The sequence below is a fragment of the Algoriphagus sp. oki45 genome, assembly GCF_036245605.1.
Lineage (GTDB): Bacteria > Bacteroidota > Bacteroidia > Cytophagales > Cyclobacteriaceae > Algoriphagus.
Map to the genome: position 1 here is coordinate 288,358 of NZ_BTPC01000004.1, position 57,671 is coordinate 346,028.

Here is a 57,671-nt window from a genome sequence, read left to right on the forward strand (position 1 = left end):
AGGTCTTTGGACTTTTATTGTGGTCTTCTCGGATTTGAACTGGTGATGAAGTACGGAAAAGAGGCCGCCTTTATCTCTGCCGGAGGATATCATCATCACATTGGACTGAATACTTGGCAAAGCAAAGGAGGAAAACCTGCCCCCAAAAATTCAGCAGGGCTTTTTCATACCGCTATTTTGTATCCCACACGAAAGGATTTAGCCCGGATTTTCCAACGCCTACTTAATGCCAACTATCCGCTTACAGGAGCTGCTGACCATGGAGTGTCTGAAGCGCTCTATCTGGATGATCCCGATGAAAATGGAGTGGAACTGTATTGGGATAGGCCTAAAGACCTTTGGCCAAAGGATGAGAATGGAGAATTAACCATGTATACCCGAAGGCTAGATTTTGAAGGTTTGTTGAAAGAAATTCGCTAAACAATTATGGAATAGCTACCCTGAAAAAAGGATCAATCCTCATTGATTAAATTCTTTCTTCCACCCAATCCACCATCACCTGCATGGCCTTTTCCCGATCCAGGTCATTGATCAGCTCATGATAGCCTCCAGGAAAAGTAAGGAAGGTTTTGTCCTTGGATTTTGCCTTTTGCGCCAGCAATTCGGAACCCTTGGGATTGGTCAATCGATCTGCATCTCCATGAATCAGCAGGAAGGGCAACTCGAATTCCTCCGCTTTTTTCTGGATAAACTGCATCATCTGATAGATTTCGTATCCGGTTCGGGCAGGGATACTTTCCTGATAGATTAGCGGGTCATTTTTGTATTTTTCCACTTCCTCGGGAATGCGAGACACCCCAGCGATGTCCAGTTTCAAAACCTTGAGCTTAGGGAGTAATCGGTTGATCAATCCGGATACAGCAATCAAAATCGGAGAAGTCCCTTCGGCCTCCTTGATGGCAGGGGAGCTGAGAATCACCCCTGTCGCCTCCGGTCCATACTTAAGCACATAGGCAGCTACCAAGCCTCCACCCATACTGTGCCCGTAAATGAAGGTTTTCAGACCGGGAAGATAGGTTTTGACTTTATCAAAAAGCGCATCGATGTCTTTCAGGTAATCCAAATAAGAATCGAAATAGGCACTGGGCTTCCCCTCCGCCGATTTGCCATGCCCTCTACCATCAAAGGTAAACACTGCCACCCCGATTTCATTCAGTTTTTGGGCGAAAGTGGCATATCTCCCGCTATGCTCACCCAGTCCATGTACCAGAAGCAGGCCTGCTTTTGGGGCTTCAGGCATCCACGCTTGCAAGTAAAGTTTTTGTCCGTCATGGGCGGTGTAGGAAGTTTCTAAATGTGGCATTAGTTGAATTGATTTTTTTAAATTTATGCTGATGCCGACCATATTCAAGCAAAATGGGTTTAGAATTTTCTTTAATAGCAACGATCACTTGACTAAGCATATTCACATTGACAAGTCCGGGAAGACGGCTAAGTTTTTTCTAGACCCTATTCAATTGGTCGTTTCAAAAAAGTTTTTCGCTTCCGAATTGCGAGAAATTCGTATTTTGATCCAAGATAATCTGAAACTAATTGAATCAAGTTGGGATGAGTACTTTAACAAATCTTAAATCAAATCAGGCAGTTGATCTTTCATTTTCCAATGGAAAAATGACCATTTTCATGGAGGATGGTCGGGAAATTGGAATTCCGATTGAATGGTTTCCAAGATTACGAGAAGCAACCAAGGAACAACTTGAAAAATGGAGATTCATTGGAAATGGAGAAGGTATCCACTGGGAAGACCTTGATGAAGATTTATTGGTAAGTGAATTAATTTCTTAAAACAATTTAAACCAAGGCTCGAAATCAAAATTCGAGTCTTTTTTATATCCAATCATATGATCCAAAAGACCCTTTCAACTCTCCTTTTAGCCCTGTTTATCAGCTATTTAGGACTTGCACAAACTAACCTTTCTCCAGAAAGACTGGCCCGCTACGACGCCTATTTTCAAAATGAAATTGATCAGGGAAAATTGCCGGGCGTGATCACTCTGGTCTACAAAAACGGAGAAAAAGTCCATGAATCGGCATTGGGCGTAAGTGATATCTCCACAAAAACCCCGATGAAGTCCGATCAAATCTTTTTCATCCAGTCCATGACCAAACCCATCATTACCACAGCTTTTATGATGCTCTATGAGGAAGGACATTTTTTTCTCAATGATCCTTTACATAAGTATTTACCCGAATTTAAGGATGCTCAAGTGGCCAAAGATCCCGAATTAGGCTCCGAGGGAGGGTTGGAACAATTGAAATCTCCAATCACACTAGCCCAGCTAATGAGCCATACCGCAGGCTTCTCTCATGGCTTGGGATCTTCTAAAGTTGACAAAGAGGTAATCGAAGGACTGTATTATACTGCCCATCCTGACATAGCCACCCGAGTCTCTGCTTACGCCAAATTACCTCTCTACGGCCAGCCTGGAGAACAATGGTACTATTCTGCAAGCCCGGATATCCTAGCCAGACTCATTGAAGTGATTTCCGGAAAAAATCCCGCTGAATTCCTACAGGAGAGGCTTTTTGGACCTTTGGGAATGAAAGACACCGGATACAATCTCACTGAGGAGCAAAACCAAAGAATGGTCACTCTTCATACTTACGATGAGCAGGGAAAACTCATTACAGCACCCAGACAAACTCCGACTTCAGGAAACACCGTCTTCGCCGGGGCCAATGCCCTGTTTTCCACTGCCCATGATTATTCCCTTTTTGCCCGGATGATGCTCAACGGCGGAGAATGGGAAGGAAAACGCTACCTCAGCTCGAAAACGGTGGAATTGATGACTTTGCCACACGATAATGGACTTTTCCTGGATCCCGGAAAAGGATTCGGTCTTGGTTTTGCAGTAATCGATGATTTGGCCGATACGAAGGCCTTGGGTTCGGAAGGCACATTTTATTGGAGTGGAGCTTATTGCACCTATTTCTTCATTGATCCCAAGGAGGATATGGTCGCAATTTTTATGACTCAAGTAAGCCCTTTTAGCTCTTTTTATGAAAATCGATTCCGCCAGATGATTTATCAGGCTGTTCAATAAAAGGAGGCAAAATGACATTTCTCAGGTTTTTCACAGCCTGTAACCTTTATGTTTGTCAAGTCAATCGATCCAGCATATGTCATGTTCCTCGCTGAGTAAATCCTTCATTTGGTTTGGATTACTTTTTTCTCTTCTCCTTTTCTCCTGCGGAAAAGAAGGTGAAGAAACTGTTTTTCCTGAGTACAAAGCCATTACAGAATCAGTTTATGCTTCCGGTTTGGTCAAAGCCAAAGATCAATACGAAGCATTTACCATGGCCTCTGGGCCTATTCAGGAGATTTTTGCCAAAGAAGGGGATACGGTAAAAGCAGGAGACCCCATCCTGCTTATCTACAATGAGGCCGAAAAGCTAAGGAAAGAAAATGCCCAACTTGCGCAGTCATTTGCAGACCAGCAAGCCAACCAAACCCGCCTTCGGGATCTGGAATTGGCTATCAGCTTTGCCAAAAACAAACTCTACAATGACTCCCTGCTTTGGGTACGTACCAAAAATCTTTGGGACAAGGGCATCGGTACGGCCGTGGAACTCGAACAGCGAGAGCTCAACTTCCGCAACTCAAAAACCAGCTACGAGTCTTCTCTTTTGAGGTATCGGGACTTAAAAAGAGAAATCGAATACAATTCAAAAAGTGCCGGAAAAAATCTCGCCATCATTCAGGTGGTAGAAAATGAATATACCCTCAGAAGCAAAATTGACGGAGTGGTTTTTTCATTACTGAAAGAAGTCGGAGAAATGGCCAATCCTCAAACTCCCCTTGCTATCATCGGCAGTCCGGGGGAATTCATTCTTGAGCTTCAAGTGGACGAGTACGACATCGCCAAAGTGGAGGTAGGACAGCCTGTTATTGTAAGCATGGATAGCTACAAAGGAGAGACTTTTGAAGCTGAGATAACCAAAGTCTACCCCATCATGGATTCCAAATCCAAGACTTTCACACTCGAAGCCGTCTTCACCAAAGCGCCTATCAAGCTTTTTCCCAATCTCAGCCTGGAAGCGAATGTGGTTACACAAGTGAGCCTCAAAACTCTGGTGATCCCCAGAAATTACCTTTTGGGCGAGAATCAGGTCATCACCACAGATGGAGATACCTTGACTGTAAAAGTGGGCATAAAGAATTTTCAGTATGCCCAAATCCTTGAAGGCCTCAGCAACACCACCGAACTAATCCTGCCAAATCAATGAAGTGGGGACTGATTTTGGGGATTGCCAAGGCGCTGATGCTCGCCCGGATGAAGCAAACGCTAGTGGCTGCGACCGGGGTGATGTTCAGTATCACCATGTTTGTAGCCTTGCTCGGTTTCATGAATGGGTTGAACACCTTGCTTGATGGTTTGGTGCTGAATCGGACTCCGCACATCCGTTTTTACAACGAAATCAAACCCAATCCCAATCAGCCCATCGATCTAAATCCGGATTTTCAGAATTCGATCAATGTCATCCGCTCGATCAAACCCAGCACCAGCCGTCTGACCATTCACAACAGTGAATCTATAATCCAGACCCTCCAAAATGATCACCGCGTGCTCGGGGTCAGTGCTAAGATCTCTGCGCAGGTTTTCTTCAATATCGGAACCATTGACCTGACTGGGGTAGTGAATGGAATCGATGTGGATCAGGAAGCTCGACTGTTTGCCTTCAAAGATTATGTGACGGTGGGAAACTATCAGGATTTGAACCAGATCAATACTATCATCCTCGGAAAAGGGGCCGCCGACCGGATGATGGCGGATATTGGCGATGTCATTCAAGTCACAACCGCTCAGGGCAACAGAGTTCAGCTGAAAGTAGTCGGCTACTACCAAAGTGGCTTGGGTGATTTTGACAATACAAACAGCTATGCCTCTATCTCCACGGTTCAAAAGATGCTCGGGGAGCCTACCTCCTATATCACGGACATTCAAGTCAAGCTGCACGATTTCAATCTAGCCCCTGCCATGGCCAAAGAGTTGGGGGGAATTTTCCAGATCGATGCGGATGATATTCAGACTGTTAATGCACAATTTGAGACAGGGACTCAAATCCGAACCCTAATCAGCTATGCGGTGGGTATCACGCTCTTGGTGGTTTCGGGTTTTGGGATCTACAATATCCTGAATATGATGATCTACGAAAAGCTGGACACTATTGCGATCCTGAAAGCGATCGGATTCAACAGTCAGGATGTCAACCGGATATTTATTGTGATCGCGCTGTCCATTGGTGTAGTTGGAGGGGTTTTAGGATTGATTTTCGGATATCTAGCTGGACTGGGAATCGATCAGGTTCCCTTTGAAACGGAAGCCTTACCGACAGTGAAGACCTTCCCTGTGGACTACAATCCCAAATACTACCTGATCGGGGGGATTTTCAGCCTGATCACCACCTACTTTGCAGGCTTTTTCCCTGCCAGAAAAGCCTCAGGAGTAGATCCGGTAGAAATCATACGAGGAAAATAGACTGACTCAAATGAAGGTATTGGAAGCCAAAAATATCGACAAGTTTTTCTACAACCCTACCGAAACTCAAGTGCTTAAAAAAGTGAGTTTTCAGGTGGACCGAGGGGAATTTATCTCCGTGGTGGGAAAATCCGGCTGCGGCAAGTCCACTTTGCTCTACATCTTGTCGACGATGGATACCGATTATCGGGGTGAGCTTTTTATGGATGGGGAATTGATCTCCGGCAAACCCAAAAACTACCTAGCCCACCTGAGAAATGAAAAAATTGGCTTCGTGTTCCAGTTTCACTACCTGCTCAATGAGTTCTCAGTCTTGGAAAATGTGATGATCCCGGGGTTGAAGTTGGAGAAGTATTCCCGGGAAGAACTGGAGCATCGGGCTATGGAAAAGCTGAAGATCTTTGACATGCAGGAGCATGCACTTAAAAAGGCCAATCAGCTCTCCGGAGGTCAAAAACAGCGGGTAGCCATTGCCCGTGCCTTGATAAATGATCCCCTGCTCATCATGGGAGACGAACCCACCGGCAATCTGGACAAGAAAAACTCGGACATTGTCTACAACAAATTCAAGGAATTAGCCCAGGAGTTCAAGCAAACCATGCTGATCGTGACCCACGACCCGGAATTTGCCGAAGGTACCGATCGGATTATTGAGATGGAAGATGGGAAGGTAATCCGGCACTGATCGAATCTATTAGCAAAGAGAAGCGTAAAACAAGAGAAGCCTTTCTGCCTTTTTATTTTTTACGAATTAAACCTCCACCTACCATGAAAAAATCACGAATAGACTTTATGAAAAAGGCCATTACCCTGGCCAAGGAAGGAATGGAAGCCGGAAATGGAGGCCCTTTTGGCTGTGTGATCGTCAAAGACGGAAAGATCATCGGGCAGGGTTCCAATATGGTTCTGAAAACCAAAGATCCCACGGCCCATGCCGAAGTAGTGGCAATCAGGGATGCCTGCCAAAATCTGAATCATTTTCAATTGGAAGGCTGCGAGGTGTACACTTCCTGCGAACCCTGCCCCATGTGTTTGGGGGCGATTTTTTGGGCGAGACCAGCCCAAGTCTTCTACGCATGCACCAAAGAAGATGCGGCAGATGCGGGATTTGATGATGAGTTTATCTACAAGGAAATAGAAATCAAGCCCTCCGAAAGAAAAATCCCTATGGAAAATTTGCTAAGGGAGGAAAGTTTAGAAGCCTTTGAAATCTGGAAGGAAAAGGGAGATAAGACGCTGTATTAGGGCAATGGGATTTGGAGTAAGGAGGTTTGGTAGTGGAGAAAAGAAGACATTATTGAAAGTCATAAAGCTGAATTCAGAAAGCTAAAATCAGCCCAAATAGGGCTGGTATAATCGAAACATTTTGAAATGGAAGCCAAAAACCCGATCCTTTCAGACCGGGTTTTCAGATTTCAGAATTTATCCTTCTGCCTTTTATCTTCTTCCTCCGGGAGGCATCATTCTGCCCAAAGCCTGCTTGGCACCGCCCATTTTGTTCATCTGCTTCATCAGCTTGCGCATGTCGTCAAACTGCTTCATCAGATTATTCACTTCAGTGATATTTCTTCCCGAGCCATCCGCGATCCGCTTTCTTCGGCTTCCGTTGATGATATCCGGCTGCTGACGCTCCTTGGGAGTCATGCTTCGGATAATTGCTTCAATCGGCTTGAATGAATCGTCATCGATATCCAAACCTTTCATGGCTTTGCCCATTCCGGGAATCATTCCCATCAGGTCCTTGATATTTCCCATCTTCTTTACCTGCTCTAGCTGAGAAAGGAAATCATCGAAATTGAAGTTGTTTTGCCGGATTTTGGCATTGATCCGCTTGGCTTCGTCTTCATCAAATGCCTGCTGTGCACGCTCTACTAAGGAAATCACGTCACCCATACCTAGGATCCGCTGAGCCATACGATCCGGATGAAAGACATCCAGATTTTCCATTTTCTCCCCGGTGGAGATAAACTTAATCGGCTTATTCACCACGTGACGGATGGAAATCGCGGCACCACCTCGGGTATCCCCGTCCAATTTGGTCAAAACTACCCCGTCAAAATCCAATCGCTCATCGAAGGTCTTGGCTGTATTCACGGCATCCTGACCAGTCATGGAGTCTACCACAAACAAAGTCTCGGATGGATTAAGCGCTTTTTTCAGCTGCTCAATCTCCTGCATCATCTGCTCATCCACTGCCAAGCGGCCCGCAGTATCGACGATTACCGTCTTCTTTCCTGTCTTTTTCGCGTGAGCAATCGCATTGTTCGCGATCTGTAGGGCGTTTTTGTTTTCAGGCTCGGCATACACCTCCACACCGATCTGCTCTCCTAATACCTTCAACTGATCAATCGCCGCAGGTCGGTAAATATCACAAGCTACCAAAAGTACCTGTCGGCCATTTTTCTTCAGAAATGCTCCCAACTTTCCGGTAAAAGTAGTCTTACCCGAACCCTGCAACCCGGAAATCAGGATCACTGCCGGATCTCCGCTGAGTTTGATGTCCACTTTGGAACCGCCCATGAGCTTGGTCAGCTCCTCTTGGGTAATTTTGACCAAGAGTTGGCCTGGAGAAACGGAGATCAGGACATCCCGGCCCATGGCCTCCTCCTTGATCTTGTCGGTGACTTCTTTGGCTACTTTATAGTTGACGTCGGCATCGATCAAGGCTCTTCTGATTTCCTTGACGGTGGTTGCGACGTTGATTTCGGTGATTTTTCCGGTTCCTTTCAGGGTTTTGAAGGCCCGGTCCAGCTTCAAACTTAAATTATCAAACATGTGGCTTTTCGGCTATTTGGTGCAAAAGTAATGATTTTGGGCTTTTGGGAAGGAAAATATGCGGTAAATAAGAAGGAAGACCGAAGGAGGGGTGTTGTAGGTAGGATGCCCCGTGAATGAAGAGATAAAGCAGGAAGACGGGAGACCGAAGACCGAAGGAGGGTCAACCTGAGCACCTTAAAAAAGGGACTGTCTAAGTCGAACCCCGTAGGAGTAAAAAATCTGTGCTCATCTGTGATTTTGATCTGTGAAAATCTGTGGGAACCTATTGAAATCATTTCCTCTCACTCTTTCCCACGAAATCCCTAATTTGCAAGCCGAACGTATCACAACACGGCCTGCATGAAACTTCAATTTCAGAAAGACATTCTTCCCCACCTGATCGGGGTACTTTTCTTTTATCTTATTGTCGTCCTCTATTTTTCTCCAATGGTCTTTGACGGCAAGATCATTTTCCAAGGCGATATCCTTCAGTGGGAAGGCTCTGCAAAAGAGATTTTGGATCACCGGGCGGAAACCGGTAAACAATTGCTCTGGACCAATTCGATGTTTGGAGGTATGCCGGCTTATTTCATTAGCATGGAGCTTCCCGGGGATATTACCAATCTGCTGATTTCCATCCTCACCCTTGGTCTCCCCCACCCGATCAATGGACTTTTTTTTGGAATGGTAGGCATGTATATTTTATTGCTCACCTTCCGGGTAAGACCCATCTTTTCCATTGCCGGAGCCATTGCTTTCTCATTCAATACCTATAATCTGCTCTCCTTGGAAGCAGGACACAATGCCAAAATTTGGGCAGTTTGCCTCATTCCGCTGATCTTGGCGGGTATTCATCTGGCATTTGAGAGAAAACACCTGCTCGGCGCGGCCCTTTTGGCTCTTGGCCTCGTACTCCAACTGAAATTCAATCACCTGCAGATCACCTACTACTCGCTAATCATTTCCGTGATCTACGTGGCGGTACGACTGATTTTTTCCTGGAAAAAAGAAGGGTTTGCCTCTTTGGCCAAAGCCTTGGGCTTCTTGGTGATCGGGGCTTTACTAGCTGTGGGAGGAAATCTCACCCGTCTGGCCACTGCCCTTGAATACAGCCCCTACTCTACCCGGGGAAATGCCACCTTGGAGAGTTCTTCTTCAGGTTTGGATAAGGATTATGCCTTTGGCTGGTCCAATGGAATCATGGAATCCCTCACTCTGATAGTTCCGGACTTTTATGGAGGAGGAAGCAATACGCCTCTTTCTAAGGATTCTGCTTCAGAAAAAGCGCTAAGAGCCCAAGGATTGGACCCGGCACAGATCAATGGCTTCATCAAAGGAGCACCGACTTATTGGGGGGATCAACCTTTTACAGGAGGACCGATTTACGGAAGTGTGATTTTAGTTTTCTTGGCCATTTTGGGGATTTGGGCTGCGCCAAAAGAGAGCCTGATCTCCTTTGGGACCATTATTATCCTTTCGCTAATGCTTAGCTGGGGCAAAAATCTGGCATGGTTCAATTACGCCTTATTTGACATATTGCCGGGATATAACAAGTTTAGGGCGGTTTCCATGGCCTTGGGTATGACACTATTTGCCATTCCGGTGTTGGGAATGATTGCCTTGGAGCGATTGTCCCAAACTAGGGAATTGAAGCCTCTGCTAATTTCCGGGGGAATAGTCGCTGGATTAACTTTGATTTTGGCAGTTGCCTCGGGAGCCTTTTTCAGATTTGAAGGGGCAGCGGATGCCAATTTTCCGGATTGGCTGATAACAGCTTTGAAAGCCGACCGAAAAGCCATGCTTTCAGCCTCGGCCTGGAAAAGCTTTGCCTTCGTTGCCCTTTCTATGGGTTTGATCTATTTTTACCTGAAAGGAAAAATACCCGAACTCATCCTCGGTGCAGGACTGATTGCCCTGATCACCATCGATGTCTGGACGATCAACAGAAGATACCTGAATGGGGAATCCTTTCAGGGAAATCCTTCCCGACAGTATTTTGCCGAAACTCCTGCTGAAAAAGAAATCGCCAAAGATTCAGACTATTTCCGGGTACTTTCTCTGACAGAAGGGCTGACCCAAGGAGCCAGAACAAGCTACCGATTCCAAAGCTTGGGCGGCTATCATGGCGCTAAGCTTAGAAGGTATCAGGATTTGGTGGACAATCAGCTTCAGTTTGAGATTCAGGATTTTGTCCAAAAAGCTCAGGAAGGCAACTTTGACTGGAATGGAATCGGAGTGATCAATATGCTCAACACCAAGTACCTGATGGCTGGCTCGGAGGCCAATTCAGTTTTTGAAAATCCGGAAGCCAACGGGGCGGCCTGGATTCCTCAGGAAGTAGTACCTGTGACTTCGAATCAGGAGGAAATCGACCTTTTGGGAGAAATCGACACGAAAGCTCAGGCCACGTTAAATACTGAAGAATACGGCTCCATCAATGCCGGAACTGGCCGGATCGCCTTAAATGAACACCTACCCAATCAGCTGAACTATTCCGCAGAAATGACTCAAGGCGGCTTGGCTGTATTTTCGGAGATTCACTATCCCAAAGGTTGGAAAGCCAGGATAGATGGTCAGGAAGCTGAGATTCTACGGGTGAACTACCTACTGAGAGGTTTGGAAATACCAGAGGGGAACCATGAGATTGTGTTTACCTTTGAGCCTTCAAGCTACTACAGTACCAAAACCCCAACTGTGATCTTCCAATATTTGATCCTGATCGCATTGCTTGGCGGTCTTTATTCTACTTTCCGAAAAAGTCATGTCCAATCCTGAAAATAAAGACCAAGTCGTCAGCTTCTATGACCAATTTGCTGAGAAGCAGGAAAAAACCGGGATCAACTCTCGGCACTTGAGCATTTTGGACAAAGTCAAGCTAGCCGGACTTCAATCCGACCACAAAATCCTGGAAGTCGGCTGTGGGATTGGTACAGTATCCCATCTGCTTGCCACGCAGGTGCCCAAAGGAAAAGTACTTGCGGTGGATATTTCACCGGAAAGTATCGAGAAAGCGAAACTGCTTTGGAAGGATCAAAAAAACCTCAGTTTTGAGGTCTCGGACATGTCTGACTTTGACAAAAAAGGAGAGACTTTCGATTTCTTTGTATTCCCAGATGTGCTTGAGCACATTCCTGTAGATCAGCATTTCCGTTTATTCCAGCATATTCAGAAGCATTCCCACTCGGAATCGGTGATTTTCATCCACATTCCTGCCCCGCGCTATCTACAATGGATGATCGTAAACGAGCCAGAAAAGCTTCAGGTTATTGACCAGCCTTTGGACTCAGGAGACCTGATCAAAAACATTACTGCAAATGGTTTTTTCCTCGATAAAATGGAAACCTATTCCCTTTTCTTTGAAGAGAAAGACTATCAGTACTTTGTCTTTCGCGCAGCAAAACCCCTGCACAAATCAACCCCAAAAAACAAATGGGCTGTACTAAAGGAGCGGATCCGAATTCGTCTCAAATACGGACTACCCAATAAATAAATAAATCATGAAAATCGAGGAGAAAAAAGTGGTAGGCTTGACCTACGAGCTAAAAGTCAGCAGAGACGAAGACGATATCGAGTCTGCGCCATTCAGTGTGGAAATCAGGGACGAGGAAGACCCATTTTATTTCCTGTTTGGTCAAAGTGGTCTACCGGAAAAATTTGAAGAGCTCCTTTCGGGAAAAAATGAGGGAGAAGACTTTTCCTTCGTGCTCAGTGCTCAGGAAGCCTATGGAGATGCAGATGATGAGTTGATTATTACCCTTCCCACGTCACAGTTTTCCGGCGAGCGGGGCTTTTCTCCCGAAATGCTCGATGAAGGGAATTTTCTACCCCTAATGGATGAAAACGGTTACAGCATGCAGGCTAAAATCCTGAAAAATCTGGGTGACCAGCTGATTTTGGATTTCAATCATCCTTTGGTAGGGTTCGACCTTCACTTTGATGGGAAAATCATAGAGGTAAGACCCGCCACAGAGGAGGAAATGCAACATGGTCATGTACACGGAGACCATGGAGCGCATGACTGAATGAAATGAAAAATCAAAAAGCCACCTGAATTCACTTTCAGGTGGCTTTTTGCTTTTAGCCCAGCAATAGGGTCAGGTTTCGATGATTGGATACTTTGCCTATGTAGCCATACCCATTGGTCGTCCGGGCGGTGGCTGATACGATAAAGCTATACGCACAGCTTTGTGGCGGTCTCCAATTTCCGCTGGCAGGAATGAGGAGGTTTGAAAAACCTTGCCAATTTCCTTTCGAAGAATCATATCCCTCGGAGTATATAGAGGTGGACTGACCTGCCCCGTAGGTAGCGTAAAAACTGACTCCACGCAAATTACCCTGAGGATCAAAGGCCGTAATCCTGAAATTGATTCCATCGGGAGGATTGCCAATGGTCTCAATCGCACAGGCTGACACTTCGGTTCTACCGTGTTTTATACTTTCTATATTTACTTCCGGAAGATGATTATCGATATACAGATCGATCGTTTGACTCGCAGTAGGATCAGGCAAATCAACAAATCCCACTCTTTTATAAAACACCACGCTAATTGAATAGAGGCCTGGAAGGAGTGCCGTCGTAGGGAACTGAATCAATAAATCGTCAATGGAATAATCCTTGGACGGATCCGCCAATTCGTAGAATCCGAGGCTGGACGGTCCAAAAGTTTCCAAGATGTATGTAGACCCATTCCAACGGTAATTTGACCAATTGGATATCAGCTTTTGGGCAGACCCTCCCGGAGGAGTGATGTGTACCTGATATTTTTTCTGACCCGAAGTCCAAAGATTCTGCATTTTCACTCGGTTGCCGATCAGGTTCAACGTCCCTCCAAAAGCTGCATTGTCCGCCGGCACGAAATATCCGGAGTCCGTTGTGGCTCTGCCCGAAGCGTTGATTTTGGTGCTGGGAATCAAGCCAACGCTGCCGATCAATGGTCCCAAATCTTTAGAGGGAATGGTCGGCTTCCGGGAAAGAACCAACTGCCGGAGTTTGGCGAAGTCCTTATAGAAATTTCCGGGAAAATCTGTAGTAAAACCGGGATTGCTGGATTTGACCCGAAAACCAAAGTACGTGTAAGGCGTGCTCAACGGCCAGGAAATAGCCACATTGATCTCACTCAGGTCAATCTTGAACTTCCATATCCTGTGTGAATTGGGTGAATTCATACTGGAACCAAATTCCTGTCTGACCTCACTCAGAGAGGTATCCGGAAGCAACCCAGTCCATCTTCCCGGTCCTAGGTATTTTTGTTTACCCAGTTTATTGGGTTGTCCGGGGTAGAGAGCATAGTTCACGTCCGAATTGGAAGTGATCGCCCGGTCCCGGTTGACATCAAAAGTCAACCAGAAATAATCGTTGGTTCCGGTGTCATTTCCGGTGTCCTCGACTACATCCAGAGCCAAATAGAGAAATCTGGCATCATTCTTTGCCAAAACAACCCCCCGCGAAAACTTGAGGGTACCGGCATCATCCCAGGCACCTGAATTGACAGGAGCATCGAGATCAATAGGGACTTGTGCCCATTCGCTTTTGAAAGGAAGTGCAAAAACGATAGGAGACGTGATGGAAAGGCTTCTTAGCTTAGCCATAAGTTGAAGAGTTTTAGTTAAAAATAAATTAGGTATTCACTCCGGAAACCGGGTATTTGCTTGATAAATATCCCGAAAAGGAACGTTGACAAATTATTTTCGGGAACCTAATACGCTTGTTAAACTAGATTAACAAGTATCTGAAAATCAATTAGATATAAAGCTAGCTTTTTTTGGCAAAAAACAAAAAAACCTGCCTCTTCAGACAGGTTTCTTCACTGTTTTCAATCTGAAAATTCAAGTAAATTACTTGCTCGGGAGGATTTTCCCACTGACTTCTCCAAAACCAACCCGTATTCCATCCTTTTCTGCAAAGCCTTTCAGGATTACCGTATCGCCATCCTCGATAAATTTGCGCTCTTCTCCGTCCTCAAGTTTGACAGGCTTGGTCCCTTTCCAGCTGAGCTCTAGCATAGAACCATAGGAGTCTTCTGTCGCGCCGGATATAGTGCCAGAGGCCATCATATCCCCTACGTTGATATTGCATCCATTGACCGTGTGATGGGCTAGCTGCTGGGCAATATTCCAATACATGTAGCTAAAGTTGGACTGACATACTTTGGAAGCTTTTTTGCCTTCAGGCTGAATAAACACCTCCAAGTTGATATCAAAACTATGATTCTGCTCGCATTTGAGGTAATCCAGGACCTCTGGCTCCTGTACTGGTCCTGCCACACGAAATGGTTCCAAAGCCTCCATGGTGACTACCCAAGGTGAAATGGAAGAACCGAAGTTTTTTCCTAAAAAAGGACCTAAGGGCACATATTCCCAAGCTTGAATATCTCTGGCAGACCAGTCATTGAACAGAACCATTCCAAAAATATATTCTTCCGCATCCCCAGTACTGATTGTATCTCCCAGTTTAGTGGGGCGACCTGTTATGAAAGCCATCTCCAACTCAAAGTCCAGTCTTCTGCTGGGACCAAAGCCAGGCTTGTCCATATCCGGATCCTTGAATTGCCCCTTGGGACGATAAATGGGTGTACCTGAGACCACGATGGATGAAGCTCGGCCGTGATAGCCCACTGGTAAATGCTTCCAATTGGGCAAGAGGGCATTTTCCGGATCACGGAACATTTTACCTACATTGGTAGCATGCTCTATGCTGGAGTAAAAGTCCGTGTAGTCACCTATTTTTACAGGCAATAGCATTTCTGCCTCTTTGCGGTTGACCATCACTTTTCCTCGGGCAGAATGATCTCTCAACTCTTCGTTGTCTGCAAGTAAAAGCTGCTGTACCCGTTCTCTGATTTTGCGCGTTTGTGTTTTCCCCAAAGCGATCAATTCATTGAGCGAATCCTTGAGAAATATTCCCTCAGGCAGGAAAAAGGTGGAAAAAAAGCCCTCCTGATCCAAAACACTGAGGTCAACGATTTTATCCCCTATTGCTATCCCGATTCTTGGGCTGAGCTTTTTGTTTTTGAAAACTCCAAAGGGAAGATTATAAATGGTGAAATCGGAGTGATTCGGCATTTCTACCCAAGTACTCAGAGTATGGTTCGAACTGTCGGACATAAGTAAAAATTATTGAGCTGCAAATTTAGCCTTATCTGGGTAAATGAAAAATCAAACCACACCTCCGTGAGGATAATCCGTGAGACTCAGGCTAAAAAAAGCCATTTATCAAAAATCAGCGACGATTTGGAATTTGGTGCTTAACTTAAGTTTTCTAAACTCAACAAACTATGAGATCAAAACTGATACTGTTTTCTTTTTGGTTTTTTCTGGGACTGAGTCCACTGGTAATTGCCCAGGAAAAACCTGTTTTAGTCCAACTCGATGAGATCGCTATCATCGATCAGAAAGTAATGATGCCTATGCGGGATGGAACCCGGCTCGCGACGGACATCTATCGACCCAAGGGGGATGCCAAAGTACCTGTCGTTTTCTCCAGAACCCCCTATAATTTCAACACCTTCGGAAACGGAGAAATGAATGAAAGAACCCTTCAGACTGCGCTTTCTTGGGTGAAAAAAGGCTATGCCTACGTGGTACAAAACGAAAGAGGGCGATTCTTTTCCGAAGGAAACTGGGATATTCTCGGAACTCCCCTGACGGATAGCTACGATGCGTTTGAATGGATGTCCACACAGCAATGGAGCAATGGAAAAATCGGTCTTTTGGGCTGTTCGTCTACAGCCGAATGGCAAATGGCAGCTGCCTCACTTCAGCACCCTGCATTGGGTGCGATGGTTCCTCAGGGCTATGGTGCCGGTGTAGGCCGAATTGGAGATTACTTCGAGCAAGGCAACTGGTACCGAGGTGGTGCTGGACAGATGCTTTTCACAGCATGGCTTTACAGCACCCAGCATGACCCGATGGCTCCCAGATTGCAGCCGGGAATTGGACAGGAAGATTTATTGAGATTGCAGCGCTTCTATGACATGGCACCGGAATATCCACGAGTGGATTGGAAAGAAGGCTTAGCTCACCTTCCGGTACAGGATATTATCAAGAATGCCAAAGGCCCCATGGGAATTTACGAAGAAATGATCACCCGAACACCAAACAGTGCTCGCTGGTATCAGGGAGGACTTTATCATGACGATATGCCCTTCAATACCCCAAGCATGTGGTTTGTCTCTTGGTATGATGTTTCGTCATCACCCAATATTGCCCTATACAACCATGCCCGTCAGAACGCAATCAGTCAGATGGCTAGAGACAATCAATATTTGGTGATTGCTCCTGTTTTACACTGTGCATACACCCGGGCGACAGAAAATACGATAGTCGGTGAAAGAAGTGTGGGCGATGCCCGATGGAATTACGATGAGGTAATCACCGCTTGGTTTGACCTTTGGCTCAAAGGGAAGGACGAAAGTGGAACCATTGCCAAAATGCCCAAAGTGACCTACTACACCATGGGAATCAACAAATGGCAGTCTTCGGATGTATGGCCTCCCAAAGAAGCAGTAATGACCTCCTTCTTTTTGGATTCCGAAGGAAAAGCCAATACTCGGAATGGAGATGGAAAGCTAGTCTCCAAAGCTCCAAAGACTGAAGCAAAGGACACCTTCAAGTACGATCCCATGAATCCGGTTAATTCCTATGGAGGAAATGTCTGCTGTACCGGAAATGCCGTACAGGGAGGTTCTTTTGACCAAAGTGAAATGGAGCTGCGGGACGATATCTTGGTCTACACTTCCGAGCCTCTGGCCGAAGGAGTGGAAGTATCCGGCTTCATAGAGAGCTACCTGTACCTATCCTCTGACGTATTGGATACCGATGTGACCGTCAAGCTGATCGATGTATATCCTGACGGAAAGGCCTATAACCTGGATGAAACCATCCAACGGGTACGGTACCGCGAAGGGTATGACAAAGAAGTGATGATGGAAAACGGGAAAGTCTATGAAATCAAAATGACTCCTATGAGTACTTCCAATTATTTCGAAAAAGGGCACCGCATACGAATTGAAGTGAGCTCATCCAATTTTCCCCGTTTTGACAGAAACATGAATACCGGCGGAAATAATTACGATGAGTCCGAGGGAAAAGTCGCCACCAACAACATTCATCATGGAGGGAAATTCCAAAGTAGAATAGTCATACCTATGATAAAAAATTAAGACTTTTTATAAATAAAGAAAACCGGCAGTGATGTCGGTTTTTTTTTATACTGATTTCCTACCCGTGGGAATAGTTACAAGCATTTCAAGCCTCCTTTTGCCAAGCAATTGATTAATGAAAAATCGAAGCTCCTCGAATTATCTAAATAATTCTTTAAATTTTTCTTATCGAAGTAAATACTTTCCGTTTATCATTTTTTTTTCTGGAATTATTCTAAAACTCACGAGGATTAAAGAATTTTTAAGAAATTCGGATATAACCAACATAATCTTAACCATATGTTCAAATTTTACAAAACCTTACTCACCCTGGCCTTGCTCTGGGGTTCTGTGGGCTGGGCTTGGGCTCAGTACACCGTCACAGGCAAGGTCACGGACGAGCGTACCGGCGAGCCATTGATTGGCGCCAGTATTTTGCTTCAAGGAACCACCACAGGGACTATCACTGACCTGGACGGTGGTTTTTCGATCACGATCCCTACCAATGAGGGAACTCGCTTGATCTTTTCTTCCATTGGCTATCTGACTCAAAACGTGGATGTAGCCCCGGGAGTCAGCATTCTCAACATCCAGCTAAAACAGGATGCGACCAACCTGGAAGAAGTAGTAGTAACCGGCTTGGCTACTTCCGTGAAAAGAAGTAACCTCGCCAATGCTGTAACTTCAGTTTCCTCTAAAGAGCTCTTGGGAACAACTACAATTCAGACTACGGATGGGGCGCTTTACGGAAAGGTACCCGGAGCCACCATCCGATCCAATGGCGGTGCACCAGGTGGGGGCATCTCTATCCAGCTGAGAGGGATTTCCAGTTTGACCGGAGCTTCGCAGCCCCTGATCATCGTCGATGGTGTCTACATCAGCAATGCCTCTCAAAGAACTGGTAGAGCTAGCGTGACCGGAGCCGGCGGAAGCAATCAGGATGACGGCTCCAACCGACTTGCTGACATCAACCCTGCGGATATCGAAACTATCGAAATTCTGAAAGGCCCATCTGCTGCCGCCATCTATGGTACTCGCGCCAATGCTGGGGTAATCATCATCACTACCAAAAGAGGTCAAGAAGGAAGAACAACGGTCTCACTATCCCAGGATATCGGATTTGCACAGCCTCTTCGTCTGCTCGGAGTGGATGATTGGAGTGAAGAAAAAATCAACTTCTTCTTTCCTGAAGCCAGAAGACCTCTTGAATTGGAAAGATTCCGAGCGGCACAGGCAAGCGGGACTTTCGTGGATTATGAAGATTTCTTTTATAACAATCAAGCAACTCTTCTTAACACGCGTCTGAATGTCTCTGGAGGTAATGAAAAAACCAAGTTTTTTGTATCTGGTAACATCACCAACGAGGATGGAACGGTAAGAAACACAGGGTTTGACCGATACTCAATCCGGGCTAACATCGACCATAAAATCACCAATGGCATCCGATTGGGAGTTTCTTCAAACTACATCCGATCCAATACCGACCGAGGCTTTACCGGAAACCAAAACAATACCGGAGCTTCCATAGGCTATTCCATTGCTTATGTGCCAAATTATTTTGATTTGAGGAGAAATGCGGACGGAACCTATCCGGTAAATCCTTATTTCTCTGAAAATCCAGTTGCTGTAACCGATAATGCGGTAAACAACTCCTTGGTCAACCGATTTATCCAATCCTTTACTTTGGATGTGGACCTGTTGAAAACAAACAACAGCTTCCTGAAGGCTCAGATCTCCGGAGGTTTGGATTATCTCCAAAACAGCACCTTGATTTATCTTCCTGAATTCCTTCAATTCCAAAGAGGACAGGCTAATCCAGGTGATATCTTCAAAGGAAATCAGGAAAGCTTCAATACCAACTTCCAGGCTGCTTTGGTTTACAATTGGAATTTGGGTTCGGTAAACATGAATACTTCAGCAGGTTTGGTAAGACTGGACTTCGAAAACAGCTCCATTTTCAACCGAGGACGGGGTCTAGTTCCGGGCCAAACCAACCTTCAGCAAGCCGCAATTCAGGAAATCAATTCCGAATTCAACAGTAAAATTCAGGATGCTGGGATTTTTGCACAGCAGGAAGTAAACTGGGAAGATAAGATTATCGGTACGGTAGGTATTCGATGGGACAAATCCACACTGAACGGAGACCCAAATAAATTCTATTCTTTTCCAAGAGCATCCGTTGCCTTCAACTTGGCCAATTTTGACTTCTGGAATGTAGGCTTTATGAACCAACTCAAGCCCAGAGTAGCTTATGGGGAAACAGCCGGCCCGGTGAATTTTGGAGCTACATTTACTCCGCTGGGAGGAACAAATATCGGAGGCTTGTTGGGGTCTGTTGTAAGTACTCAAATCGGGAATACACTGATTTTGCCAGAGACTGCTCGTGAATTGGAATTTGGCGTGGATGCTGGTTTTTTCAACAACCGATTAAGTGTGGAAGCCACTTACTACATCAAGTCCACTCAGAACAATATCCAAAACCTCAATCTATCTCCTTCTACGGGGGTGAATACAACACCTAGCAACGAAGCTGAACTGGAAAATCGAGGGATAGAACTTTCTATCTCCGGTACTCCTATCGAATCAGCCAATTTCCGTTGGTTTAGCCGAGTGATGTTTTGGAAAAATGACCTCTTGATGACCCGTTTGGGAATTCCTACTTATATCGCTGGCGCATTTGGATCTGGGTTAGGGACCTTCCTTTATGCAGAAGGGTACTCTCCGACTACTATCGTAGGATCACCAGCCAATGCTGACAATCCTGGAGGATTCACCTTCTGGGGAGATGCCCAGCCGGATTTCAACATGTCCTTCTATAATACTTTGAGTTTGTTTAAAGGATTGGAACTTTCCTTCCTGATCGACTGGAAAAAAGGGGGCGACAACATCAACCTGACCTCTTTCCTTACAGACGGTGGAGGAACTACCAACGGATGGTTTGACGATGACAACGGAGACGGAATTCCAAACGGTAGACAAAGACCACCAGCGCCACACAACAATGCGGGCCGATGGGTACAGGACGCTTCTTTTGTCAAAATCAGAGAAATCGGTTTATACTACACCGTTCCAAGAACTACGCTAAACAGCTGGTTTAGCAATACAGTCCAAAATCTGAAAGTGGGCACCTCAGTCAACAATGCCTTCTTGTTCACAGACTACCAAGGATATGATCCTGAAACCTCCACTTTTGGTGCTCAGGCCATCGCAAACAACGTGGACATTGCTCCATACCCTACACCTCGTAGAGTATTCTTTCACTTAACTATTGACTTCTAAATCGGCATAATCATGAAAAATGTAAAAAAATACTTTGCTTCAGCATTGATTACGGCCGCAGTACTTGCAAGCTGTAATCCGCTGCAACTCGATGATGTCCAAGATCCAAACAACCCTTCTGTGGGTTCAGTAGCGAATGATGCTACCCCTCAGCAGATTCAGTTTTTGATCACTGGACTCGAATCCCGTCATAGAGGTTACGTAACCAATATCTCTCAGGCGTGGAATACCTTCGGAAGGGAAATTTGGTACCTCAATGCATCTGACCCGCGATTCCAAACGGATTGGCTGGGACAAAACGGAAGAGTACCTGACCGGTCTTATTTCGGATTTGGCAGTACAGGAGGCGGATCTTGGGCGTCCCCTTATCAGGCAATTAAGCAGGCCGACGTATTGATATTGGCTGCTCAAAACACCAATCTAATTCCCGAAACTTCCAAAAGTGCGGTGAATGGCTTCGCAAAAACCATCCAAGGATATCAGCTTATGATTCCTGCCAATTTCGTCTATGAAAACGGAATCCGGGTGGATGTAGCTGATCCATTGAATCCGGGACCATTTGTTCCATATGCTCAGGCATTGGATGTCATCAAGGGTATTTTGGATGCAGGGGATGCGGATTTGGCGGCTGCCGGTTCAGGAAATTTCCCTTTCACTTTGACCCGTGGATTTGCCGGATTCAATACGATTGCCGGATTACGACAAGTCAACCGAGCAATCACAGCCCGTCTCAATGCGTATAGAAAGGATTGGCAGGGTGTATTGTCGGCTTTGGATCAGTCCTTTATGAATTTGGGTGGTCCTTTGCAACTCGGTCCATCCCACCCATATGGTGCTGCTCCAGACATCTTCAATCCGCTGTTCTATATTCCAGACGCAGCAATCAACACCATCATCGTGGTTCATCCTTCCGTTTTGGATGATGCGACTCCGGGAGATTTGAGAGTTCAGAATAAGTTCTTTGAAAGAACCACTCCGGTGACAGTGACCACCGATGCAGGAGCTTTGGTAGGTACCCATCAGGATGCTCGCTGGGCTTCCAATACGGTGTCTATTCCATTCATCCGAAATGAAGAATTGATTCTGCTGAAGGCTGAAGCTCACGCCAACCTCAATCAACCTGCATTGGCTGTGGAAGCCATCAATATCATCAGAAATGCAGCCGGTATCGGCGATTATACTGGTGCCACCACGACCGAAGCGCTTATTGACGAGATCCTTTATCAAAGAAGATATTCGCTTTGGGCTGAACCTTGGGGCCACCGATGGATTGATGCCCGCCGCTATGGTAAGCTATCCGAAATTCCTACCAGCTATGATGGTGGAGCCATTTTCACCCAGTTCCCTCATCCACAGGCTGAACTAAACTGGGATGAATATTCAGGGAACTAATCCTCTATTCAATTAAATCAAATAGACCGGCAACATTGTCGGTCTTTTTTTGCTTTTCCAAAAATTTAAACCGGTTCTGCAAAAGGGGAAAGTTTAATTCCTAACTACTTTGCGCTTCTTTTCTAAAACCAAATCTCCCAATTCTACCAAGGCCTTTTGGGCTTTTTCCCCTATTTTTGCCCCTTCTAAAAAAACACATCCCAGAGTATGTCTATTGCCAGCAAATACGAACCGGCAGCCGCCGAGGCCAAATGGTACGCCTACTGGATGGAGCATAAGCTCTTTTCCTCCCAAATCGACCACAGCAAGGAACCGTACACTATCGTCATTCCTCCGCCAAACGTCACCGGCGTGCTCCACATGGGCCATATGCTGAACAATACCATCCAAGACGTACTCATTCGCCGTGCCCGAATGCAGGGCAAAAACGCCTGCTGGGTTCCGGGTACTGACCATGCATCTATTGCCACCGAAACCAAGGTGGTTCAACTGCTGAAAGAGCGTGGTATCGACAAAAAAGACATTTCCAGAAAGGAATTTCTAAAGCATGCCTGGGAATGGAAAGAAAAATATGGAGGAATCATCCTGGAGCAGCTAAAAAAGCTAGGAGCTTCCTGCGATTGGGACCGGACAGCTTTTACCATGGATTCGGGATTGAGCGATGCGGTGATTTCAGTTTTTGTGGATTTGTACAAAAAAGGGAAAATCTACCGTGGCATCCGAATGGTCAACTGGGATCCAAAGGGTCAAACTGCACTTTCCGATGATGAGGTGATCATGAAGGAAATTTCCTCCAAGCTCTACTACATCAAGTACCAAATCGAAGGAACAACTGATGAGTTTTTGACTATTGCAACCACACGTCCTGAGACCATCATGGCTGACGTGGCAATCTGCATCAATCCCAATGACCCTCGATTTACCCACCTAAAAGGTAAAAAAGCAATTATTCCTTTGATCAATCGGGCCATTCCGATCATCGAAGATGAATACGTGGATATGGAATTTGGAACAGGGTGCTTGAAAGTGACTCCTGCGCATGATATCAATGACTATGAGCTTGGAATCAAGCATAAGCTAGAGGTCATCGATATTCTAAATGACAATGGAACCTTGAATGAGAAGGCTCAAATTCTGGTAGGTGAAGACCGATTCATCGCACGCAAAAAAATCGGAAAACTCTTGGATGAAGCAGGTCAACTCGAAAAAATTGAAGATTACAAGTCTAATGTAGGTCACTCTGAGCGAACCGACGCGGTAATCGAACCCAAGCTTTCCCTGCAGTGGTTCCTGAAAATGGATGAAATCACCAAGCCAGCCTTTACCTCGGTAATGGAAGATGTGATCCAGCTTCATCCACCAAAGTTCAAAAACATGTACCGGGTATGGATGGAAAATGTACGCGATTGGTGTATTTCCCGCCAACTCTGGTGGGGACATCGGATTCCAGCCTTCTATTTGCCCAATGGGGAATTTGTCGTAGCAAAAACAGCAGAAGAAGCGTTGGCAGATGCCAATGCAAGATTCGGAGCAAGTTGGACACTGGCTGATATCAAGCAAGACGAAGACGTGTTGGATACTTGGTTTAGCTCTTGGCTGTGGCCGATATCGGTTTTTGATACCGATGTTTTCTCCACAGGCAAGCCCAATGAGGACCTGAAGTACTACTATCCAACCAATGATCTGGTGACTGCTCCTGAGATTTTGTTTTTCTGGGTAGCCAGAATGATCATTGCCGGCTACGAATACTTGGGAGAAAAACCCTTCAAAAATGTATACCTGACTGGAATTGTACGGGACAAGTTGGGTCGAAAGATGTCCAAGTCTCTGGGTAATTCGCCAGACCCGCTAGACCTGATCGCTCAATACGGAGCCGACGGGGTAAGGACAGGAATGCTCTTCTCCTCCCCTGCCGGAAATGATCTTCCCTTTGATGAAAAACTGGTTGAACAAGGCCGAAACTTTTCCAACAAAATCTGGAATGCCTTCCGATTGGTTCAAGGCTGGGAAATTGACCCTAATTTGGACGGTTCTGGAAATGCCGCAAGTTTGGAATGGTTTGAAAATCGATTCAATCAAGGCTTAACCGAAATCAATGATCATTTCGAAAAATTCAGGATATCGGATGCATTGATGTCTACCTACAAATTGGTGTGGGACGATTTCTGCTCCTGGTATCTAGAAATGATCAAGCCCGGGTATCAGCAGCCGATAGATCAGGCTACGTATGACAAGACTATAGAATTCTTCGAAGGTATTCTTAAGCTCTTGCATCCTTTTATGCCATTTATTTCCGAAGAAATCTGGCATTTGATCAAAGAAAGAAACGTGCAAGAGTCTTTGATTTTGGCCACTTGGCCAAAGCAAAAAGGCTTTGACCCCAAGATCATCGAAGAGGCGGCTCAGGTCTTTGAGGTGGTTTCCCAGGTGAGAAATCTCAGAGCATCAAAAGGGATGTCCCCAAAAGAAGCCCTCGACTTGACCATAAATACAAAAAATGAAGGGCTATACTCCCGCTTTGAAGACGTTTTGGTCAAGTTGGCAAACCTTTCCTCTTTATCATTTGCCGAGAACGTGGACAATGCCATGAGTTTTGTGGTCAAAGCGGACGAGTGCTTTGTTCCTATGGGAGAATCCATTGATATTGAAGAAGAAAAATCCAATCTCCAAAAGGAACTGGAGTACACCCGGGGCTTCTTGAATTCTGTCATGAAAAAATTGAGTAACGAGCGCTTTGTATCCGGTGCCCCAGCTCAGGTGGTGGAAATGGAAAAGAAAAAACAAGCCGACGCAGAAGCTAAAATCAAAGCATTGGAGGAAAGCCTGGCTAAGCTGGGATAAGTCCAATGAAGGCTACAGGTCTATTCAGGCTTTATAACTAAACTGACAAATCCGGAGTCAAAAGGCTCCGGATTTACTTTTTCCACTTGAATCCAAGGTAGATAGCCTTGAATTTTGAAAAACATATTGCTGTGAGTCATTTTTACCTTACCTTTGTGGCCTAGCGGCACGACCAGCTCCTGCTGAATCCCCCAGGTCCGGAAGGAAGCAAGGGTAGGCGGTTGTAGCGGTGCGATGCCGCTTCTTTTTTTGCCCTAATTTTCCCGAATAGCTTTTCCCGAAGATTCCGATTCCTGAATTATCTTCTAACTTTGTCCAGATCGAATTTTGATCTTTCGACCCTGAATTTTCTTACTATTAAATCCTATTTCCATGAAATTCTTTATTGACACAGCCAATCTGGCTGAAATCCGAGAAGCCTACGACATGGGCATTTTGGACGGAGTGACTACCAACCCTTCTCTCATGGCGAAAGAAGGCATTAGCGGTGATGCCAATGTAAGAGCCCACTATAAGGCCATCTGTGATATCGTAGATGACAAAGTAAGCGCTGAGGTCATTTCTACGGACTTTGATGGAATGATCAAGGAAGGAAAAGAACTGGCCAAGATCGATGACAAAATCGTGGTAAAAATCCCCATGATCAAAGATGGAATCAAAGCCATCAAATATTTCCACAGCGAGGGTATCCGTACCAACTGCACCTTGGTATTTTCTCCTGGACAAGCCATTTTGGCTGCCAAAGCAGGAGCAACCTATCTATCCCCTTTTATCGGAAGACTGGATGATATTTCTTACGATGGCTTGGAACTGATCGGTCAGATCGTTCATATCTATGGCAATTATGGATTCGAAACCGAGGTCTTGGCTGCCTCTATCCGTCACACCATGCATTTGATCAAGTGTGCAGAAATCGGTGCCGACGTGGTGACTTGCCCGCTGAAAGTGATTACCGGATTGCTTAAACACCCGCTTACCGATTCCGGACTGGCTCAGTTTTTGGCTGACCACGCCAAGGCAGCTTCCAAATAATTCCCGGAGGCCGATCGTTAATCCTCATACCGAAGTCTAATCATGTATATAATCAAAGTAAAAGGCAAGGCCAAAATCCCGGACTACATCCAAATCCGGGATGAAAACTTCGTATTGGTCGCCTATTTCCGTGCGGATAGACCCATGAAAAACATGGAAAAATTCGGTTTGGAAGGCAAGGAAGAGGAGCTGGAAGAATTGATCAGAGAATTGCCTTTCGGAAAACTTCAAAAACTGGAATTATAATATGGATTTTAGTACTCAGCCTGTATTGCAGATGACGGGAGCCACCATTTTCCAAGGTGAATCTCCGGTGCTGAATGAGGTGAATTTTGCTGTAGAAAAGCACGAATTTGTATTCTTGATCGGCAGGACAGGCAGCGGCAAGAGTTCCTTGCTGAAAACCCTCTATGCGGATTTGCCCCTTCGGGCCGGACTTGGTGAGGTGGTAGGATTTCACTTACAAAAAATCAAGAATTCGGAGATCCCTTTTCTCCGAAGGAAAATAGGGATCATCTTCCAGGATTTTCAGCTTTTCTATGACAGAAATGTGAGTGAAAACCTCTCATTTGTACTCCGGGCTACAGGCTGGACGGACAAGGTAAAGATCAAAGAGCGGATCAGCGAAGTCTTAATTCAGGTAGGTCTGATAGATTCTCTGATGAAAATGCCTCACCAACTTTCCGGAGGCGAGCAGCAAAGAGTGGTAATAGCACGAGCCCTACTCAATGAGCCATCCATCTTGTTGGCTGACGAACCTACAGGGAATCTAGATCCGGATGTGGCTGATGAAATTTTCAAGCTTTTTCAGGATATCAATAAAAAAGGCACCGCCATTCTAATGGCTACTCACAACCATGAATTGCTGCGGAAATTTCCATATCGAGTCCTTAAATGCGAAAAAGGCAAACTACTGGACAGTCAGCTCCACGACGTTTCTCTAGGTTCATCTTTTTGAGATCAGGCTTTTTTTTCAAAAAAGAAACAAGCCAGTACCTCAAGACGTTATCGAAATATTAATTAGTACTCTAATGAAAAGTAAACTTCTCCTCAAACTGCTACTTGTAGCACTAGTCGCATTCGGCGCTTCTTCTTGTAAAGACGAAGAGGATACTGAGCCGGTAATTGAAGAACCCGAAAATCCGAATATAGCCATCAATGGGTGGATTAAGGCTGTAATGGATGAAGTGTACTTATGGCTCGCAGAAATGAAAACTCCCGTAGCCAATACTTCTGCGCCAGAAGATTATTTCGAATCACTTCTTAATCGTCCAACAGATCGTTTTTCTGCGATTTATCCTGATTATCAGGAATTGATCAATTCTCTTGGTGGGGTTTCTTTGGAGGCTGGGTATGAATTTACTCTCTACAGAGAAAGCTCCAGCAACAACAACGTGATTGCAGAAATTTCCTACATCAAGAAAAACAGTCCCGCATCCAATGTCGGTCTTCTTCGAGGAGATATTATCACCCGCATCAATGGGACACAGATGACATTGGACAATTACCAGACGGTATTGGGAGATATTGACCAGCCACATTCACTGAATTTTATTCGATTCAGCGAGGCTGAGGGTGGATTTGTTCCACAAGCGGAAGTTTCTTTAGTGCCTGTTCAACTTGCAGAAAACCCCAATTTCCTGGATACAGTTTACACTATTGGGGATAAAAAGATCGGTTATGTGATTTACCATTTCTTCGCGCCGGGCCCAGGCAGCGGAAGCACGGAATACGACACTCAAATGGATCAGATTTTTGCGAAGTTAAAAAGTGAGGGAATCAACAATCTGATTGTGGATTTTAGATACAATGGAGGTGGTTTTGTATCCTCAGCCGTTAATCTGGCAAGTCTGATTGCACCTGGAGTCACAGACAAGGATGTATTTTCAAAAACCAAATACAACAGCTTCCTGATGCAGTTTGACGAGCTGAAAAACGTGCAAACTACCTTCAGAAACAAATCGCAAAACTTGGGACAGATCCTTGAAAACAACCGGGTTTATATTCTGACCTCACGAAGAACTGCATCTGCATCAGAGCTCATCATCAACGGCCTTAGACCGTACATGGATGTATTCTTGATCGGTGCTACGACGACTGGAAAAAATGTGGGGTCGATTCCCTTTGAAGATGAAGACAATCCCGAAAATAAATACGGAATGCTTCCCATTGTAACCAGAAGTTTCAACAGTCTAGATCAATCAGATTACATCAATGGATTTGGACCGAATGTGGAAGCCCTGGAATCTTCAGAAAGATTGAGACCACTTGGAGATATCAATGAATTGCTTTTGAGAACCGCAATAGAGCGTATTACAGGGGTGGCTTCAGGCGCGAGAGTCCAAAAGCTAGATCGAGTGGATGTAGGAAGCACACTGGAAGGCAAAGTTCGGTTTGGAAATCTGATAGAGGACGACCCTCAGATTCAAAAGCCTATTCGCGAATTGATCCAATCCCGAATTTCAGAGAAGTAAAACCGAAGCTAATAGGATGAAAAAAGCTGTTCACTTGTGGACAGCTTTTTTTGTTTGATTCATTTTTATTTTTAATTACATTCCAAAATTATATTTATAAATAAAACCACTCAACCAAATTATCTTTATGAAAAAATCTTCATTCCCAAATCAATTAAAACACTTAGCCTTTGCTTCACTTATTGGAGCTGCGCTTTTTTCCTGTCAGCAGGAAGAAAACCTCCCCGTTGATGCTAGCAGCGAATTGGCGGTGATCAAATTTACCAACGGAGACATCATTCCGGGTAAATACATCGTCGTGCTCAAGCCAACCGGATTGAGTTTAAGAAAATCCATGGGGTATGAGGAAATACAGTCCTCCATGAGAAAGGCTGCGGGGTCTCTCCTTGCTAAGTATAGAATAGCAGATGCCAATCTAGATCAGGTTTATGGAAATACTATCGAAGGATTTTCCATTTCCCTTTCGGATGAGCAGCTCAAAGCCTTAGCCAATGATCCGGCTGTAAGCTACATCGAGCCTGACCGAATCATGGGAATCGCCCAAAAAGGAAGGCCCGGGGGTGGGGGTGGTACAGTAGGACAAACCACTCCTTGGGGAATCACTCGAATTGGGGGTGCTGTAAATTACACGGGAAGCAAAAAAGCTTACATTTTGGATTCAGGAATTGACTTGGATCATCCTGATCTAAATGTCAATGCAGGTGCAGGATTTAATGCCTTTACCTCCGGAAAAGATAGCAGATCCCTGGATGATGGAAATGGTCATGGCACACATGTGGCCGGTACAATTGCTGCAAAAAATAACTCTGTTGGTGTAGTAGGAGTGGCAGCAGGAGCTCAGGTGGTTCCGATCAAAGTTTTGGGAGCTACAGGTTCTGGTTCCTACTCCGGAGTAATCGCAGGGATTAACTTCGTAGGAGCAACGGGCAATTCAGGTGATGTAGCCAATATGAGCCTTGGCGGACCTTTTTCCCAAGCTGTCAATGATGCAGTCGTGGCAGCTGCTTCCAATGGAATCAAGTTTGCCCTTGCCGCAGGAAATGAGTCTCAAAACACCAATAACGTTTCTCCAGGCAGTGCAAATGGAGCCAATGTATACACCATTTCTGCGATGAACAGCTCTGATTCTTGGGCCTCATTTTCCAACTTTGGAAATCCACCTGTCGACTATTGCGCACCTGGCGTAAGCATCCAATCCACTTGGAAAGGCGGAGGATACAACACCATCAGTGGCACCTCCATGGCCACTCCGCATATAGCTGGAATCCTTCTACTTGGCAATATCAACACTGATGGAACCGTAAATGGAGATCCGGATGGGAATCCTGACCCAATTGCTGTAAGATAAAGCTTGATAAAGAATAGAGGCGGCCGAAAAAGACCGCCTCTTTTTTGTTATCATTAGGTTAATTTTCAATGATTTATTATTGAAAACCTCGGTTAAGAATTATCTTCCCTCATGGAAAAAATAGCAACCTTCTCGCTACTGTTCATGGTTTACTTTCTAGGAAGTCTTGCCTTGGTTCAGCTTTCCATACGTCCCATGAGGAAACTCATCATTGAAGCAGGCGGAAACGGGAAGCATTGGCAAACAAATTATCTGAAAATTATGGGATTCAGTCTGCTACTTTCCTTAGTCACTACGCTTCTCGCCTTTTATTTATTCCCAGATCAGTCTTTGTAGGGAATGGTATTGGAATGTGTCTTTTCAGGCACTGCATTTACCCGGAGTTCGATAAATTGGTTGATCCCATTTTCGCCCTTAACCAGCTCGAATGCATCATAAAGCTCGCCAATAGCAGTGTAGGATTCGAATTTTAACCGTTCCCCTTCCACCGAAATGACTTGGAATAGCTGGGTATTTTCCCCTATTCGATCACGCTGTCCTCCTTTAGCACTCCAATCATCCCCGATATCATACATTTTTCCTCCACTTACACTCACCACGTATACCGTTCCTGTCTGATCCCTGAGGTTCATCCCATTCATCACATTTTCTCCGGGAGAAACTCTACCTCTTGCATAGGCATGGTCATGACCTTGGAGGGCAAGATCAACCCGATATTTATCAAAAATGGGCTTCCACAACATCCTCAATTCCTCATTGTCTCTCCCGTTGGAGGCTGAGAAAAGTGGATGGTGATAGGTAACTATCGTCCATTTTTTTGGATTATCCTTTAAAACTCCTTCAAGCCAGTCAGCTTGAATTACCTGGTCTCTGTTTGAATCCAAAAATATCATTCTCACATCCTGATAATCCATGAAATAGACTGTTTCCTCCAAGCCTTTGGGACCATTGAGCGGCAAAGTGAATTGAGGCCTCCACTGTACCGAGAGACTTCTCTCCTTTCGCGTCACTTCCTCTTGGTTTTTAGCCCGGTACTCATGATTTCCGGGAACAGGCATGGATGGAATCATACTGTGAATAAATCCGCCTGCTGTAAACCACTCATGCCACTCCTGCTCTCTATGGGCACTATTGATCAAGTCTCCTGCATGAATGAAAAAACGGGCATCCGGGGCTGTCCTAAATCCTTCCCGAATTAGCCTGGACCAAAGCTCAAGGACGTAATTTTGGGCATCTCCTACATAGAGAAAAGAGAATTTCTGATCCGCTTCTTCTGATGCTGTCCTGAACTGAAACCATTCACTCCATCGCTCCCCATCCCCTACCCGATAGGCATATACCTGATCCGGCAATAGATCTGTAAATGAAACAGAATGGTAATGCGCATATACGTTGGCTTCCGGAATCGAAAGCGCGTCCAAAACCTCTAACCTTGCTTCCAGATTTTTTCCGGTTTTCCAAAACTTGGGAGCTGCAGTTGCCAAAGCAATTTCTGCATACCCCTGAGAGACAGTGCTGTCTGTTCTCCAGGTCACGCTCGCCTCCTTGCTCGGGTTTTCACCAAAACTAACTACAATTCGATCCGGATAAGGAGAAGGTTTGGACCAGTCAAAATGAAATTGAGGAGCTCGGTAGGAAAGCCCTTCTTGGGCTATTCCCTTATGGAAAAAACAGCTCAGTAAGAAAATCAGAAGGAATTTCGATTTTGAATTCATGTGTGAAATAAAGAAAGGATGATCAAGGAAAACTAACCAATATTTGCAAAGCGAGCAACCTACCCATCAAACTTAATCAAAAGCCAACCTTAAGGAAAAACGGAATGGTTTTCCGGAAAAACAAAAAGGCTCAAGAGCCAATCTATGCCTCTTAAGCCTTTCTTGCCGTTTGGTAATCCGATTAGTTGACTTTCTTCAGGTTTTCTTGAGCCTGCTGAAAGTTAGGATCTAAAGAAATCGCCTCTTGAAAAGCTGCTTTAGCCTCTGCCATCGAGTTTTGATCTTGGAAGATCAATCCCTTCAGGTTTAATGCCGCAGCTTTGATCGCTACTTCCTGAGTTTCAGTTTCAGAAATCGGGAATCCGATTTTTTCATCGGCTTTGGCATTTTTTACAAGCATATTGACCGAATTGATAGCTTCCTCGTAACGCTTTAGGCTATATTGAAGGTATGCTGATTTGTATAGACTGAAATTATCTCCAGTAAGTAGGTATAGACTTTCGTATTGAGGCAATGCCCGATCCAAAGCGCCCAACTGCTCAAGAGAATAGGCGGCAATTTCCAATGCTCCGATACTTTTATCATTCAACTCCAAAATATCCAACGCTACCAAAGCAGCAGAAGCCGTCTGACCTGCTTCAAAGTATAGGCTGGTCAATGCCTCCATGTATCGTATATCATCAGGATTTCTGGACATCAGATCATATAATTTTGACTTTGCCATAGCTCGGTCATTATATCTCAAAGCCATCTGATAGGCAATTTGATCGATAGCATTCAGCGCATTTTTGGTTTTGGCATCCAATCTCGGAATGGAATCATTGGTCTGAGCAAACAGGCTGCCGCTGCAAAGGATGATCAGCAAGGCAAACAGAATTCTTTTCATAGGAAAGATTTACTTTTTGGTAGTTGAAATTTTATTAGTTTTTAGGGTATAAGCCTTTTTCACGGGCAATGTCATACATGAGTTTTCTGGCCTCATCGGGATGATTCCCGATTTTGCCTTCCAATATAGCCTCTTTAATCTCTTCTTTAATTTCACCGATTACTTTGGATGGAGGAATCCCAAAAATTTCCATGATTTCTTCCCCGCTGACAGGGGGTTGGAAGTTCCTGACCTGATCTTTTTCCTCCACTTCTTTTAATTTGATCTCTACCTTATCGAAATTCTCCAGGTAGCGCTTCACCTTTTTGTTGTTTTTGGAAGTAATATCTGCCCGGCAAAGCTTCATCAGGTCATCAATATCATCTCCAGCATCAAAGAGCAGCCTTCGCAGGGCAGAATCAGTCACTTCATCTTTTACCAAAGCAATTGGCCGAAGGTGAAGTCTGACCAATTTCTGAACATACTTCATCCGCTCATCCATCGGTAGTTTCAACCTTCTGAAAATCGAAGGAGTCATTCTGGCTCCTTTGTCTTCATGTCCATGAAAAGTCCAGCCCACTTTTGGGTTGAACCGCTTGGTGGCTGGCTTGGCTATATCATGAAGGATAGCAGCCCACCGGAGCCACAGGTCATCTGAGACCTGACAAACATTGTCCAAGACCTGTAGGGTATGGTAGAAATTATCCTTATGAGACTTATCATCTACCGAATCCACTCCCTGTAGCTCCACCATCTCTGGAAAAAACTCAGAAAGAAGTCCAGAGGCAAAAAGCAATTTAAATCCGTAAGAAGGTTTAGGGGTCTTGATGATTTTATTCAGCTCATCAATTATCCGCTCTGCAGAAATAATAGTAAGCCTTGGGGCGGATTCCTGAATAGCCAGAAATGTATCAGGGTCTATGTCAAAATTGAGTTGAGCGGCAAATCGCACGGCCCTCATCATTCGGAGAGGGTCATCTGAGAAAGTGATTGCTGGGTCTAGAGGGGTTCGGATATTCTTCTTTTTGATGTCATCCATTCCTCCCAATGGATCCACCAAATCTCCGTAATCTTGAGCATTGAGAGAAATTGCCATGGAATTGATGGTAAAATCTCTCCTCTCCAAATCCTCCATCAAGGTACCATCCTCGACAATGGGCTTTCTGGATTCCAGGCGATAAGATTCCTTTCTGGCACCGACAAACTCCAACTCCCAATCTTCAAGCTTGAGCATGGCAGTTCCAAAATTTTTAAATACAGAAAGAGGAACATGCTCATCAAAACCTTTGGCAACCTCCTGCGCGAGTGTAATTCCGCTTCCCACACAAGTGAAATCAATGTCCTTACTCTCTCTTCCCAAGATCAAATCCCTAACATATCCGCCTACAACATAGGTAGGTAGATTAAGCTTTTGGGCCGCTGCAGCTACTTTGCCGAAGACCTCATATTTATCCAGATGATTTTTGAAATTCATCCTTTAATAATTTTTACCTCCCCTTCTGGTCCTAGAAACATTTCTTTTACCCCTTTCATCAGCAGAGGGAAAAATACTGAAACCTGATGATCAGCTTGCCCCTGAGACAAAATCCGGACAACGACCGGTTGGGAAAGTTGAAATAACAATTTGTTCCAATGAGGCTCCCTAATCAGGGAAAATTTGACTTCACTATTTTGGATCGGGCCAAAAGACAGAGTGGGACTGACTGGGCTATGAAAAATGGTAGGCTTGCTGGTGAAATCAACGATATCCAAAGAAACCTCAGAAAAAGAGGCACAAATTGAACGAATCTGAAAAAGATCAAAAAGCAGAAATACTCCATCAGCCCCTTCTCCATTTCCCCATAATTCGGGCTTGATTAACTGGATGAGGTGTGAATTCCCTTCTTTAAGGGTGACTTTTCCTGAATCTCTGAAAGACTTAACAATAGCTGAATAATCCAAAACTTGATATTTTGGCACAAAAATAATCAGAATATCCAGCCCACCACTTTAAAATCCTGAAATCCCTCATAGGATTTATGTCCGAAATACTGAAAAAAGCTCAATCATTTTTTTTCTGGGCAAATACTCCCTTTGGAAAACCAATAGACGATAAAAACAAAAATCTTACAAGTATTTAAAAAATAGTCAGTATAAATCGGGATAGGAAGAATAAAACAAGGAACAATTTCTTACACTATTCGACCTTCTATTCCTTGGAATCCCTAGGATGAATTAATAAAACAGAAAAGAATAAGTAGAGAAAAATCAAAAGACTAAACAACTTCTGTTCTCTAGTTTCATAACCTGTGTTCAATAAAACTGGCCAAAATAAAAAATCGACTTTCCTTGAGATAATACTCCCAACCATACAACCGAAACATAAAAAAAAGGACAACACAAATGTTGTCCTTTTTTTTATGCGAATGTGAAAATTACCCTCTCAACCAATTGATAAAAGTCTGATATCCAACGCCAATCTCTCTAGCAAAAGCAGCCTTGGTTTTTTTCCCAGCAGCTTCTACTTTTTTCCATTCTTCAATGATTTTTGACTTTTCAGCATCAGAAAAACTTCTTCTTTTCCCGCTTGACTTAGATGCACCTTTGCCACTAAGTTCAGCAATAAGATCATTCAAATCATTCAAAAATTTGGAATCCGTAAGAAAAAGACCAGCAGCTTCCAGTTTCTTGATTACCTCATCCTTAGGATTTACCGGGGTCACGGCTATACCTCGGGCAGCTGCTTCATGTAAATCAATTTTTTTTCCTTCAGCAGTCACATAGATAAAACCATCCGTCTTCTTTAAGTCTATAATTGACTCTTTTATTAATTCTCTCATTGGGATAAAATTTATAGTTAACAAACCGATGCAATATACTAATATAAACCTGACAAGAAAAAGACAAGTTTTAAAATAAGTTAAAATTTAACAGTCATTCTTTCAGGAGAACAAACACGGCTTCTCAAGTATATAGTGAATGTAGGCGTCTCTGTTTTGTCCCAAACCAAAAGAAATAAACAGTATAGGCTTGTTCAGTACTCAAGTGAGAGAAATTTGATATGAATATTCTTTGAGAGCCCAATTGATTTACAATCCTATTTTTGAGGTTGGTCTTTACCAGAAAACAGACATTATTTCAGCTTGGATTTTCTTTTCAAGAGCTCTTCATAAAGGCCGGTGAAAAAATTGACTCTCGCCATCAACAAGGAAGAAGCCTGACACAAAAAACAGAAAGTCATCCCTATTCATCCAAGAAATTTCCCTAATTTTGAGCCCCATAAGAAACCAATCAAAATACATCCCGCCCAGCTTCTTATGGCCTCATCCACCAAGTACATCTTTATCACCGGAGGTGTGACCTCCTCTCTAGGAAAAGGAATTATCGCTGCTTCGCTTGGCAAACTCCTGCAAGCCAGAGGGTATAGTGTCACCATCCAAAAATTTGATCCCTACCTCAATATCGACCCCGGAACTCTCAATCCCTATGAGCATGGGGAGTGCTATGTTACTGAAGACGGGGCGGAGACGGATTTGGATTTGGGTCATTATGAGCGTTTTTTGAATGTTTCCACTGCCCAAAGCAACAACATCACTACGGGAAGGATCTATAACAACGTGATCACTAAAGAAAGAAAAGGTGAATTTTTGGGAAAGACTGTCCAAGTCATCCCCCATATCACTGATGAAATCAAGAGAAACTTTTACAAACTGGGTCAAGACGGGAAATTTGATGTAGTCATCACCGAAATAGGCGGATGTGTGGGTGACATCGAGTCTCTTCCTTTTATTGAAGCCGTCAGGCAAGCCAGATGGGATCTTGGTCCGGGAAATTTCCTGGTCATTCACTTGACTTTGATTCCTTATCTCAAAGCTGCAAAGGAGCTAAAAACCAAACCAACCCAACACTCCGTCAAGCAGCTGTTGGAAGCCGGTATTCAGCCGGACATTTTAGTATGCCGGACAGAGCATCATTTACCTATGGAGGTAAAGAAAAAGCTTGCCCTCTTCTGCAACGTCCAACTCAACAGCGTCATCGAAGCTATGGATGCAGAAACCATCTACGATGTGCCTCTTCTGATGAAAAAAGAAAAGCTGGATGAGCGTGTACTGAGTAAACTAAAACTATCTTCTAAATCTGAGATCGATTTGGAAAGCTGGAAGGATTTCTTGGGAAGACTCAAAAATCCTACTCAGGAGGTCACTATAGGTCTGATTGGAAAATATGTTTCCCTGCCGGATTCCTACAAGTCCATTATTGAATCCTTCACCCATGCAGGGGCTGCTGCCGAATGCGCAGTCAATCTTAAACTGATCTCTTCTGAGGAATTGAATCGGGATAACATCAAATCCAAACTATCTGAATTAGATGGGATTTTGGTCGCTCCTGGATTTGGAGAGAGGGGTTTTGAAGGAAAAGTAGAAACAGTCAAATATGCCCGCGAGAAGCAATTGCCCTTCTTCGGGATTTGTTTGGGTATGCAGGTTGCAGTCATTGAATTCGCCAGAAACGTCCTCAAACTACAAGGAGCAAATTCAACTGAAATGGACCCGAATACGCCTCATCCGGTGATTGCCCTTATGGAAGAGCAAAAGAAAATCGATCAATTAGGCGGAACAATGCGATTGGGTTCGTATGCTTGCGACCTCAAAAAATCAAGTAAGTCTTTTGCAGCCTACGGAAAAACAAAAATTCAGGAGCGGCATCGGCATAGATATGAGTTTAACAATGCCTATCTGGAGCAAATCGAATCCAAAGGGATGATTGCAACAGGAAAAAATCCGGAAACCGGATTGGTGGAAATAGTCGAGCTCAAAAACCATCCATGGTTTGTCGGCGTTCAATTCCATCCGGAGTACAAAAGTACCGTTTTGAATCCGCAGCCTTTGTTTGTCAAATTCATTCAGGCAGCCATCGACCAAAAGTTAAAATAAAAATTAGGCCTCGGCTAGTAGAGGTACAAAATCAAACATATGGATAGAAACCAAGCGACCGGCTTGATCTTATTTGCAGCGGTCATTCTTATTTATTCGATTTTTTTTGCAAGTGGACCAGAAATTCCGCCTGCCGATCAAGAGATAGCCTCGACTGAAGTGGCTTCAGCACTACCTGAGACACAAGAAATGGCAGCAGAATCCAACACCTCAGCTAAGGTGGATTCCCTTCGATTTTCCAGATTTGGAGTTTTGGCTACTCTTACCCAAGGCGAGGAACAGGAGGCTATTTTAGAAACAGCGGAATTAAAAATCACCTTTTCTACCAAAGGTGCACAAATCAAGCAAGTAGAGCTGAAAGAGTTCAAAGATTGGCAAATGAATCCACTTTTGCTTCTGGACCAAGAAAGCTCTCAGATGAGCTTGACGCTGAATAGCAGAATGGGCGAAATGAACCTGGCTGACTTCTATTTTCAGCCTAAATTGGAAAAGGAGGAGACGGAAGAAGGAATAATTAATCGGCTTACGTTTACGGCAGGCACAGAGTCAGGAACCATCCGGCAGATTTTCACCCTAAAAGAAGGAGAATACCTAGTAAACAAAACCTTTGAAGTACAGAACTTTCAAGGCGTATTCACAGGCAATTCTCTGAACTTTTCATGGGAAGATCAGGTGAAAGCACATGAAAAAGATCTTGCAGAATCCCGAAGAAAGTCTCAGGTAAATTATTATCTTAGCTCTGGATCCTATGAAAATCTGGGCTTAAGCGATGATCTGGAAGAAGCATCAGTGGCCGAACCAGTCAAATGGATTGGTTTTAGTCAGCGATTCTTTACAGCTGGTATCATTGCTGACAGTGAATTCAAAGAAGTAAATCTCAGTCAGAGCACACCTGCGGACAGTTCTATCGTCCGAACCATGAGTGCCTCTTTGGCGATTCCGTTTGAAAACGGAAAATCTTCTTTCTTCTTTTATTTTGGTCCGGACAAATACAAAACCTTGAAGCAAGTGACCGAAGGCTTTGAGGAAAATGTGGACATGGGTTACTTTTTCGTCAGCTGGGTCAACAAGTACATCGTAGTGCACTTGTTTGAGTTTATGGAGAAATACTTCAGCAATTATGGTATCATCATCATTCTGATCGTATTCATCATCAAACTTGCCCTTTCACCTCTGACTTACAAGTCCTACATAGGAATGGCCAAAATGAGGGTCATCAAGCCGGAAATCGATGAACTGAAGGAAAAATATGGGGAAGACCCCACGAAAATGCAGCAGGAACAGATGAAACTCTTCTCCCAGCTAGGAGTAAGTCCCATCTCGGGCTGTCTTCCGCTTTTGCTTCAGATGCCGTTTTTGTTTGCCATGTTCTTCTTTTTCCCCAATGCGATCGAGCTCCGCCAGGAATCCTTCCTATGGGCAAAAGACCTATCGACCTATGATGAGTTCATTAAGCTGCCATTTACCATACCGTTTTATGGCGCCCACGTCAGCTTGTTCACCTTGTTGATGACCGTATCCCAGATTATTTATACCCACTTCAACAATCAGCTGACCACGGCAACCGGTCCAATGAAAAACCTGGGATACATTATGCCAGTAATGTTTATGTTCATCCTAAACTCCTACCCTGCTGGATTGAGTTTCTATTATTTCGTTTCCAATGTTTTCACCTTTGGACAGCAGGCATTGATCAAATTATTTGTCGACGATGCTAAAATCCGGGAGAAAGTGGAACAGAACAAAGTGAAAAACGTCAACAAGAAAAAGTCCAAATTCCAGCAAAGACTGGAAGATGCGATGAAGGCAGCCGAGGCCAACAAAAAGAAATAATTAAAAAGGAGTCTGAAAAAGACTCCTTTTTTTGGCCCATTCTTTGGTAAAAATGGAGGAAAAACTTCAGGTGGACTAAGTACTGAGTGTTACCCATTTAAGAAAGTTTCACTTCTTCCGCTCCCCAAAAAAAGGGAGAAGATACCTAAGAAAAGACCTTATTTTGTTTAATATTGAAATCAAAATACCCTCTGACCAAACCATGGGAAAAATTATTGCCATCGCCAACCAAAAAGGCGGGGTAGGAAAAACTACCACTGCAATGAACCTTGCTGCCAGCTTGGCGATATTGGAGTACAAAACCCTGGTGATCGATGCAGATCCTCAGGCCAATACCACTTCCGGACTGGGACATAACCCAAAAGAAATCAACAGCAGCATCTATGAATGCATGGTAGATGGAATTGAAGTCAAGGACATCATACTTTCGACTGAAATCGAAAATCTGGATCTAGTCCCTTCTCATATTGACTTGGTAGGTGCCGAAGTGGAAATGATCAATATGGACAACAGAGAGGAAAAGATGAAGGAGGTCATTCAGCCCATAAAGGACAGCTATGACTTCATTGTCATAGATTGCTCTCCTTCTTTGGGACTGATTACGATCAATGCGCTCACTGCTGCCAATTCGGTAATTATTCCAGTTCAATGTGAATATTTTGCACTTGAAGGCTTAGGAAAGCTGTTGAATACCATAAAAATAATCCAAACCCGTCTCAATCCGTCTTTGGAAATAGAGGGGATCTTGCTGACTATGTATGATGTTAGATTGAGACTTTCAAATCAAGTGGTCGATGAGGTCAAAATTCATTTTAAAAACATGGTGTTTGAAACCATTATCCCGAGAAACGTTCGCCTTTCCGAAGCTCCAAGCTTTGGTATGCCGGCGATTGCATTTGACGCAGATGGAAAAGGCGCCATTGCCTATCTCAATCTAGCGGGGGAAATCGCCAAGAAAAACGGACTCCAGAAGGTGAGCAACTAATTATGTCCAATCAAAAACCAAATCGAAAAAACGCACTCGGAAGAGGTCTGGGAGCTCTCTTGGAGGATAGTCCTGCCAAAAACAAATCAGAGGAAATTCTTCCTGAGGTGGTAAAAACAGGGATTTTTGAAATTCCCCTAACTGAAATCCAAGTGAATCCTTTTCAACCCCGAACCCATTTCGACAAGGAAGCTTTAGAAGAATTAGCAGAATCCATTCGGGTTCAAGGGATCATTCAACCGATCACTGTGCGGAAATTAGCTCCCAATGAATACCAGCTGATCTCGGGAGAAAGGAGATTTCAAGCCTCAAAAATCGCAGGCCTAACCCAAATACCAGCCTATGTTCGCACCGCCAATGACCAGCAAATGCTGGAAATGGCATTGATCGAAAATATCCAAAGAGAGAATCTCAATGCTCTGGAAATTGCTCATTCTTACCAAAGACTTTTAGCAGAGTGCAATCTGAAGCAGGAAGAACTGGGAGATCGGGTGGGAAAAAACAGAACCACCGTAAACAACTACTTACGGTTGCTTAAGTTGCCGCCTACCATTCAGGCAGCTATTCGCGATCAGCAGCTCAGCATGGGCCATGCCCGGGCTTTGATCAATGTAGAAAGCGTGGATAGGCAACTTGCTATTTTCAAAAAGGCTGTAGAAGAAGAGCTAAGCGTAAGAAAGGTCGAAGCCTTGGTTAAGGCATTGAACAGCGGAGAATCTCCTAAATCCGAAAAATCTTCCTCCTTAGACCCTGTTCGAAAGTATGAAATGAACAAAATCCAGCAGCGATTGGCTTCTCACTTTGGTACCAAAGTGGCGTTGAAGGCCAACGAGAAAAACAAAGGGGAAATAAAAATACCCTTCAACTCGGCCTCAGACTTAAATCGGATTTTGGAAATTCTAGAAATCATCTAAGCTTGGCTTTTGCAAAAAAAGATAGTGTATTTACCCTAAAAACCCCGTGGATTTTCATGGGGCTTTTACTTTTGGGCATTTTCCTGAGCAGTACAGCTTATGGACAAAATGCCGACAGATCTTCAGCTGAAGAAAAAGCTGTATCAAACCCGGAAGAGGAAAAACCGGATTATTCGTCCTTGCCCAAAAACCCTAGAAAAGCAACCATCTTATCGGCAGTTTTGCCCGGTGCAGGTCAGGTCTACAACAACAAAGCTTGGAAAGTCCCTCTGCTTTATGCAGGATTTATGACAGACATCTATTTCATCGGCTACAACAACAAGCGCTATCAGACTTTCAGAGAAGCCTTATTTGCCTTTGACGAAGGAGATAATTCTCAATTTCCTTCCCTCAATAGGGATGGCCTGGTGAGAAATGTAGACTACTGGAGACAAAACAGGGATTTTACCATCCTACTCCTAGTGGCAATCTATGCGCTGAATATCATCGACGCTAATGTCGATGCCCATCTTTCGGGATTTGATATCAGCGATGAACTTGCCTTGAAAATCGAGCCCAAAGTGGAAACTTTTGCAGCTTCCAATACCCAAATGGGACTAACACTAAAATTAAAATTTAAGTAATGAATATTTTACTTCTAGGCTACGGGAAAATGGGGAAAATCATCGGCGAAATCGCCGAATCCCGAGGTCACCAACTAGTAGGCAGAATCAATCTGGAAAATAGAGATGAGCTGGAAACTATCAACCCAAAAGAGGTAGATGCCATCATCGAATTTAGCCAGCCAGAATCTGCAGTAGAGAATATCAAATGGGGTTTGGACAGGGGATTACCGGTGGTCTCCGGCACCACAGGTTGGCTCTCGCGAAAGGCAGAAGTGGAAGCAATGGCCAATACCTCCGTTGGGGCGTTTTTCTACGCATCCAACTTCAGTATCGGAGTCAATATCTTTTTCAAAGTCAATGCCTATTTGGCTAAGCTGATGAATGAAGCCAACGAGTACAAAATTGGCATTGAGGAGATTCATCACACAGAGAAAAAAGACGCCCCATCCGGCACTGCCATTACCTTGGCTGAAGGAATCATTGAAAACATAAGCAGCAAGAGTTCTTGGAATCTAACCGGACAGTCGCCCGATTCCGAACGGTCTATCCCGATCACCTCCAAACGGATCGATCCTGCCCCTGGTACCCATATTATTCAGTATTCATCTGATATTGACACCATTGAGCTGATTCACACTGCCCACAGCCGAAAAGGATTTGCCCTTGGCGCAGTTTTGGTGGCTGAGTGGATCAAAGACAAAAAAGGTGTGCTTTCCATGGATGATTTTCTGTCCTTTTGAACTAAATTTGAAATATGAGCAAGACTAAAAATAAAAAATCCCCTGCAAGAGAGTGGTTTGATGCACTGGTTTTTGCGGTGGTGGCTGCCAGTTTGATCCGTTGGCTATTGCTGGAGCCTTTTACCATCCCTACTGCCTCCATGGAGAAATCCCTTCTAGTGGGTGATTTTCTGTTTGTGAGCAAAATGCATTATGGGACACGCATCCCTAAAACTCCACTTCAAGTTCCTCTGACTCACCAGAAAATCTGGGGGACTGAGATCCCGTCCTATTCTGATGCTATCCAGCTCCCCTACTATAGACTTCCTGGGTTTTCTGATGTGGAAAGAAATGATGTTGTCGTATTCAACTATCCCGTTGAATTTCAATATCCCAACGACCTTAAAACCAACTACATCAAGAGGGCAGTAGCAATACCGGGTGATATTTTGGAACTCAGGCAGGGAAATCTTTATGTCAATGACACCGAGGCCATGCAGCCAGAGGAAATGCAATACTCCTATGATCTGATCACCAACAGACCTCTGACTGTCGATTTCTTCAAGGACTATGGAATCAATCCCGAAAGCTTCATGGCATTCTCTAATGGAGCAGGATATCTTATTTGGTGTACAGACCAAACCGTGGAACGATTGAAATCCTCTCCCGTGGTAGTATCCATCACCAAACGGATTATGCCAGCTGGCGAAAGGGAAGAGGGGATTTTTCCTGCCGATACCGACTTTTCTTGGAACAGAGATAATTTCGGTCCTCTCCTAGTTCCAGGAGAAGGGCAAACCTTCGAAATGAACCCAGACAATGTTGCCAAGTATTTCATGACCATTGAAAAATACGAAGGGCATGAATCCGTCGAAGTCAAAAACGGAGAGCTTTTCATCGATGGCCAAAAGGTAGATCAATATACCTTTAAGCAAAACTACTACTTCATGATGGGGGACAACCGACACGATTCTCTGGATTCCCGGTATTGGGGATTTGTGCCGGAGGATCACATTGTGGGCAAAGCATGGTTCCTGTGGCTTTCCTTGGACAAATATGAGTCCATGTTTGGCAAAATTCGCTGGAGCAGATTCTTCAAAGGCATCAATTAATCCACTAAAAAGTCCCTGTCACCAATTGATGACAGGGATTTTTTTTGAATCCAAATAGGCATTCGCCTTCGAAAAATGACCACATCCCAAGAATCCGCGATGGGCAGACAGGGGACTGGGATGAGGCGCTTTTAAGATCAAGTGCTTATTGGAATCAATCAATTGACTTTTTTTCTGAGCATAGGCTCCCCACAGCATAAATACCACGTTTTCCCGCTGCTCACTGATCACACGAATTACCCCGTCTGTGAAGGTTTCCCAGCCTTTATTTTGATGAGAACCGGCCTCGTGAGCTCTCACGGTCAGCGTTGCATTAAGCAAAAACACACCTTGGTCTGCCCATCTAGTCAAATCCCCATTGGGAGGAAGATCCTTACCCAAATCCTGCTTGATTTCCTTTAGGATATTTAACAAACTGGGAGGAAAAGGCACTCCCGGTTTAACTGAAAAAGAAAGCCCATGGGCCTGACCGGGTCCGTGGTAGGGATCCTGACCCAGGATCACCACTTTTACAGACTCCAAAGGACAATGCCAAAACGCATTAAAAATTTCTTTTCCCGGTGGAAAAACCTTGCCCCCTTTGTATTCGTCTTTGACAAAAGCCACCAAATCAAAGAAGTAATCTTGCTGAAACTCTTTACTTAATGCTTTTTTCCAACTATCTTCAATTTTTATTTCCATCATTAGTTTTTGTGGATGAAATGTCTGAATCTTGTACTCAATTTGTTTAATATAAATAGGTAATGCCATGGTAACAGCTTTAACAGAAGGTATTCAGGTTAGCGTTGAAATCACCTATCAAGCTGAATTTTCAAATCCGAAACAGCATCATTATGTTTTCACCTACAAGGTAGAAATCGCCAACAAAAGCCAACATACCTATCAGCTTATTTCAAGAAAGTGGGAAATTTTTGATGCTGCCGAAAATCCCAAGACCGTGGAAGGAATGGGAGTAGTGGGACAACAACCCATTTTGGAACCTGGTGATACCCATTCCTATGTGTCGGGATGCAATCTTAAATCTGGATTGGGAAAAATGAAAGGAATTTATGTTATGGAAAAACTTTTTGATGGAAAAAGAATAGAAGTTTCCATTCCCGAATTTCAGTTGATTGCCAATATTTTCCATAATTGATTTGAGGTCATTTCTTTTTTCTCTGCTGTCCTACCTCAGGTATTGGCTGAGAAAAGAAGATCAGTATAGTCAACAGTCCCCTTTTATTTTTGTAATCTATCGGGGCTTATTGAATTACCTTAAAGAAAATCAGGATGGAAACCTCCCGATTGAGAAAATTAGGTCTACCCTATTGAACAACACCAATCAAATCCAAGTCCTGGACTTGGGGGCAGGTTCGAAAAAAGTCCCTAATCCCTCGAGAGAAATCCGAAAAATAACCCAATACTCCACGAGCAGCACCAAGTTTTGTCTGGTCTATCAGTACTTCTGTAATTTGACTTCGTCGCAAACTGTCATCGAATTGGGCACTTGTATGGGGATCAGTACACGCTACTTAGCCGAAGTGACCAAAGGCAGACTATTTACCTTTGAGGGATCTCCAGAAATCTTGAATGCAGCCCGATTTCAACCTTTTCCCCAGCAAGTTCAGGCCATTTTGGGACCTATCGAATCCAATTTAGAGCCCCTACTTTCTCAACTCGAAGCGGTAGACTTCGCCTTGATTGATGCCAATCATACCTATTCCGGTACGATAACCTATTTTAATTGGCTTTTGCCCAAATTTAAAAAAGAGAGTATTTGTATCCTTGGAGATATTCATTGGAGCTCAGAAATGGAGGCAGTTTGGGAGGAAATCAAATCTCATCCCAAAGTCAAACTCAGCTTGGATTTCTATGAATGCGGAATCCTTTTTTTTGATTATCCCGGGGAAAAAACTCACCGGATATTATCCTTGTGACTTTTGAAGGTTAATCCATAATTCCGATCCTGCCCTTTGAGGGATGGAATTGAAGCAAGGTTCAATGGTATTTATTTTGAACCACTCCTGAAATAGCTCCTTGTATTCCTCCTCTTCCCCTCCAAAAGGAGGACCGGGAAAAGGAAAATGTCGATTAAACAAAACCCCAACAAGCTTACCCCCAGGAACTAATAACTTGTACATTTTCTCCAAATAAGCCTTTCTAAAGGCTGGATTCAGGGCACAAAAGAAAGTTTGCTCCAGAATCAGATCATAGCTTCCATGATGGGCGAAAAAGTCTTCCTGAAAGACTTGTGAGGCGGGAAAATCAGGATGATTTTTTAGAAAATTTTGAATTGGATTAGGAGAAATATCCAGAAGAAAAACATTCTGAAAGCCCAAATCCCATGCTGCAGCCACTTCATAGGCATTTCCAGCACCTGCAACGAGAACCCGCAAATTTTTATTTTCAATTTGGCAAAGATATTGATAAATGGGAGGAGAGACGGAACCTATGTCCCATCCGGTAGTCCCCTGTAGATACCGATGCGTCCAGAAATTTTCGTCTAATTCCAACATATCATAAGCCCCTTAAAATTAAATTAAAATGGACACCAATTTTCAAAAGGATTCCAATTCAAAGAAAGATCAAAGCAAAAATGTTATCATCATTGTTTTGGTGCTTTTAGTGATCATCAGTGGGATCAAACTCTACACAGACTATGTAGACAGATCCAAGAAAACCGAGGAAATTCTTCTTTTGTCAACTGAAAACAACGAACTCAACCAAAGGTTGGATTCGGTCACTTATCAGCTCAACCTCAGAATCCAGGAAATTGAAAAACTTGGAGGAGACGTCAAAGCATTGGAAGCGGTCAGAGACCAACTGATAGCTGAGAGAAACAGCGCCAGACAAAGAAGCTCATCCGAAATAGCAGCTCTGAACAGCAGAATCAATAACCTTAATGGCCTGATTGCCCAAAAAGATCAGGAAATCCTGGAGCTTCGGGCTGCCAACCAGCAATTGTTTGCTGAAAATCAGGACCTCAAAACTACTCAGGCTGAAATCGAAGAAGAGGTAGCTCAGCTCAATATCCAAAAGCAAGACTTGCAGGCTAAAGTGGATGTAGCATCTATGCTAAAGGTGGAAAATATATCCATCTCCGCGATCAACTCACGAGGAAAAGAACGAGTGGAAACCACAAAAGACTTCAGAAACAGACAAATCGAGCGAATAAAAGTGAGCTTTACCATGGCTGACAACAAAGTCGCCGAAAAAGGACCAAGAAATGTCTATGTACAGCTTCTAGATCCAAATGAACAAGCGATCTTCGATGTAGCCAAAGGCTCAGGAACTTTCATGATCAATGGTCAAGAGTTGTTTTATACCCTACACCAAGACATGATATTTGACAACACCAATCAGGAATTGGTCTTTTATTATGAAAAGGGCTCAGATTACCTAAGTGGCGACCATCAAGTACGAATCTTCGTAGACAATTACCTTGCAGGCTCCAAGACATTCTCCGTGAAATAAATCATACCAACCACAACAATCAGTAGAAGACCTCTTTTTGAGGTCTTTTTTCATTTCCCCATCTGGAGATTTTGATAAATGTTTGGAATAAAGGCGCTTTTGATCTACTTTTGCGTCCTGTTTATTCAAATTCCTAAACACATTAAAAAAATGTTCCAAAGAAATTACGAGACGGTATTCATTTTAACTCCCGTTTTGTCTGATGTTCAGATGAAGGATACCGTCGACAAGTTTGTGAACTTGTTAAAAGAAGAGGGGGCAGACGTGATCAATGTGGAAAATTGGGGTCTGAAAAAGATGGCTTACCCTATCGAAAAGAAGACTACCGGTTTTTATGTACTAGTTGAGTTCAAAGCCGATCCAACTGTAATCCGCAAGTTTGAACTGGAGTTCAGACGTGATGAAAAAGTAATGAGATTCCTTACTACTGTCTTAGACAAGCACGCAATCGTGTATTCTGAGAGAAGAAGAAAAGGAGAATTTAACAAAAAAGTTGAAGCTAAGGAGGAGCAAGCCTAATGACACTAGTAAACGAACCCATCAACAGAGGCGAAAACAGAAAGAAATACTGCCGCTTCAAGAAGCACGGTATCAAGTATATCGACTACAAGGATCCTAACTTCCTTTTGAAGTTTGTGAACGAACAGGGCAAAATTCTTCCTAGAAGATTGACCGGAAACTCTGCAAAGTATCAGAGAAAAGTAGCTCAGGCTATCAAAAAAGCAAGACACTTGGCTTTGTTGCCATTCGTTACGGATGGTTTGAAATAATTCAGTCTTGTATCGCTCAATCAAAAAAGAACATTACAAATGGATATTATTCTAAAAACAGACATCAAAGGTCTTGGATATAAAAACGACCTGGTCAGTGTAAAGCCTGGCTACGGAAGAAACTACCTCATTCCTCAGGGATTTGCAGTGCTAGCCACAGACTCCAACAAGAAGATTCTTGCTGAAAACATCAAGCAGGCTGCTCACAAAGCTGAAAAAATCAAAACTGAAGCTGAAAATATTGCAGCTAAGTTGGAAAATGTAACCTTGGAGATCAAAGCTAAAATCGGCGACTCCGGAAAAATCTTCGGTAAGGTGACTACGCTACAGATTTCTGATGCCTTGGCATCTCAAGGGTTTGACATTGACCGTAAGAAAATCGCAATTTCAGTACCTGTTGAAGGTGCAGGTGACTTCACTGCAGACGTTGATTTGCATAGAGAAGTAAAAACTAAAGTGAAATTCGTAGTAGTAGCCGAATAATTCACTGAAAAAAGAAAGGCTCTTCCAATGGAAGAGCCTCTTTTTTTGTCCAATTTGGATCAAGCGAGTGCTTTCTGCAGGTCATCCACCATTTTCTTGGCAACAGCCTTAGCATTTTTCTCTCTCGCATCCGCAAATGCAGTAAGCGCTTCCTGAGCCTTAGCAATCACTCCCACCGGATTCTGATCATTTTGAAAGCTTACCCAGCACCAGCTCAATTCAGAAGCCAATTGAGTATTCTTGATTTTTTCCAGCTTTTCGATAACCGCAGGGATTACCTTTTCCATTTTTTCAGTGTTCATAGCACTATCGTTTTGTTGATTAGTTTTCAATTTATGGAACAAAACAATAGAAATATTTTCATTATATCAATACAACCATCTGAAAATTAACAGAAAAGCAATTTTCAATCGATTTCGAAAGAAAAAATTCTTCAATTAAACCCTTAATATCTAGTTTCCCATCCAAAATTTTTATCTATTGACAGCAAGTGAATTAGCCAAAAATTAAAAAAATGTTGAGTTGATGGCTTGGAAAAAAAAATACATAACTCTACCTTTGTGACACTTTAAGAGAAGCACACGAGCTTCAAAAAAATTGATCCATGGTGTAACTGGCAACACGTCTGATTTTGGTTCAGAAGAGTCTAGGTTCGAGCCCTAGTGGATCAACAGAAACCCTGAAGATTTCAGGGTTTTTTTATTTTATAGCGATTCCTGAGGTTTTCTAGTCATTTTCTCCTGCTTCTTGGGCTATAAGTTCGGCTTTATACCTAAGCCTGTATCCATTCATGGCGAATCTCCCCAAGTGTTCGGTTAATCGATAATTGACCACCGCTCCAATCGGAGCTCCAATTAAAGGAACCATTTGGGCTAATTTGGCTAAATCCAAGTAGTCACGATAATCCAATTGAAAAGTCTTCCAATCAAAGTCGTTAAGATTATTGGGTAAATCTTTCCTATAGGTATCCCAATTTTCAATCAGGCCTATGATATCATTTCTCCGTTGTTGACTGGAAAAAGCTAATTGAAACAAATAGAGTATAAAGAACCTCTCCTGAAGATCTGAGGTAGACTTCCCATAAAGTGATGCGACATCAAACAGCATTTTCATTTTGATAGTCAAAAATGCAGGAAAGTCAGCCAATCCAAGCAGTATTCCACCTGCACCTGTGACAGCGCCCTCCACCGAAGCCGAGTTTCGGTACCATTTGATCCTTTCTCTGATTCTTTTCTCTCTTTCCTGAATAGTGAGTGCAGCATTGTATTTTGGAACCACCCACCCTGAACCGGTTATTACTGCTTTGACCATATTTTCAATAGCAAGTGTAATGGCCCGATGTACTTTTTCGGGGATAATTTCATTGATTTTCCCCTGTACTGCGTGGGTAAGGCGATTAAAAAGAGCAGGAGGCTTTTTCATCTCATAAAGCCAAAGACCCAATTCCGCTTCCAAATAATGCTGATAATTATCCATATTGATTTTAGCTAGCCGAAATAAACCTAATGTTCCTGAATAAGTTGTTTGAGTAAATCTAATCAACCTTATATCATGTATAAATCATTCTTATCTCTTATTCTTCTTCTGGGGGCTTGGCTTTTTCAGCCAAAGCCATCTCCAGAGAACAAAAACCCTTTTGAGAACATCACGATATGCCATTCCTATTCAGATGATATGGCCCAGTTTGTCAATGCCCCAGGGTTTGCTTCTTTTCATCCTTCACCAATTCAGATTGACTTTGATGGACAGGGAGAGATGATCAATTTTCCTACTGCAGATGGCAATACTGCCCAAGGATACCTAATCAAAGCCAACGGAAACTCAGATCAATGGTTATTTGTCTATCAGGAGTGGTGGGGCCTCAATGATCAAATCAAGCAACAGGCAGAGAAGTTTCATGAGGACTTGGATGGAAAGGTGAATGTTATCGCTTTGGATATGTATGACGGAAAAGTAACCAGCAATCCCCAGGAAGCAGGTCAGTATATGCAATCTGCGAAGGAGGAAAGACTGGAATTAATTGTTCAGGGAGCAAGAAATCTAGCCGGCACTAATGCAAAAATCGCCAATGTAGGCTGGTGCTTTGGAGGAGCATGGTCTTTGAAATCTGCCTTGCTCAATGGAGAACAGAATATTGCGTCGGTAATGTATTACGGCATGCCGGTAAGAGATGTAGAAAAACTTAAAACCCTTAATTCCGATGTATTGGGCCTTTTTGCAACTGAACAATACATCTCCAAAGAGATCATTGAAGAATTTGCCGCAAATATGGATAAGGCAGGAAAAAAGCTTACCTACAAAATATTCCCCGCAGTACATGGCTTTGCCAATCCAAGCAACCCGAAGTATGATCCAGAAGCAACTAAAGAGGCTTATTCTATGGCTTTAGGCTATTTAAAAGAAAAGTTTGGTGTATAAAATAAAAAGACCTTCGATGGCTTCCCATCGGAGGTCTTTTTGTTGGCTTTGACCAATTATTTGTAAAGCCCGTTGAAGAGCATTTTGAAAGTCCCATAAGATTGGCCTCGAAAAGTAATCTCAGGTCCGAAAGCGTAAAACTTCCCTTTCCCGAAGTCCGCCTCAAAGGCAGCCACTCCATTTTTCAGGTATTCCTGACCCCAGGCCCAACCGCTTTTCAAAGGAGGCTCTGTACCAAACCAAGCCAGAGGCTTAATTCCTTTCAAGGCTGCATCTGGAGCAAGTTTAAATACCGGGCTGTTGTTGAAAAGCACATTTGCAGTTGTCCCCATTCCGGAGGTAATAGCTTTGGAATTGTCAACCTGGATTTCCAGAATACTCCCCGGAATGTAATACTTCTCCCCGCTCAGGCTCTTCTCTTTTCCTCCTTCTACCTCCAATAAGGCATTCGAAACAGGCAAATCAAGATGATAGGCCAAAGCTGTTGCTGCACCTACAGTAAGAATTTGACCTCCTTTTTCAAGAAAATCCTTCAATTGAGGAACAGACTTTTCCAAGGACAGTCTTCCGATCATGGAACGATATTCCTCAGGAATATCCTGTGGATTAGGCTGACCTCCGGATCCGTAGCGGCCTCCAGAACCCGGAATACCAGGTCCGATGAAGAGGATTACGTCATATTTTTCATTGAGGTTTCCAGCATCTATTTCCTGAGGAAAGACCAAAGAATAATCAAAATTAAATTGCTCCAGAATCCATCTAGTCCAGCCTGAAGGCATAGAACCTCCATAATAGTCGTAAAGAGCTATTCTTGAAGGCTTGATTTCTTTAGCACCGGCAGGCTGAGAAGAGGCCGATTTGACTTTTACTCCCTGTGATTTAACTAGACCCTCAAGGACTTTTCTACCGGCCGAAGGGACATAAAATGAACCTGCAGGAAGTCCGTTGATAGCCGAGGAAGTTCTATATACTTTGACTTTGGCTTTAAGAAGCTCATTTACAGCGATAAACGAATCGTTAGCCCTGGCATCCAAAAGAAATCCGGAACCCGAAGGCAATGTACTCGGCTCGGGACTCACTAGCTGACCGTAGGCAATTCTTTCAAAAGGTCCTTCAAATCCTTCCATAATCCGGTCGTACTCGATTCCCATCTGGAAAGCCAGAGTCCATCCTGCCGCATCATAAGGTCGGATCGGAGGCCCTCCGGGATAGAGGAAGTCATTGGGATGATCCTGCGGCTCAAACATATCCAAAACATGCGGGCGAAAAGCCTGAGCAGTCTTTACAATCAGTGAACCTTTGGGATAGGACTTACCCTGAACCGTAAAATCCGATTGAGCTTGATGAACCAATACACCGGATTTGATCAGCGCATTGACAAACTTGGTGGCTGAATAGAAATCCGGCTGATCTGAAGGGATGATGTATCCTCTGGGATCTCTTTTTGAAGGATCCTGGTATACTGAGTCATAAAATTGGATTGGTAAACCCGATCTGAATCCATAGTAAGCTGCATCTTCATCCTCTGCATCTGCCTTTTTTCTTGAAGACTCAAAGGATTCCTGAATAGCCTGAGCGAATTTGGGATAGCGAGTCCAGGTGTCGGTATTCCCTCGATCGATAGAGTTTTTCCCCATCAAATAAAAGTTGAATAAAAGTTCATCCCCATGCCTCACGGCATGATTGAGAATAGCGTAATTCAAAGAAACGGAATAATCGATGGATCTTCGGAAAGGCCATGGTCCCGGAGTCACAGGGTATGGAGTGCCATTGTTCGGAATCAATCGATCCGGAACCAATGGAATGGAATAGGGAGAAGGATCCCCTACAATTTCCGTGAGGACACCAATCATGTTGTGGTAATAAGGAGTGGTTCTGAGCCCTCCATTCCACCAGGTAGAGAAAACAGACCCATCCAACCGGGTATAACCGGGCTTATCCTCTACATGCAGGCGATTGATCATGGCAGCACCCACGGCATCCAAGCTGGTAATAATCAGAGGATCGAATACGTGATTAAAAGGATCTCTATAAGGAGGGCCTGCCACCACAGTACCCGCAGGGCCAGACTGATGGTGATTATACACAATCTGGGGAAGCCACTCTACATATTGCTGAAGGGAGATATTGGTGGCTTCCTTCATGTTATTCATGTAAAAATCCCGGTTGTTATCATGGCCGACATATTTTTGATACAAGACCGGAATGTTTTTATTTCGTTTGGCAGGATCTTCATTCATCATGTACCAGTTGGACATGATTTCCATCCCATCCGGATTGGCATGGACCAGAAGAATAATTACTTCATCGAGAATCCTGAGGGTCTCCTCATCGTTTCTTGAGGCCAATTGATACAGCGTTTCGATCAATTGCTGGGCTCCGACGACTTCATTGGCGTGAAGTCCACCATCAATCCAAACCACTGGTTTGCCCTCCTTAGAGAGTTTCTTGGCTTCTTCCAACGAAATTTCCGCTCTTCCAAGCTTTTGGGAGATCTCCTTGTATTTTTGAAGTTCGGGCAAATTGGATGGGGCCGTGATAATCAACATCGGTTGGTCTTTCCCGAATTCGGTCTTTCCTATGCTGGTATAGGTAACCCGGTCACTCGCCTCAGCCACTTTTTTGAAATACGCTTCAGTCTGACTGAAATTGGCCAGCATGTAGGGCTCTCCGATATTGAACCCTAAATGATCCTTGGGAGTGGGAATAGTTTGGCCAAAGGAGTGAATACTCCCCAAGACAATAAATAGAATCAGATGTAATCTTTTCATCATAACGGCAACAGATTGATTGAGTAAGGCAAAGCTTTTCGAACTTCTAAAATATCCAATTCAATCGGTGCTTTTCTGATTTCCTTTGATGAATCCAAAAAAATTACAGGATCGGTGGTAAGGGGAGCAATTCTTGGCTTTGCCCCTATTTAAACTATATTACCAAAATTAAGATCGATGCAAAATGGAAACTAAATCAATCCAAATTTTTTAATGGATCAATCAGGATAGAAAGAAGAATTTGTTTCTCTGAGATCAAGCCATTTTTTGATTTTCCACCCAGCCTTCTCCCCTGTCCTTTAAAAATCATTACTTTTGTCTACCAATCAACTCCTCCACCAACCCGATTTCCCTTATGTCAGAGGTCAAAATATTTGCCGGATCAAGCAGCGAAAAACTAGCAGAAAAAATTGCCAAGAGTTATGGAAAAAAGCTCGGTGATCTCACCCTCTCCAAATTCAGCGATGGAGAAATGTCTCCAAGTTTTGACGAATCTATTCGTGGATGTACCGTTTTCATCATTCAAAGTACCAATGCTCCAAGTGACAATATTCTTGAGCTATGTCTTTTGATCGATGCAGCCAAAAGAGCTAGTGCTTACAAAGTCTGCGCGGTTATCCCCTACTTCGGATATGCCCGTCAAGATAGAAAAGACCGCCCGAGAGTTTCCATTGCATCTAAATTGATCGCCAACATGCTCACATCAGCCGGTGCAGACCGGATCATGACTTGCGACCTCCACGCTGGACAAATTCAGGGATTTTTTGACATCCCATTGGATCATTTGAATGGATCAGCTATATTTGCGCCCTATTTGAGCACGCTTAGGCTCAACGATATGATTTTTGCAGCTCCCGATGTGGGAGGGGTAGCAAGGGCCAGATCATACGCCAAGCACTTTGAAGTAGAAATGGTCGTCTGTGATAAGCACAGAAAAAGAGCCAACGAGATTGCCTCAATGCAGGTGATCGGGGATGTAGAAGGGAAAGATGTAATCCTTGTTGATGATTTGGTAGATACGGCAGGAACTCTATGCAAGGCCGCCCAAATCATCAAAGAAAAAGGGGCTAACTCTGTAAGAGCCATCGTAACCCATGGGGTCCTTTCAGGAAAAGCTTATGAAAACATTGAAAGCTCTGTTTTGGAAGAGTTGGTTATCACCGATACCATAGCACTAAAGCGACCATCTCCCAAAATCAGGGTCCTCACTGTGGCCGAGCTGTTTGGAAAAGCCATTCATGCCGTCACCGGACATACTTCAATCAGCTCTCTGTTTATTTGAGAAACCAATTTTAAATACAAATACATATGAAAACACTAGAGATTATAGGGTTTAAAAGAGCAAATCTCGACAGTGCCTCTTTGAATGAGATCAGAGATACCGGCAGTGTACCCTGCGTGGTTTACGGTCCAGGTATTCCTGAACAAATTCATTTCCATTCCCCTGCCATCCTGTTCAGGGACTTGATCTATACTCCGGACGTTCACTTAGTGGAATTGAACATCGAAGGAACTATCGTGAAGGCGGTTTTGAAAGAAGCTCAATTCCATCCGGTAAGTGAAGTATTGCTTCATGCAGACTTCATGGCTTTCACCAATGACAAGCCGATCAAGTTTGAGATTCCTGTTAAAATTACAGGAAGCTCCCCAGGTATTGCAAAAGGGGGTAAGCTGGAATTCAAAACCAGAAAATTGAAAGTAAAAGGATTGGCTCAAAACCTTCCTGACTTTATCGAAGCTGATATTTCCAACCTCGACTTGGGTAAATCTTTCAAAGTAGGTGAATTGAAGCCTGAAGGATATGAAATCCTTACCTCTCCTAATGTCTCCATCGTGACCATCGGTATTCCGAGAGCACTTAGAGGAAAAAAGGCTGAGTAATTCAATTACCAACAGTTTATTAAGATCCTGCCCTTTATCGGGCAGGATTTTTTATTTTCAAAAGCTTGAACCGGATAGAATATGAAATATTTGATTGTGGGCTTAGGAAACATTGGCCCAGAATACGAACTCACCCGACATAACATCGGCTTCTTGACCTTGGATAGATTGGCTGACAAGGAAGGGGCCGCGTGGAAAAGTGACCGACTGGCCTTCAAAACCGAGATCAAACACAAAGGAAGAACCCTACATCTCATCAAGCCTACTACATACATGAACCTAAGTGGCAAAGCAGTCAACTATTGGATGAAAGAACTCAATGTGCCCAAGGAAAACATCCTGGTCTTAGTAGATGATGTAGCCATTCCCTTTGGAAAACTTCGCATGAGGGGAAAAGGCAGCTCAGCAGGACACAATGGGCTAAAAAATATTGAAGCGCTTTTGGGTGGACAGGATTATCCCCGATTACGGATGGGGATTGGCGACGACTTCCCAAAAGGAAGACAAGTAGAATATGTTTTGGGAAGATTTATGCCCCGAGAGTTTGAGGAGCTACCTGAGATGATGAATCGGGCGATATCCATGATTCAAGGGTTTTGCACCGTCGGCATCGCCCAAACTATGACCCAATTCAACGACTGATTGCAAGGGAGATTTGGAAATACCCAATTCTCCCTTTTTCTTTGCATCACTTCAGGTGACTGATTTATAAAGAAGAGGCGAGAGACTAGGCTCGATGACCCTCTGGCAACCATCTTCAGCCAAGGAGAAAGGTGCCAAGTCCTACCCTCAGCGGGAACTATAAATTGGCGGATTAATCTACCCCTCTTTCTGGTTCAGGTTCTGCTTAGGGAAATTCTTTTTTCACCCCTGAAGCCCATACTTATCCATACCTAAAGCCATGAGCCATTTTGAAACAGATTCTATTCGAATCCAAAGCAGAACCAACGAAAAGGAACACTCCTCGCCCATCTTTCTTACCTCCAGCTTCACCTTTGACTCAGCTGAGGAGGCTCGGGCCATGTTTGCAGACGAGATTCTGGGGAATATTTATTCGCGCTATGCCAATCCCAACTCCGCAGATCTGATCCAAAAGGTCTGTGCGGCAGAAGGAACGGATGATGGAATCGCCACAGCCTCTGGTATGGCGGCCATGTTCGGGAGCATTGCTTCTCTTTTGGAGCAGGGTGACCATGTTTTGGCTTCTCGCTCCCTTTTCGGATCCACCCATCAGCTATTAACCCGGGTTTTCCCCAAATGGGGAATCACCTCCACCTATGGAGATATTTCAGATTGCCAAAATTGGGAAAAACTGGTCCAGCCCAACACCAAAATGCTCTTTATCGAAACTCCGTCCAATCCAGGCTTGGAAATCATCGACTTGGAATGGGCGGGAAAATTTGCTCAGGCCCATGGGTTGATTTTGGTAGTGGACAACTGCTTTGCCACTCCTTATCTACAGCAGCCGGCCAAGTGGGGAGCTCATATCGTCACCCATAGTGCTACCAAATACATCGACGGACAGGGAAGGGTTTTGGGAGGTTTGATTCTGGGGAAAAAGGACCTCATTAAAGAGGTACAGTTTTTCACCCGGCATACAGGGCCGTCCATATCCCCTTTCAATGCTTGGATTTTGGCTAAAAGTATGGAGACACTCGCAGTAAGAATGGACCGCCATTGCGCCAACGCCCTTCGAATTGCAGAATATTTTGAAGGAAATAGCCACTTGGAAGCAGTCAAATACCCCTTTCTCCCCTCCCATCCTCAACACGACCTGGCAATCAAACAAATGAAAGCGGGAGGCGGAATCATCACCCTTTCTCTCAAAGGAGGAGTGGCCAGAGCACAGCGATTTATTGACCAGCTGAAAATGATCTCGGTGACAGCCAACCTTGGAGACAGCCGTAGCATCATCACTCATCCCGCTTCTACTACCCACAGCAAACTTTCCGCAGAGGAGCGTGCCAAAGTGGGAATTTCAGATGGATTGATCCGACTTTCGGTAGGATTGGAACATTCTGACGACATCATCCAAGACGTTGAACAAGCTTTGGAAAGATCAAAATAAGGAATTGGCTAGATCAAAAGCCGGCTGGACATCTGCTCAGCCGGCTTTCTATTTTCAACTTTTCCACTGGAGGGGATGCTTTTCCCTGATTTTTCTTTAATTTTTTGGATTCACTTTTTCCAACTCTGGAAAAAGCAGACTCCAACCTTTGAACCCAAGATGCTCACACTCCTGATTATTCTGGTCTCCCTGACCCTCATTTTAGTTGCTATCATCAAGTTTGACATTCATCCTTTTTTGGCACTGTTTGTAGGAGCCATCATTTATGGATTGATGATGGGCATGGAGCCGGAGTTGATCATCAAGTCGATCTCTGAAGGATTTGGCGGAGTTTTGGGTAGTGTGGGATTATTGATTTTGCTAGGCGTAATTTTGGGTACTTTTTTGGAAAAAACCGGAGGAGCCATGGTGATTGCCGAAAAA

Annotated in this window: 54 protein-coding genes, 1 tRNA gene, 1 other RNA gene and 1 riboswitch (2 of these 57 only partly in view); of the genes, 43 read left to right on the forward strand and 13 right to left on the reverse strand. The window is 44.0% G+C overall.

Translation table 11 applies throughout. From position 1 onward, the window contains the following. Positions 1-420: the 3' portion of a VOC family protein gene (locus tag AAA942_RS17230; RefSeq protein ID WP_338221543.1), read on the forward strand. 69 nt of this gene lie to the left of the window's left edge; only the last 420 of its 489 coding nucleotides appear in the window; its start codon lies beyond the left edge, outside the window; the stop codon is at positions 418-420. A 46-nt stretch (positions 421-466) separates the two neighbouring features. Here AAA942_RS17230 and AAA942_RS17235 read toward each other — a convergent pair whose 3' ends face one another. Then, on the reverse strand, positions 467-1,303 hold the full coding sequence (locus AAA942_RS17235) for an alpha/beta hydrolase (protein WP_338221544.1): 837 nt from the start codon (positions 1,301-1,303) through the stop codon (positions 467-469). Positions 1,304-1,334: 31 nt separating this feature from the next. Between AAA942_RS17235 and AAA942_RS17240 the strand changes: the two genes are divergently transcribed. The 7 genes from AAA942_RS17240 (at position 1,335) to AAA942_RS17270 (ending at position 6,725) form a co-directional block, all read left to right on the forward strand. After that, positions 1,335-1,571: a DUF4160 domain-containing protein gene (locus AAA942_RS17240; protein WP_338221545.1), complete on the forward strand. Its 237-nt coding sequence runs from the start codon at positions 1,335-1,337 to the stop codon at positions 1,569-1,571. Further along, positions 1,534-1,785 carry a DUF2442 domain-containing protein gene (locus AAA942_RS17245; protein ID WP_338221546.1) on the forward strand — a complete coding sequence of 84 codons (252 nt, stop codon included), beginning with the start codon at positions 1,534-1,536 and terminating at the stop codon, positions 1,783-1,785. Before AAA942_RS17240 ends, AAA942_RS17245 begins: the two co-directional genes overlap by 38 nt. 56 nt (positions 1,786-1,841) lie before the next feature. Beyond that, on the forward strand, positions 1,842-3,044 hold the full coding sequence (locus AAA942_RS17250) for a serine hydrolase domain-containing protein (protein WP_338221547.1): 1,203 nt from the start codon (positions 1,842-1,844) through the stop codon (positions 3,042-3,044). A gap of 76 nt (positions 3,045-3,120) precedes the next feature. After that, positions 3,121-4,227 (forward strand): efflux RND transporter periplasmic adaptor subunit, encoded by a 1,107-nt coding sequence (locus AAA942_RS17255; protein ID WP_338221548.1) that lies wholly within the window; start codon positions 3,121-3,123, stop codon positions 4,225-4,227. After that, on the forward strand, positions 4,224-5,480 hold the full coding sequence (locus AAA942_RS17260; protein ID WP_338221549.1) for an ABC transporter permease: 1,257 nt from the start codon (positions 4,224-4,226) through the stop codon (positions 5,478-5,480). Before AAA942_RS17255 ends, AAA942_RS17260 begins: the two co-directional genes overlap by 4 nt. Positions 5,481-5,490: 10 nt before the next feature. After that, on the forward strand, positions 5,491-6,165 hold the full coding sequence (locus AAA942_RS17265) for an ABC transporter ATP-binding protein (protein ID WP_338221550.1): 675 nt from the start codon (positions 5,491-5,493) through the stop codon (positions 6,163-6,165). 83 nt (positions 6,166-6,248) lie between these two features. Next, a complete protein-coding gene (locus tag AAA942_RS17270; RefSeq protein WP_338221551.1) occupies positions 6,249-6,725 on the forward strand; it encodes a nucleoside deaminase in 477 nt (158 codons plus the stop codon). A gap of 192 nt (positions 6,726-6,917) precedes the next feature. Here the strand turns inward: AAA942_RS17270 and ffh are convergent, their stop codons facing one another. Further along, positions 6,918-8,255, reverse strand: a complete 1,338-nt coding sequence (gene ffh, locus AAA942_RS17275) for a signal recognition particle protein (protein ID WP_338221552.1) — start codon at positions 8,253-8,255, stop codon at positions 6,918-6,920. A gap of 342 nt (positions 8,256-8,597) precedes the next feature. Here ffh and AAA942_RS17280 point away from each other — a divergent pair, with 342 nt between their 5' ends. From AAA942_RS17280 to AAA942_RS17290, 3 genes are read left to right on the forward strand one after another with little or no spacing between them, the layout of a single operon-like run. Beyond that, a complete protein-coding gene (locus AAA942_RS17280; RefSeq protein WP_338221553.1) occupies positions 8,598-11,012 on the forward strand; it encodes a YfhO family protein in 2,415 nt (804 codons plus the stop codon). Further along, complete coding sequence (locus AAA942_RS17285) at positions 10,999-11,727, forward strand: class I SAM-dependent methyltransferase (RefSeq protein WP_338221554.1); 729 nt, start codon at positions 10,999-11,001, stop codon at positions 11,725-11,727. Before AAA942_RS17280 ends, AAA942_RS17285 begins: the two co-directional genes overlap by 14 nt. Positions 11,728-11,734: 7 nt before the next feature. Continuing rightward, positions 11,735-12,259 carry an FKBP-type peptidyl-prolyl cis-trans isomerase gene (locus AAA942_RS17290; RefSeq protein WP_338221555.1) on the forward strand — a complete coding sequence of 175 codons (525 nt, stop codon included), beginning with the start codon at positions 11,735-11,737 and terminating at the stop codon, positions 12,257-12,259. A 55-nt stretch (positions 12,260-12,314) separates the two neighbouring features. Here AAA942_RS17290 and AAA942_RS17295 read toward each other — a convergent pair whose 3' ends face one another. Further along, positions 12,315-13,826: a hypothetical protein gene (locus tag AAA942_RS17295; RefSeq protein WP_338221556.1), complete on the reverse strand. Its 1,512-nt coding sequence runs from the start codon at positions 13,824-13,826 to the stop codon at positions 12,315-12,317. Positions 13,827-14,072: 246 nt separating this feature from the next. After that, positions 14,073-15,341: a fumarylacetoacetase gene (fahA, locus tag AAA942_RS17300; RefSeq protein WP_338221557.1), complete on the reverse strand. Its 1,269-nt coding sequence runs from the start codon at positions 15,339-15,341 to the stop codon at positions 14,073-14,075. A 170-nt stretch (positions 15,342-15,511) separates the two neighbouring features. On the opposite strand from fahA, the gene AAA942_RS17305 reads away from it, so the two are divergent. The 11 genes from AAA942_RS17305 (at position 15,512) to AAA942_RS17355 (ending at position 30,079) form a co-directional block, all read left to right on the forward strand. After that, positions 15,512-17,398 carry a CocE/NonD family hydrolase gene (locus AAA942_RS17305; protein ID WP_338221558.1) on the forward strand — a complete coding sequence of 629 codons (1,887 nt, stop codon included), beginning with the start codon at positions 15,512-15,514 and terminating at the stop codon, positions 17,396-17,398. Between the two features lie 279 nt (positions 17,399-17,677). After that, positions 17,678-20,656, forward strand: a complete 2,979-nt coding sequence (locus tag AAA942_RS17310; RefSeq protein ID WP_338221559.1) for a SusC/RagA family TonB-linked outer membrane protein — start codon at positions 17,678-17,680, stop codon at positions 20,654-20,656. A gap of 12 nt (positions 20,657-20,668) precedes the next feature. Then, a complete protein-coding gene (locus AAA942_RS17315; RefSeq protein WP_338221560.1) occupies positions 20,669-22,048 on the forward strand; it encodes a RagB/SusD family nutrient uptake outer membrane protein in 1,380 nt (459 codons plus the stop codon). 207 nt (positions 22,049-22,255) lie between these two features. Continuing rightward, positions 22,256-24,889, forward strand: coding sequence for a valine--tRNA ligase (locus AAA942_RS17320; RefSeq protein ID WP_338221561.1), 2,634 nt, complete (start codon positions 22,256-22,258; stop codon positions 24,887-24,889). 160 nt (positions 24,890-25,049) lie between these two features. Then, positions 25,050-25,136, forward strand: an RNA gene (gene ffs, locus AAA942_RS17325) — signal recognition particle sRNA small type. A 125-nt stretch (positions 25,137-25,261) separates the two neighbouring features. Next, complete coding sequence (gene fsa / locus AAA942_RS17330; protein WP_338221562.1) at positions 25,262-25,921, forward strand: fructose-6-phosphate aldolase; 660 nt, start codon at positions 25,262-25,264, stop codon at positions 25,919-25,921. 42 nt (positions 25,922-25,963) lie between these two features. After that, positions 25,964-26,167 (forward strand): fructose-6-phosphate aldolase, encoded by a 204-nt coding sequence (locus AAA942_RS17335; RefSeq protein ID WP_338221563.1) that lies wholly within the window; start codon positions 25,964-25,966, stop codon positions 26,165-26,167. A gap of 1 nt (position 26,168) precedes the next feature. Continuing rightward, positions 26,169-26,879, forward strand: a complete 711-nt coding sequence (locus AAA942_RS17340) for a cell division ATP-binding protein FtsE (RefSeq protein ID WP_338221564.1) — start codon at positions 26,169-26,171, stop codon at positions 26,877-26,879. Between the two features lie 73 nt (positions 26,880-26,952). Next, the gene (locus AAA942_RS17345; RefSeq protein ID WP_338221565.1) at positions 26,953-28,395 is read left to right on the forward strand and encodes a S41 family peptidase; all 1,443 of its coding nucleotides are present in this window, start codon (positions 26,953-26,955) and stop codon (positions 28,393-28,395) included. 127 nt (positions 28,396-28,522) lie between these two features. After that, complete coding sequence (locus AAA942_RS17350) at positions 28,523-29,743, forward strand: S8 family serine peptidase (protein ID WP_338221566.1); 1,221 nt, start codon at positions 28,523-28,525, stop codon at positions 29,741-29,743. 111 nt (positions 29,744-29,854) lie between these two features. Next, positions 29,855-30,079: a hypothetical protein gene (locus AAA942_RS17355; protein ID WP_338221567.1), complete on the forward strand. Its 225-nt coding sequence runs from the start codon at positions 29,855-29,857 to the stop codon at positions 30,077-30,079. Here the strand turns inward: AAA942_RS17355 and AAA942_RS17360 are convergent. The 3 genes from AAA942_RS17360 to AAA942_RS17370 all read right to left on the reverse strand — a co-directional run bounded on the left by AAA942_RS17360 (position 30,067) and on the right by AAA942_RS17370 (position 33,797). Continuing rightward, positions 30,067-31,458: a metallophosphoesterase family protein gene (locus tag AAA942_RS17360; protein ID WP_338221568.1), complete on the reverse strand. Its 1,392-nt coding sequence runs from the start codon at positions 31,456-31,458 to the stop codon at positions 30,067-30,069. The two genes, AAA942_RS17355 and AAA942_RS17360, sit on opposite strands and share 13 nt — an antisense overlap. Before the next feature lie 181 nt (positions 31,459-31,639). After that, on the reverse strand, positions 31,640-32,344 hold the full coding sequence (locus tag AAA942_RS17365) for a hypothetical protein (protein WP_338221569.1): 705 nt from the start codon (positions 32,342-32,344) through the stop codon (positions 31,640-31,642). 34 nt (positions 32,345-32,378) lie between these two features. Continuing rightward, positions 32,379-33,797 carry a CCA tRNA nucleotidyltransferase gene (locus AAA942_RS17370; protein WP_338221570.1) on the reverse strand — a complete coding sequence of 473 codons (1,419 nt, stop codon included), beginning with the start codon at positions 33,795-33,797 and terminating at the stop codon, positions 32,379-32,381. Between the two features lie 158 nt (positions 33,798-33,955). Between AAA942_RS17370 and AAA942_RS17375 the strand changes: the two genes are divergently transcribed. Further along, a complete protein-coding gene (locus AAA942_RS17375) occupies positions 33,956-34,105 on the forward strand; it encodes a hypothetical protein (protein WP_338221571.1) in 150 nt (49 codons plus the stop codon). 632 nt (positions 34,106-34,737) lie between these two features. On the opposite strand, the gene AAA942_RS17380 is transcribed toward AAA942_RS17375, so the two are convergent. Continuing rightward, positions 34,738-35,142, reverse strand: coding sequence for a hypothetical protein (locus AAA942_RS17380; RefSeq protein ID WP_338221572.1), 405 nt, complete (start codon positions 35,140-35,142; stop codon positions 34,738-34,740). A 477-nt stretch (positions 35,143-35,619) separates the two neighbouring features. On the opposite strand from AAA942_RS17380, the gene AAA942_RS17385 reads away from it, so the two are divergent. From AAA942_RS17385 to lepB, 7 genes are all read left to right on the forward strand, one after another. After that, a complete protein-coding gene (locus tag AAA942_RS17385) occupies positions 35,620-37,236 on the forward strand; it encodes a CTP synthase (RefSeq protein ID WP_338221573.1) in 1,617 nt (538 codons plus the stop codon). Between the two features lie 39 nt (positions 37,237-37,275). Continuing rightward, positions 37,276-39,069, forward strand: coding sequence for a membrane protein insertase YidC (gene yidC, locus AAA942_RS17390; protein WP_338221574.1), 1,794 nt, complete (start codon positions 37,276-37,278; stop codon positions 39,067-39,069). A 202-nt stretch (positions 39,070-39,271) separates the two neighbouring features. Continuing rightward, positions 39,272-40,054 (forward strand): ParA family protein, encoded by a 783-nt coding sequence (locus AAA942_RS17395; protein ID WP_338221575.1) that lies wholly within the window; start codon positions 39,272-39,274, stop codon positions 40,052-40,054. A gap of 2 nt (positions 40,055-40,056) precedes the next feature. Continuing rightward, a complete protein-coding gene (locus tag AAA942_RS17400; RefSeq protein ID WP_338221576.1) occupies positions 40,057-40,968 on the forward strand; it encodes a ParB/RepB/Spo0J family partition protein in 912 nt (303 codons plus the stop codon). A 56-nt stretch (positions 40,969-41,024) separates the two neighbouring features. Continuing rightward, positions 41,025-41,591, forward strand: a complete 567-nt coding sequence (locus AAA942_RS17405) for a DUF5683 domain-containing protein (RefSeq protein WP_338221577.1) — start codon at positions 41,025-41,027, stop codon at positions 41,589-41,591. Next, on the forward strand, positions 41,591-42,313 hold the full coding sequence (dapB, locus tag AAA942_RS17410; protein WP_338221578.1) for a 4-hydroxy-tetrahydrodipicolinate reductase: 723 nt from the start codon (positions 41,591-41,593) through the stop codon (positions 42,311-42,313). Before AAA942_RS17405 ends, dapB begins: the two co-directional genes overlap by 1 nt. Positions 42,314-42,327: 14 nt before the next feature. Further along, entirely contained in the window at positions 42,328-43,404 is a 1,077-nt protein-coding gene (gene lepB / locus AAA942_RS17415) for a signal peptidase I (RefSeq protein WP_338221579.1), read from the forward strand. Positions 43,405-43,422: 18 nt separating this feature from the next. On the opposite strand, the gene ung is transcribed toward lepB, so the two are convergent. Further along, positions 43,423-44,085 carry a uracil-DNA glycosylase gene (gene ung / locus AAA942_RS17420; RefSeq protein WP_338221580.1) on the reverse strand — a complete coding sequence of 221 codons (663 nt, stop codon included), beginning with the start codon at positions 44,083-44,085 and terminating at the stop codon, positions 43,423-43,425. Between the two features lie 67 nt (positions 44,086-44,152). Here ung and apaG point away from each other — a divergent pair, with 67 nt between their 5' ends. Both apaG and AAA942_RS17430 read left to right on the forward strand, forming a co-directional pair. Then, positions 44,153-44,539, forward strand: coding sequence for a Co2+/Mg2+ efflux protein ApaG (gene apaG / locus AAA942_RS17425; RefSeq protein ID WP_338221581.1), 387 nt, complete (start codon positions 44,153-44,155; stop codon positions 44,537-44,539). Positions 44,540-44,648: 109 nt separating this feature from the next. Next, positions 44,649-45,320 (forward strand): O-methyltransferase, encoded by a 672-nt coding sequence (locus tag AAA942_RS17430; protein WP_338221582.1) that lies wholly within the window; start codon positions 44,649-44,651, stop codon positions 45,318-45,320. On the opposite strand, the gene AAA942_RS17435 is transcribed toward AAA942_RS17430, so the two are convergent. Beyond that, positions 45,309-45,899 carry a methyltransferase gene (locus AAA942_RS17435; RefSeq protein WP_338221583.1) on the reverse strand — a complete coding sequence of 197 codons (591 nt, stop codon included), beginning with the start codon at positions 45,897-45,899 and terminating at the stop codon, positions 45,309-45,311. The genes AAA942_RS17430 and AAA942_RS17435 overlap by 12 nt on opposite strands. Positions 45,900-45,927: 28 nt before the next feature. Between AAA942_RS17435 and AAA942_RS17440 the strand changes: the two genes are divergently transcribed. The 4 genes from AAA942_RS17440 to rplI all read left to right on the forward strand — a co-directional run bounded on the left by AAA942_RS17440 (position 45,928) and on the right by rplI (position 48,110). Continuing rightward, positions 45,928-46,857 (forward strand): hypothetical protein, encoded by a 930-nt coding sequence (locus AAA942_RS17440; protein WP_338221584.1) that lies wholly within the window; start codon positions 45,928-45,930, stop codon positions 46,855-46,857. 150 nt (positions 46,858-47,007) lie between these two features. Then, the gene (gene rpsF / locus AAA942_RS17445) at positions 47,008-47,376 is read left to right on the forward strand and encodes a 30S ribosomal protein S6 (RefSeq protein WP_338221585.1); all 369 of its coding nucleotides are present in this window, start codon (positions 47,008-47,010) and stop codon (positions 47,374-47,376) included. After that, a complete protein-coding gene (gene rpsR, locus AAA942_RS17450; RefSeq protein ID WP_338221586.1) occupies positions 47,376-47,627 on the forward strand; it encodes a 30S ribosomal protein S18 in 252 nt (83 codons plus the stop codon). The genes rpsF and rpsR overlap by 1 nt, the downstream gene beginning before the upstream one ends. Before the next feature lie 39 nt (positions 47,628-47,666). Then, positions 47,667-48,110, forward strand: a complete 444-nt coding sequence (rplI, locus tag AAA942_RS17455; RefSeq protein WP_338221587.1) for a 50S ribosomal protein L9 — start codon at positions 47,667-47,669, stop codon at positions 48,108-48,110. Between the two features lie 59 nt (positions 48,111-48,169). On the opposite strand, the gene AAA942_RS17460 is transcribed toward rplI, so the two are convergent. After that, positions 48,170-48,412: a hypothetical protein gene (locus AAA942_RS17460; protein ID WP_338221588.1), complete on the reverse strand. Its 243-nt coding sequence runs from the start codon at positions 48,410-48,412 to the stop codon at positions 48,170-48,172. Between the two features lie 296 nt (positions 48,413-48,708). Between AAA942_RS17460 and AAA942_RS17465 the strand changes: the two genes are divergently transcribed. After that, positions 48,709-48,781, forward strand: a tRNA-Gln gene (locus AAA942_RS17465). Positions 48,782-48,836: 55 nt separating this feature from the next. Here AAA942_RS17465 and AAA942_RS17470 read toward each other — a convergent pair. Next, the gene (locus AAA942_RS17470) at positions 48,837-49,586 is read right to left on the reverse strand and encodes an EcsC family protein (protein WP_338221589.1); all 750 of its coding nucleotides are present in this window, start codon (positions 49,584-49,586) and stop codon (positions 48,837-48,839) included. A 75-nt stretch (positions 49,587-49,661) separates the two neighbouring features. Between AAA942_RS17470 and AAA942_RS17475 the strand changes: the two genes are divergently transcribed. Beyond that, on the forward strand, positions 49,662-50,528 hold the full coding sequence (locus tag AAA942_RS17475; protein ID WP_338221590.1) for a dienelactone hydrolase family protein: 867 nt from the start codon (positions 49,662-49,664) through the stop codon (positions 50,526-50,528). 56 nt (positions 50,529-50,584) lie between these two features. Here AAA942_RS17475 and AAA942_RS17480 read toward each other — a convergent pair whose 3' ends face one another. Continuing rightward, positions 50,585-53,302, reverse strand: coding sequence for a M14 family metallopeptidase (locus AAA942_RS17480; protein ID WP_338221591.1), 2,718 nt, complete (start codon positions 53,300-53,302; stop codon positions 50,585-50,587). Between the two features lie 352 nt (positions 53,303-53,654). On the opposite strand from AAA942_RS17480, the gene AAA942_RS17485 reads away from it, so the two are divergent. The 5 genes from AAA942_RS17485 to AAA942_RS17505 form a co-directional block, all read left to right on the forward strand. Beyond that, positions 53,655-54,581: a ribose-phosphate pyrophosphokinase gene (locus tag AAA942_RS17485; RefSeq protein ID WP_338221592.1), complete on the forward strand. Its 927-nt coding sequence runs from the start codon at positions 53,655-53,657 to the stop codon at positions 54,579-54,581. A gap of 26 nt (positions 54,582-54,607) precedes the next feature. Beyond that, on the forward strand, positions 54,608-55,180 hold the full coding sequence (locus AAA942_RS17490) for a 50S ribosomal protein L25/general stress protein Ctc (RefSeq protein WP_338221593.1): 573 nt from the start codon (positions 54,608-54,610) through the stop codon (positions 55,178-55,180). 81 nt (positions 55,181-55,261) lie between these two features. After that, positions 55,262-55,822 (forward strand): aminoacyl-tRNA hydrolase, encoded by a 561-nt coding sequence (pth, locus tag AAA942_RS17495; protein WP_338221594.1) that lies wholly within the window; start codon positions 55,262-55,264, stop codon positions 55,820-55,822. A 61-nt stretch (positions 55,823-55,883) separates the two neighbouring features. Further along, a riboswitch (SAM riboswitch) is annotated at positions 55,884-55,988 on the forward strand. A gap of 93 nt (positions 55,989-56,081) precedes the next feature. After that, a complete protein-coding gene (locus AAA942_RS17500; RefSeq protein ID WP_338221595.1) occupies positions 56,082-57,248 on the forward strand; it encodes a trans-sulfuration enzyme family protein in 1,167 nt (388 codons plus the stop codon). Between the two features lie 159 nt (positions 57,249-57,407). After that, a protein-coding gene (locus tag AAA942_RS17505; protein WP_338221596.1) for a GntP family permease crosses the window boundary here: on the forward strand, positions 57,408-57,671 show its 5' end (the start). It continues 1,068 nt past the right edge of the window; only the first 264 of its 1,332 coding nucleotides appear in the window; it begins with the start codon at positions 57,408-57,410; its stop codon lies off the right edge, out of view.

What these genes read in the sequence shown, in the direction of transcription:
- AAA942_RS17435 (WP_338221583.1), bottom strand. Translation starts at nt 45,899, where the DNA reads ATGTTGGAATTAGACGAAAATTTCTGGACGCATCGGTATCTACAGGGG.
- apaG (WP_338221581.1), top strand. Translation starts at nt 44,153, where the DNA reads ATGGTAACAGCTTTAACAGAAGGTATTCAGGTTAGCGTTGAAATCACC.
- yidC (WP_338221574.1), top strand. Translation starts at nt 37,276, where the DNA reads ATGGATAGAAACCAAGCGACCGGCTTGATCTTATTTGCAGCGGTCATT.
- rpsR (WP_338221586.1), top strand. Translation starts at nt 47,376, where the DNA reads ATGACACTAGTAAACGAACCCATCAACAGAGGCGAAAACAGAAAGAAA.
- fahA (WP_338221557.1), bottom strand. Translation starts at nt 15,341, where the DNA reads ATGTCCGACAGTTCGAACCATACTCTGAGTACTTGGGTAGAAATGCCG.
- AAA942_RS17265 (WP_338221550.1), top strand. Translation starts at nt 5,491, where the DNA reads ATGAAGGTATTGGAAGCCAAAAATATCGACAAGTTTTTCTACAACCCT.
- ung (WP_338221580.1), bottom strand. Translation starts at nt 44,085, where the DNA reads ATGGAAATAAAAATTGAAGATAGTTGGAAAAAAGCATTAAGTAAAGAG.
- AAA942_RS17355 (WP_338221567.1), top strand. Translation starts at nt 29,855, where the DNA reads ATGGAAAAAATAGCAACCTTCTCGCTACTGTTCATGGTTTACTTTCTA.
- AAA942_RS17335 (WP_338221563.1), top strand. Translation starts at nt 25,964, where the DNA reads ATGTATATAATCAAAGTAAAAGGCAAGGCCAAAATCCCGGACTACATC.
- lepB (WP_338221579.1), top strand. Translation starts at nt 42,328, where the DNA reads ATGAGCAAGACTAAAAATAAAAAATCCCCTGCAAGAGAGTGGTTTGAT.
- AAA942_RS17340 (WP_338221564.1), top strand. Translation starts at nt 26,169, where the DNA reads ATGGATTTTAGTACTCAGCCTGTATTGCAGATGACGGGAGCCACCATT.
- AAA942_RS17310 (WP_338221559.1), top strand. Translation starts at nt 17,678, where the DNA reads ATGTTCAAATTTTACAAAACCTTACTCACCCTGGCCTTGCTCTGGGGT.
- AAA942_RS17255 (WP_338221548.1), top strand. Translation starts at nt 3,121, where the DNA reads ATGTCATGTTCCTCGCTGAGTAAATCCTTCATTTGGTTTGGATTACTT.
- AAA942_RS17290 (WP_338221555.1), top strand. Translation starts at nt 11,735, where the DNA reads ATGAAAATCGAGGAGAAAAAAGTGGTAGGCTTGACCTACGAGCTAAAA.
- ffh (WP_338221552.1), bottom strand. Translation starts at nt 8,255, where the DNA reads ATGTTTGATAATTTAAGTTTGAAGCTGGACCGGGCCTTCAAAACCCTG.
- AAA942_RS17460 (WP_338221588.1), bottom strand. Translation starts at nt 48,412, where the DNA reads ATGAACACTGAAAAAATGGAAAAGGTAATCCCTGCGGTTATCGAAAAG.
- AAA942_RS17365 (WP_338221569.1), bottom strand. Translation starts at nt 32,344, where the DNA reads ATGAAAAGAATTCTGTTTGCCTTGCTGATCATCCTTTGCAGCGGCAGC.
- AAA942_RS17480 (WP_338221591.1), bottom strand. Translation starts at nt 53,302, where the DNA reads ATGATGAAAAGATTACATCTGATTCTATTTATTGTCTTGGGGAGTATT.
- AAA942_RS17370 (WP_338221570.1), bottom strand. Translation starts at nt 33,797, where the DNA reads ATGAATTTCAAAAATCATCTGGATAAATATGAGGTCTTCGGCAAAGTA.
- AAA942_RS17385 (WP_338221573.1), top strand. Translation starts at nt 35,620, where the DNA reads ATGGCCTCATCCACCAAGTACATCTTTATCACCGGAGGTGTGACCTCC.
- AAA942_RS17360 (WP_338221568.1), bottom strand. Translation starts at nt 31,458, where the DNA reads ATGAATTCAAAATCGAAATTCCTTCTGATTTTCTTACTGAGCTGTTTT.
- AAA942_RS17240 (WP_338221545.1), top strand. Translation starts at nt 1,335, where the DNA reads ATGCCGACCATATTCAAGCAAAATGGGTTTAGAATTTTCTTTAATAGC.
- AAA942_RS17315 (WP_338221560.1), top strand. Translation starts at nt 20,669, where the DNA reads ATGAAAAATGTAAAAAAATACTTTGCTTCAGCATTGATTACGGCCGCA.
- pth (WP_338221594.1), top strand. Translation starts at nt 55,262, where the DNA reads ATGAAATATTTGATTGTGGGCTTAGGAAACATTGGCCCAGAATACGAA.
- AAA942_RS17320 (WP_338221561.1), top strand. Translation starts at nt 22,256, where the DNA reads ATGTCTATTGCCAGCAAATACGAACCGGCAGCCGCCGAGGCCAAATGG.
- AAA942_RS17470 (WP_338221589.1), bottom strand. Translation starts at nt 49,586, where the DNA reads ATGGATAATTATCAGCATTATTTGGAAGCGGAATTGGGTCTTTGGCTT.
- AAA942_RS17295 (WP_338221556.1), bottom strand. Translation starts at nt 13,826, where the DNA reads ATGGCTAAGCTAAGAAGCCTTTCCATCACGTCTCCTATCGTTTTTGCA.
- AAA942_RS17485 (WP_338221592.1), top strand. Translation starts at nt 53,655, where the DNA reads ATGTCAGAGGTCAAAATATTTGCCGGATCAAGCAGCGAAAAACTAGCA.
- AAA942_RS17235 (WP_338221544.1), bottom strand. Translation starts at nt 1,303, where the DNA reads ATGCCACATTTAGAAACTTCCTACACCGCCCATGACGGACAAAAACTT.
- AAA942_RS17500 (WP_338221595.1), top strand. Translation starts at nt 56,082, where the DNA reads ATGAGCCATTTTGAAACAGATTCTATTCGAATCCAAAGCAGAACCAAC.
- AAA942_RS17350 (WP_338221566.1), top strand. Translation starts at nt 28,523, where the DNA reads ATGAAAAAATCTTCATTCCCAAATCAATTAAAACACTTAGCCTTTGCT.
- AAA942_RS17375 (WP_338221571.1), top strand. Translation starts at nt 33,956, where the DNA reads ATGAGGCTCCCTAATCAGGGAAAATTTGACTTCACTATTTTGGATCGG.
- AAA942_RS17405 (WP_338221577.1), top strand. Translation starts at nt 41,025, where the DNA reads ATGGGGCTTTTACTTTTGGGCATTTTCCTGAGCAGTACAGCTTATGGA.
- AAA942_RS17400 (WP_338221576.1), top strand. Translation starts at nt 40,057, where the DNA reads ATGTCCAATCAAAAACCAAATCGAAAAAACGCACTCGGAAGAGGTCTG.
- AAA942_RS17270 (WP_338221551.1), top strand. Translation starts at nt 6,249, where the DNA reads ATGAAAAAATCACGAATAGACTTTATGAAAAAGGCCATTACCCTGGCC.
- AAA942_RS17475 (WP_338221590.1), top strand. Translation starts at nt 49,662, where the DNA reads ATGTATAAATCATTCTTATCTCTTATTCTTCTTCTGGGGGCTTGGCTT.
- AAA942_RS17380 (WP_338221572.1), bottom strand. Translation starts at nt 35,142, where the DNA reads ATGAGAGAATTAATAAAAGAGTCAATTATAGACTTAAAGAAGACGGAT.
- AAA942_RS17260 (WP_338221549.1), top strand. Translation starts at nt 4,224, where the DNA reads ATGAAGTGGGGACTGATTTTGGGGATTGCCAAGGCGCTGATGCTCGCC.
- AAA942_RS17490 (WP_338221593.1), top strand. Translation starts at nt 54,608, where the DNA reads ATGAAAACACTAGAGATTATAGGGTTTAAAAGAGCAAATCTCGACAGT.
- dapB (WP_338221578.1), top strand. Translation starts at nt 41,591, where the DNA reads ATGAATATTTTACTTCTAGGCTACGGGAAAATGGGGAAAATCATCGGC.
- rplI (WP_338221587.1), top strand. Translation starts at nt 47,667, where the DNA reads ATGGATATTATTCTAAAAACAGACATCAAAGGTCTTGGATATAAAAAC.
- AAA942_RS17250 (WP_338221547.1), top strand. Translation starts at nt 1,842, where the DNA reads ATGATCCAAAAGACCCTTTCAACTCTCCTTTTAGCCCTGTTTATCAGC.
- AAA942_RS17280 (WP_338221553.1), top strand. Translation starts at nt 8,598, where the DNA reads ATGAAACTTCAATTTCAGAAAGACATTCTTCCCCACCTGATCGGGGTA.
- AAA942_RS17305 (WP_338221558.1), top strand. Translation starts at nt 15,512, where the DNA reads ATGAGATCAAAACTGATACTGTTTTCTTTTTGGTTTTTTCTGGGACTG.
- AAA942_RS17395 (WP_338221575.1), top strand. Translation starts at nt 39,272, where the DNA reads ATGGGAAAAATTATTGCCATCGCCAACCAAAAAGGCGGGGTAGGAAAA.
- AAA942_RS17345 (WP_338221565.1), top strand. Translation starts at nt 26,953, where the DNA reads ATGAAAAGTAAACTTCTCCTCAAACTGCTACTTGTAGCACTAGTCGCA.
- AAA942_RS17440 (WP_338221584.1), top strand. Translation starts at nt 45,928, where the DNA reads ATGGACACCAATTTTCAAAAGGATTCCAATTCAAAGAAAGATCAAAGC.
- AAA942_RS17285 (WP_338221554.1), top strand. Translation starts at nt 10,999, where the DNA reads ATGTCCAATCCTGAAAATAAAGACCAAGTCGTCAGCTTCTATGACCAA.
- fsa (WP_338221562.1), top strand. Translation starts at nt 25,262, where the DNA reads ATGAAATTCTTTATTGACACAGCCAATCTGGCTGAAATCCGAGAAGCC.
- rpsF (WP_338221585.1), top strand. Translation starts at nt 47,008, where the DNA reads ATGTTCCAAAGAAATTACGAGACGGTATTCATTTTAACTCCCGTTTTG.